The 57,671-nt window shown below is 34.3% G+C and carries 63 protein-coding genes and 1 tRNA gene (2 of these 64 cut by a window edge); 23 read left to right on the top strand and 41 right to left on the bottom strand.

Annotated features, from left to right (window positions below):
• The 11 genes from RT250_RS08955 to rlmN form a co-directional block, all read left to right on the top strand.
• Positions 1-99: the final stretch of a chorismate mutase gene (locus RT250_RS08955; protein WP_313114138.1), read on the top strand. Its footprint begins 984 nt before the window's first position; only the last 99 of its 1,083 coding nucleotides appear in the window; its start codon lies off the left edge, out of view; the stop codon is at positions 97-99.
• A gap of 65 nt (positions 100-164) precedes the next feature.
• Entirely contained in the window at positions 165-1,118 is a 954-nt protein-coding gene (rsgA, locus tag RT250_RS08950) for a ribosome small subunit-dependent GTPase A (RefSeq protein WP_313114137.1), read from the top strand.
• Between the two features lie 30 nt (positions 1,119-1,148).
• Positions 1,149-1,601: a D-aminoacyl-tRNA deacylase gene (gene dtd, locus RT250_RS08945; protein ID WP_313114136.1), complete on the top strand. Its 453-nt coding sequence runs from the start codon at positions 1,149-1,151 to the stop codon at positions 1,599-1,601.
• 61 nt (positions 1,602-1,662) lie between these two features.
• A complete protein-coding gene (locus RT250_RS08940) occupies positions 1,663-3,564 on the top strand; it encodes a DUF3858 domain-containing protein (protein ID WP_313114134.1) in 1,902 nt (633 codons plus the stop codon).
• A 13-nt stretch (positions 3,565-3,577) separates the two neighbouring features.
• On the top strand, positions 3,578-5,596 hold the full coding sequence (locus tag RT250_RS08935) for a DUF3858 domain-containing protein (RefSeq protein ID WP_313114132.1): 2,019 nt from the start codon (positions 3,578-3,580) through the stop codon (positions 5,594-5,596).
• Positions 5,596-5,922 carry a nucleotide pyrophosphohydrolase gene (locus tag RT250_RS08930; RefSeq protein ID WP_313114131.1) on the top strand — a complete coding sequence of 109 codons (327 nt, stop codon included), beginning with the start codon at positions 5,596-5,598 and terminating at the stop codon, positions 5,920-5,922. The genes RT250_RS08935 and RT250_RS08930 overlap by 1 nt, the downstream gene beginning before the upstream one ends.
• Entirely contained in the window at positions 5,923-6,162 is a 240-nt protein-coding gene (locus tag RT250_RS08925; protein WP_313114130.1) for a hypothetical protein, read from the top strand. It begins immediately after the preceding gene.
• Positions 6,162-7,427 carry a 3-phosphoshikimate 1-carboxyvinyltransferase gene (locus tag RT250_RS08920; RefSeq protein ID WP_313114129.1) on the top strand — a complete coding sequence of 422 codons (1,266 nt, stop codon included), beginning with the start codon at positions 6,162-6,164 and terminating at the stop codon, positions 7,425-7,427. Before RT250_RS08925 ends, RT250_RS08920 begins: the two co-directional genes overlap by 1 nt.
• 213 nt (positions 7,428-7,640) lie before the next feature.
• Positions 7,641-8,690 (top strand): tRNA preQ1(34) S-adenosylmethionine ribosyltransferase-isomerase QueA, encoded by a 1,050-nt coding sequence (gene queA, locus RT250_RS08915; RefSeq protein ID WP_313114322.1) that lies wholly within the window; start codon positions 7,641-7,643, stop codon positions 8,688-8,690.
• 220 nt (positions 8,691-8,910) lie between these two features.
• Positions 8,911-10,569 carry a T9SS type A sorting domain-containing protein gene (locus RT250_RS08910; RefSeq protein WP_313114127.1) on the top strand — a complete coding sequence of 553 codons (1,659 nt, stop codon included), beginning with the start codon at positions 8,911-8,913 and terminating at the stop codon, positions 10,567-10,569.
• Between the two features lie 85 nt (positions 10,570-10,654).
• Positions 10,655-11,695, top strand: coding sequence for a dual-specificity RNA methyltransferase RlmN (rlmN, locus tag RT250_RS08905; protein ID WP_313114126.1), 1,041 nt, complete (start codon positions 10,655-10,657; stop codon positions 11,693-11,695).
• A gap of 51 nt (positions 11,696-11,746) precedes the next feature.
• Here the strand turns inward: rlmN and RT250_RS08900 are convergent, their stop codons facing one another.
• Positions 11,747-12,559, bottom strand: a complete 813-nt coding sequence (locus tag RT250_RS08900) for a T9SS-dependent choice-of-anchor J family protein (RefSeq protein WP_313114123.1) — start codon at positions 12,557-12,559, stop codon at positions 11,747-11,749.
• A 287-nt stretch (positions 12,560-12,846) separates the two neighbouring features.
• On the opposite strand from RT250_RS08900, the gene RT250_RS08895 reads away from it, so the two are divergent.
• The 5 genes from RT250_RS08895 to dnaG all read left to right on the top strand — a co-directional run bounded on the left by RT250_RS08895 (position 12,847) and on the right by dnaG (position 18,726).
• Positions 12,847-13,824 (top strand): polyprenyl synthetase family protein, encoded by a 978-nt coding sequence (locus tag RT250_RS08895; protein WP_313114121.1) that lies wholly within the window; start codon positions 12,847-12,849, stop codon positions 13,822-13,824.
• 193 nt (positions 13,825-14,017) lie between these two features.
• Complete coding sequence (locus RT250_RS08890; RefSeq protein WP_313114119.1) at positions 14,018-14,584, top strand: RNA polymerase sigma factor; 567 nt, start codon at positions 14,018-14,020, stop codon at positions 14,582-14,584.
• Complete coding sequence (locus RT250_RS08885) at positions 14,571-15,350, top strand: hypothetical protein (RefSeq protein WP_313114115.1); 780 nt, start codon at positions 14,571-14,573, stop codon at positions 15,348-15,350. Before RT250_RS08890 ends, RT250_RS08885 begins: the two co-directional genes overlap by 14 nt.
• A gap of 159 nt (positions 15,351-15,509) precedes the next feature.
• Positions 15,510-16,586: a hypothetical protein gene (locus tag RT250_RS08880; protein WP_313114114.1), complete on the top strand. Its 1,077-nt coding sequence runs from the start codon at positions 15,510-15,512 to the stop codon at positions 16,584-16,586.
• Between the two features lie 181 nt (positions 16,587-16,767).
• The gene (dnaG, locus tag RT250_RS08875; protein WP_313114113.1) at positions 16,768-18,726 is read left to right on the top strand and encodes a DNA primase; all 1,959 of its coding nucleotides are present in this window, start codon (positions 16,768-16,770) and stop codon (positions 18,724-18,726) included.
• 133 nt (positions 18,727-18,859) lie between these two features.
• Here dnaG and nadE read toward each other — a convergent pair whose 3' ends face one another.
• On the bottom strand, positions 18,860-19,648 hold the full coding sequence (gene nadE, locus RT250_RS08870; protein WP_313114112.1) for an NAD(+) synthase: 789 nt from the start codon (positions 19,646-19,648) through the stop codon (positions 18,860-18,862).
• A gap of 194 nt (positions 19,649-19,842) precedes the next feature.
• Between nadE and gldB the strand changes: the two genes are divergently transcribed.
• Both gldB and gldC read left to right on the top strand, forming a co-directional pair.
• A complete protein-coding gene (gene gldB / locus RT250_RS08865) occupies positions 19,843-20,799 on the top strand; it encodes a gliding motility lipoprotein GldB (protein ID WP_494337398.1) in 957 nt (318 codons plus the stop codon).
• Positions 20,799-21,140 carry a gliding motility protein GldC gene (gldC, locus tag RT250_RS08860; protein WP_237608560.1) on the top strand — a complete coding sequence of 114 codons (342 nt, stop codon included), beginning with the start codon at positions 20,799-20,801 and terminating at the stop codon, positions 21,138-21,140. Before gldB ends, gldC begins: the two co-directional genes overlap by 1 nt.
• Before the next feature lie 22 nt (positions 21,141-21,162).
• On the opposite strand, the gene RT250_RS08855 is transcribed toward gldC, so the two are convergent.
• From RT250_RS08855 to RT250_RS08770, 18 genes are all read right to left on the bottom strand, one after another.
• Complete coding sequence (locus RT250_RS08855) at positions 21,163-22,044, bottom strand: sterol desaturase family protein (RefSeq protein WP_313114106.1); 882 nt, start codon at positions 22,042-22,044, stop codon at positions 21,163-21,165.
• Between the two features lie 54 nt (positions 22,045-22,098).
• Entirely contained in the window at positions 22,099-22,650 is a 552-nt protein-coding gene (locus RT250_RS08850) for a transposase (protein WP_313114104.1), read from the bottom strand.
• Positions 22,651-23,063: 413 nt separating this feature from the next.
• Complete coding sequence (locus RT250_RS08845; RefSeq protein ID WP_313114102.1) at positions 23,064-23,882, bottom strand: purine-nucleoside phosphorylase; 819 nt, start codon at positions 23,880-23,882, stop codon at positions 23,064-23,066.
• A gap of 19 nt (positions 23,883-23,901) precedes the next feature.
• Entirely contained in the window at positions 23,902-24,594 is a 693-nt protein-coding gene (locus RT250_RS08840; protein WP_313114100.1) for a TIGR04282 family arsenosugar biosynthesis glycosyltransferase, read from the bottom strand.
• Between the two features lie 31 nt (positions 24,595-24,625).
• Positions 24,626-24,805, bottom strand: coding sequence for a hypothetical protein (locus RT250_RS08835; protein ID WP_313114098.1), 180 nt, complete (start codon positions 24,803-24,805; stop codon positions 24,626-24,628).
• 40 nt (positions 24,806-24,845) lie between these two features.
• Positions 24,846-25,385, bottom strand: coding sequence for a rhodanese-like domain-containing protein (locus RT250_RS08830; RefSeq protein WP_313114096.1), 540 nt, complete (start codon positions 25,383-25,385; stop codon positions 24,846-24,848).
• Positions 25,386-26,462: an arsenosugar biosynthesis radical SAM (seleno)protein ArsS gene (arsS, locus tag RT250_RS08825; RefSeq protein ID WP_313114094.1), complete on the bottom strand. Its 1,077-nt coding sequence runs from the start codon at positions 26,460-26,462 to the stop codon at positions 25,386-25,388.
• A gap of 48 nt (positions 26,463-26,510) precedes the next feature.
• On the bottom strand, positions 26,511-26,849 hold the full coding sequence (locus RT250_RS08820) for an arsenosugar biosynthesis-associated peroxidase-like protein (RefSeq protein WP_271393660.1): 339 nt from the start codon (positions 26,847-26,849) through the stop codon (positions 26,511-26,513).
• A 105-nt stretch (positions 26,850-26,954) separates the two neighbouring features.
• Positions 26,955-27,710 carry a DUF481 domain-containing protein gene (locus tag RT250_RS08815; protein ID WP_313114087.1) on the bottom strand — a complete coding sequence of 252 codons (756 nt, stop codon included), beginning with the start codon at positions 27,708-27,710 and terminating at the stop codon, positions 26,955-26,957.
• 24 nt (positions 27,711-27,734) lie between these two features.
• Positions 27,735-28,091 (bottom strand): DUF488 domain-containing protein, encoded by a 357-nt coding sequence (locus tag RT250_RS08810; RefSeq protein ID WP_313114083.1) that lies wholly within the window; start codon positions 28,089-28,091, stop codon positions 27,735-27,737.
• A gap of 76 nt (positions 28,092-28,167) precedes the next feature.
• Positions 28,168-29,073, bottom strand: a complete 906-nt coding sequence (locus RT250_RS08805) for a tryptophan 2,3-dioxygenase family protein (protein ID WP_313114079.1) — start codon at positions 29,071-29,073, stop codon at positions 28,168-28,170.
• A gap of 137 nt (positions 29,074-29,210) precedes the next feature.
• On the bottom strand, positions 29,211-31,325 hold the full coding sequence (locus RT250_RS08800) for a peptidylprolyl isomerase (RefSeq protein WP_313114076.1): 2,115 nt from the start codon (positions 31,323-31,325) through the stop codon (positions 29,211-29,213).
• Positions 31,326-31,412: 87 nt separating this feature from the next.
• The gene (locus tag RT250_RS08795; protein WP_313114073.1) at positions 31,413-32,666 is read right to left on the bottom strand and encodes a hemolysin family protein; all 1,254 of its coding nucleotides are present in this window, start codon (positions 32,664-32,666) and stop codon (positions 31,413-31,415) included.
• A 67-nt stretch (positions 32,667-32,733) separates the two neighbouring features.
• Positions 32,734-32,928 carry a hypothetical protein gene (locus RT250_RS08790; RefSeq protein ID WP_139855998.1) on the bottom strand — a complete coding sequence of 65 codons (195 nt, stop codon included), beginning with the start codon at positions 32,926-32,928 and terminating at the stop codon, positions 32,734-32,736.
• The gene (gene lptC, locus RT250_RS08785) at positions 32,918-33,493 is read right to left on the bottom strand and encodes an LPS export ABC transporter periplasmic protein LptC (RefSeq protein ID WP_313114070.1); all 576 of its coding nucleotides are present in this window, start codon (positions 33,491-33,493) and stop codon (positions 32,918-32,920) included. Before lptC ends, RT250_RS08790 begins: the two co-directional genes overlap by 11 nt.
• A gap of 2 nt (positions 33,494-33,495) precedes the next feature.
• A complete protein-coding gene (locus RT250_RS08780; RefSeq protein WP_313114067.1) occupies positions 33,496-34,860 on the bottom strand; it encodes a tetratricopeptide repeat protein in 1,365 nt (454 codons plus the stop codon).
• Between the two features lie 18 nt (positions 34,861-34,878).
• On the bottom strand, positions 34,879-36,120 hold the full coding sequence (gene bamG, locus RT250_RS08775; protein WP_313114065.1) for a BamG family beta-barrel-assembly machinery protein: 1,242 nt from the start codon (positions 36,118-36,120) through the stop codon (positions 34,879-34,881).
• Positions 36,105-36,848, bottom strand: coding sequence for a type III pantothenate kinase (locus RT250_RS08770; RefSeq protein ID WP_313114063.1), 744 nt, complete (start codon positions 36,846-36,848; stop codon positions 36,105-36,107). Before RT250_RS08770 ends, bamG begins: the two co-directional genes overlap by 16 nt.
• Positions 36,849-36,994: 146 nt before the next feature.
• Between RT250_RS08770 and RT250_RS08765 the strand changes: the two genes are divergently transcribed.
• Positions 36,995-37,067: transfer RNA gene (locus RT250_RS08765), tRNA-Phe, on the top strand.
• A 93-nt stretch (positions 37,068-37,160) separates the two neighbouring features.
• Here RT250_RS08765 and RT250_RS08760 read toward each other — a convergent pair.
• The 20 genes from RT250_RS08760 to RT250_RS08665 all read right to left on the bottom strand — a co-directional run bounded on the left by RT250_RS08760 (position 37,161) and on the right by RT250_RS08665 (position 54,281).
• A complete protein-coding gene (locus RT250_RS08760) occupies positions 37,161-38,855 on the bottom strand; it encodes an ATP-binding cassette domain-containing protein (RefSeq protein ID WP_313114061.1) in 1,695 nt (564 codons plus the stop codon).
• 70 nt (positions 38,856-38,925) lie between these two features.
• Positions 38,926-39,897 (bottom strand): nucleotidyltransferase family protein, encoded by a 972-nt coding sequence (locus tag RT250_RS08755; RefSeq protein WP_313114057.1) that lies wholly within the window; start codon positions 39,895-39,897, stop codon positions 38,926-38,928.
• Between the two features lie 26 nt (positions 39,898-39,923).
• Positions 39,924-40,190: a PqqD family protein gene (locus RT250_RS08750; protein WP_313114055.1), complete on the bottom strand. Its 267-nt coding sequence runs from the start codon at positions 40,188-40,190 to the stop codon at positions 39,924-39,926.
• A gap of 20 nt (positions 40,191-40,210) precedes the next feature.
• Positions 40,211-40,765 (bottom strand): YkgJ family cysteine cluster protein, encoded by a 555-nt coding sequence (locus tag RT250_RS08745; protein WP_313114053.1) that lies wholly within the window; start codon positions 40,763-40,765, stop codon positions 40,211-40,213.
• A gap of 68 nt (positions 40,766-40,833) precedes the next feature.
• Complete coding sequence (locus tag RT250_RS08740; protein ID WP_313114049.1) at positions 40,834-42,654, bottom strand: asparagine synthase-related protein; 1,821 nt, start codon at positions 42,652-42,654, stop codon at positions 40,834-40,836.
• Between the two features lie 148 nt (positions 42,655-42,802).
• The gene (locus RT250_RS08735) at positions 42,803-42,925 is read right to left on the bottom strand and encodes a hypothetical protein (RefSeq protein WP_313114047.1); all 123 of its coding nucleotides are present in this window, start codon (positions 42,923-42,925) and stop codon (positions 42,803-42,805) included.
• A 108-nt stretch (positions 42,926-43,033) separates the two neighbouring features.
• The gene (locus tag RT250_RS08730; RefSeq protein WP_313114044.1) at positions 43,034-43,462 is read right to left on the bottom strand and encodes a lasso peptide biosynthesis B2 protein; all 429 of its coding nucleotides are present in this window, start codon (positions 43,460-43,462) and stop codon (positions 43,034-43,036) included.
• Positions 43,455-44,309, bottom strand: coding sequence for a hypothetical protein (locus RT250_RS08725; protein WP_313114042.1), 855 nt, complete (start codon positions 44,307-44,309; stop codon positions 43,455-43,457). The genes RT250_RS08730 and RT250_RS08725 overlap by 8 nt, the downstream gene beginning before the upstream one ends.
• A 177-nt stretch (positions 44,310-44,486) precedes the next feature.
• Positions 44,487-44,963, bottom strand: a complete 477-nt coding sequence (locus tag RT250_RS08720; RefSeq protein ID WP_313114040.1) for a hypothetical protein — start codon at positions 44,961-44,963, stop codon at positions 44,487-44,489.
• 6 nt (positions 44,964-44,969) lie between these two features.
• A complete protein-coding gene (locus RT250_RS08715) occupies positions 44,970-45,875 on the bottom strand; it encodes a GYDIA family GHMP kinase (protein WP_313114038.1) in 906 nt (301 codons plus the stop codon).
• A 21-nt stretch (positions 45,876-45,896) separates the two neighbouring features.
• The gene (locus RT250_RS08710) at positions 45,897-47,210 is read right to left on the bottom strand and encodes a hydroxymethylglutaryl-CoA reductase, degradative (protein ID WP_313114036.1); all 1,314 of its coding nucleotides are present in this window, start codon (positions 47,208-47,210) and stop codon (positions 45,897-45,899) included.
• A gap of 157 nt (positions 47,211-47,367) precedes the next feature.
• A complete protein-coding gene (locus RT250_RS08705; RefSeq protein ID WP_313114035.1) occupies positions 47,368-47,493 on the bottom strand; it encodes a 30S ribosomal protein THX in 126 nt (41 codons plus the stop codon).
• A gap of 57 nt (positions 47,494-47,550) precedes the next feature.
• Positions 47,551-47,679, bottom strand: coding sequence for a hypothetical protein (locus RT250_RS08700; RefSeq protein WP_313114034.1), 129 nt, complete (start codon positions 47,677-47,679; stop codon positions 47,551-47,553).
• A 78-nt stretch (positions 47,680-47,757) separates the two neighbouring features.
• On the bottom strand, positions 47,758-48,546 hold the full coding sequence (gene trpA, locus RT250_RS08695) for a tryptophan synthase subunit alpha (RefSeq protein ID WP_313114033.1): 789 nt from the start codon (positions 48,544-48,546) through the stop codon (positions 47,758-47,760).
• 34 nt (positions 48,547-48,580) lie between these two features.
• On the bottom strand, positions 48,581-49,762 hold the full coding sequence (trpB, locus tag RT250_RS08690; RefSeq protein ID WP_313114031.1) for a tryptophan synthase subunit beta: 1,182 nt from the start codon (positions 49,760-49,762) through the stop codon (positions 48,581-48,583).
• Positions 49,752-50,348 (bottom strand): phosphoribosylanthranilate isomerase, encoded by a 597-nt coding sequence (locus RT250_RS08685; protein WP_313114030.1) that lies wholly within the window; start codon positions 50,346-50,348, stop codon positions 49,752-49,754. The genes trpB and RT250_RS08685 overlap by 11 nt, the downstream gene beginning before the upstream one ends.
• A 41-nt stretch (positions 50,349-50,389) precedes the next feature.
• Positions 50,390-51,190, bottom strand: a complete 801-nt coding sequence (gene trpC / locus RT250_RS08680; RefSeq protein WP_313114028.1) for an indole-3-glycerol phosphate synthase TrpC — start codon at positions 51,188-51,190, stop codon at positions 50,390-50,392.
• 71 nt (positions 51,191-51,261) lie between these two features.
• Positions 51,262-52,254, bottom strand: coding sequence for an anthranilate phosphoribosyltransferase (gene trpD / locus RT250_RS08675; protein ID WP_313114027.1), 993 nt, complete (start codon positions 52,252-52,254; stop codon positions 51,262-51,264).
• Between the two features lies 1 nt (position 52,255).
• Positions 52,256-52,822: an anthranilate synthase component II gene (locus tag RT250_RS08670; RefSeq protein ID WP_313114025.1), complete on the bottom strand. Its 567-nt coding sequence runs from the start codon at positions 52,820-52,822 to the stop codon at positions 52,256-52,258.
• A 61-nt stretch (positions 52,823-52,883) separates the two neighbouring features.
• A complete protein-coding gene (locus RT250_RS08665; protein ID WP_313114023.1) occupies positions 52,884-54,281 on the bottom strand; it encodes an anthranilate synthase component I family protein in 1,398 nt (465 codons plus the stop codon).
• Positions 54,282-54,603: 322 nt separating this feature from the next.
• Here RT250_RS08665 and RT250_RS08660 point away from each other — a divergent pair, with 322 nt between their 5' ends.
• The 4 genes from RT250_RS08660 to ctlX all read left to right on the top strand — a co-directional run bounded on the left by RT250_RS08660 (position 54,604) and on the right by ctlX (position 56,928).
• Positions 54,604-54,915 carry a rhodanese-like domain-containing protein gene (locus tag RT250_RS08660; RefSeq protein ID WP_271393956.1) on the top strand — a complete coding sequence of 104 codons (312 nt, stop codon included), beginning with the start codon at positions 54,604-54,606 and terminating at the stop codon, positions 54,913-54,915.
• 10 nt (positions 54,916-54,925) lie between these two features.
• Positions 54,926-55,321, top strand: a complete 396-nt coding sequence (locus tag RT250_RS08655; protein ID WP_313114021.1) for a rhodanese-like domain-containing protein — start codon at positions 54,926-54,928, stop codon at positions 55,319-55,321.
• 126 nt (positions 55,322-55,447) lie between these two features.
• On the top strand, positions 55,448-55,825 hold the full coding sequence (locus RT250_RS08650; protein WP_313114019.1) for a hypothetical protein: 378 nt from the start codon (positions 55,448-55,450) through the stop codon (positions 55,823-55,825).
• 200 nt (positions 55,826-56,025) lie between these two features.
• A complete protein-coding gene (gene ctlX, locus RT250_RS08645) occupies positions 56,026-56,928 on the top strand; it encodes a citrulline utilization hydrolase CtlX (RefSeq protein ID WP_313114321.1) in 903 nt (300 codons plus the stop codon).
• A gap of 1 nt (position 56,929) precedes the next feature.
• Here the strand turns inward: ctlX and RT250_RS08640 are convergent, their stop codons facing one another.
• A protein-coding gene (locus tag RT250_RS08640) for an SDR family oxidoreductase (RefSeq protein ID WP_313114018.1) crosses the window boundary here: on the bottom strand, positions 56,930-57,671 show its 3' portion. Its footprint extends 692 nt past the window's final position; the window shows 742 of its 1,434 coding nt (coding positions 693-1,434); its start codon lies beyond the right edge, outside the window; its stop codon occupies positions 56,930-56,932.

Raw genomic sequence — 57,671 nt, 5'->3', positions numbered from 1 at the left:
GGAGAAGAAAACAACCTTAGTGAAGAATTTATTTTAAAAATATATAAAGCTATTCATCAAGAATCTATTAACCATCAGAAAAAGGTGATTAATGAATAGAGTCGTAGAAATTATTGAGTATTTTCGTAAATCTTGAATAGTAAACGTTGAATCAATGAATTATAATGAAAGGTATTGTTTATAAATCTACCGGAAGTTGGTATTCTGTTAAGGCAGAAGATGGAGCTTTTTACGATTGTCGTATTAAAGGGAAATTTCGCATTGGCGGCATAAAAAGCACAAACCCCGTTGCGGTAGGCGATCACGTATTGTTTGATGTGGATAAAAAAGGAGATGAAACGGTAGGCGTGATTAAGCAAATTGAAGAGCGTGAAAACTATATCATTCGTAAATCGGTTAATCTTTCAAAGCAAACACATATTATTGCATCAAATATCGATGTTGCTTTTTTATTAATTACTCTTAATAACCCGCCAACGTTTACCACTTTTATAGATCGATTTTTGGTTACGGCAGAAGCTTATCACATTAACGCTGTACTTCTTTTTAATAAAGTTGATACGTACAACGATGACGAATTGCTTGAAATAAAATACCTAGCAGCAGTATATCGAAATATTGGTTATGAATGTATTGGTATTTCTGCCACTACAGGCAAGAATATCGATAAGGTAAAAGCTATCATGAAAGACAAGGTAACAATGTTTTCAGGGCATAGTGGTGTTGGGAAGTCTACTTTGGTAAATGCAATTGAGCCTGGATTAGATTTAAAAACTTCAAAAATTTCTGAACAGCACTTACAAGGGCAGCATACTACAACTTTTGCCGAAATGTTCGACCTTTCTTTTGGTGGGCAGATTATTGATACTCCTGGAATTAAAGGATTTGGGGTGGTAGAAATTGATAAAGAAGAATTAGGAGATTACTTCCCAGAGTTTTTCGAATTGAAAGAACATTGTAAGTTTAACAACTGTCTTCACTTAGAAGAACCCCATTGTGCTGTAAAAGAAGCATTAGAAACAGAGGAAATAGCCTGGTCTCGATATAAGAGTTATCTACAAATTTTAGAAGGCGAAGAAGAACACTTTAGAAAAGATATTTATAATAACGAAAAGTAAATATTTAATTACAAAAATTATTTAATTATAATGCGTGCATTAATTCAAAGAGTTAAAAAAGCATCTGTTACCATTGACGGAAAAATTTATTCTGAAATTAATCAAGGCTTGCTAATTTTACTTGGAATAGAAGCTGAGGATACTCAAGAAGACATCGAATGGTTAGCTGCTAAAATAGCTAAAATGAGGATTTTTTCGGATGACAACGACGCTATGAATCTCTCTGTTCAAGATGTTGAAGGTGAGTGTTTAGTAGTAAGCCAATTTACACTTCACGCAAGTACTAAAAAAGGAAATCGCCCATCGTTTATAAAGGCAGCTAGACCCGGAATTGCAATTCCGCTTTATGATGAATTTATTCTACAGTTGGAAAATAACACAAATAAGAAGGTTAAAACTGGAAGTTTCGGTGCGATGATGGAAGTCGGGTTAATAAACGACGGACCGGTTACAATTTGGATTGATTCAAAAAATAAAGAATAATGCCTTTAACCTTTTTTTAACTTTTATAAGTTTCATATATTGGTCCGCTGTAAAGCCGATTATGAAAAAAATTACCTGCCTTGTATTACTTCTTTGCACAGCTATAACATTCGCCCAAAACGATTTTTCAATAGCCTCTATTAATAAGGAGTTGTTGGAATATTCTAATAGTGTGTTAATAGACGAGAGTGTTGCCTTAGATGTTACTAATATTAATACAGTTAAAACAACGAAGCGTCGTGTTATTGCCGTTTTAAATAAAATGGGCAATGGCGATACAAACCTGTATGAATTCTACGACGACAATTCTAAAGTAAAAAACATTAGAGTTTGGATTTACAATGCTTTTGGGAAAGAAATTGCCAGTTTTAAAAAGAAAGATTTTAACGATGTAAGCCGAACTGGGATAAGTATTTATAGTGACGATCGTGTGCTTTATTTAAATTACACACCTACAACTTACCCTTATATCGTGGTTTATGAAAGTGAAGCGGAAAGTGGCGACTCTGCTTTTATACAACCTTGGCAACCCTTAGGTGGATACGCTGAAAGCACTCAAAAGAGTGTGTTTACAATTAAATACAATCCATTAAACAAGCCAAACTACAGCGCAAGAAATATTGATGATTTTGATATTTCAATTTCAGATGCCGACAACGAACTTACTTTTACAGCTGTGAACTTGAAGGCAGTTCGCCTGGAAGAGCACAGTCCGTCGAGTAGAAACATACTACCTCACGTTTTGGTGGCATTGCAAAATTTTAAATTAAAAGGTACAGCCGGAACAAGTGAGAACTGGCAAAAATTTGGTAGTTGGTTGGATAATAAGCTCCTTGCCGATGTTAGTGATCTTCCCGAAGGTACAAAGGCAAAGGTTAGAAGTTTAGTAGCAAACGAAACTACAAACGAAGGAAAAGCAAGAAAAATATACCAATTTGTTCAGGATAAAGTTCGATATGTAAGCATTCAGATAGGAATTGGCGGATGGAAACCTATGCCAGCATCGGACGTAGATAAGCTAAGTTATGGCGATTGTAAGGCGCTGACGATGTATACAAAATCTCTTCTTGAAGTTGCAGGTGTACCTTCCTATTACACATTAGTTAATGCAGGGGAGAACATAATGGAAATTGAGAATGATTTTGCCACGCCTTGGTTTAATCACGCTATTCTAGCTATTCCTGAAGATGATGGTTATACTTGGTTAGAATGTACAAATCAAGATATTCCCTTTGGTTATATTGGTGATTTTACCGACAATCGCGATGTATTAGTTATGACACCTGAAGGAGGGAAGGTTACACGTACGAAAAGTTATAAAACTGAAGAAAACTTACAGACCAACTTCACTAATCTTATTGTAGATGCTCAGGGGAATGTTACTGCGCATTTTAAAGGTGTTTCCGAAGGGATTCAATACGACAGTAAGTATCTTCTTCCAAAGCAAAAACAAGAAGATATAGATAGATTTTACAAAAAGAGATGGAGTTATGTAAATGGATTTACGGTAGACGACATTAAATTTAAAAATAATAGAGAAGAAGTGATTTTTACTGAAAATATTGAAGTTTCAGTTCCAAGTTACGCTAACCCTGTTGGAGAAGATTTTCTTTTTTGTCCTAATATTTTCAACCAAAATAAATACATACCTCCACGAATTGATGATAGGAAACAAAACCTATTTATCCGTCACGGATTTATTGATGTAGACACTGTTGAAGTAGCTCTTCCAGAAAATTTCAGCATTGACGGCCTGCCAGAAGATTTGGCTTTGGAAACCAAATTTGGAAAATACGAAGTTAGCTTCAATGAAACCGATGAAAATAAATTAATATACAGTCGAAAGCTTCGTATTGAAGAAGGAGAGTATCCTCCAAATGAATATGAAGAATATCGTGATTTTTTAAGATCTATTGCGAGGCTTGATAAAACCAAAATTCTTTTAAAACAAAACGTTCAATAACTAACTATCATTTATGAAAACTAATCTACTTTCAGTAATAATTACTATGTGCTTTTTGAATATTTCAATAGCGCAAGACTATAGGTTTGGGAAGGTTTCTAAAGAAGAAATACTTCAAAAAGAACACCCTACAGATCCTTCTGCAAACGCTGCAGTGTTGTATCGAGAAGTAAAAACCGAATTTCAATACAATCAAGATTCCGGATGGTATATGGTTACCGATTACTTCGAAAGAGTAAAGATTTACAACAAAGAAGGTTTTGATTGGGCAAACGCCGAAATTAATTTGTACAAGGGTGAAGGGGAAGATAAGCTGCTAGGACTGAGAGGAAACACGTATTACTTGGACGAAAATGGAAAGGTACAAGACGAAAAACTCCGAAAAGACGGAATTTTTGAAGAAGAAACTTCTAAGTACCTAACTCAGACAAAAATCACAATGCCAGCCGTTCGCGAAGGTGCTGTAATAGAGTATAAATACACAATAAATTCACCATTTATCTTTAATATAGATGAGTTTAGATTTCAGGAAACAATTCCGATAGAGAAGGTGAATATGGTTTTTAAAACTCCAGAATATTTCATTTATAAAACACACCAAAGAGGGTGGGTGCCATATAAAGTAGATAAATTTACTAGAGAAAGAAGTATGAGTTTTAGACAACTAGAACCAATGGATACAAGAACTTTTGGAAAAAGTATGCGAGAAACTATAACTAGAGAAATTAAGTTTAAGGAAGATACTTATACGGTAGATTTGGAAAATGTACCTGCTTTAAAAGAAGAAGCGTTTGTAGGTAATTTAAACAATTACACCACAGCCTTACAGTTTGAGATGAGTTATATAGACTTTCCTGGCTCTCCGTTAAAAACGTATGCTACTAATTGGGAAGATGTTTCAAAAAGTATATATAGAGTAGATTTATTTGGAGCTGAATTAGAACGTAAAAACTATTTCGAAAAAGACTTAAACAATATTCTTCAAGGGGCTAGTTCTTCTGAAGAAAAAATTGGGCGTATTTTTTCTGTCGTATTAAATAAAATGACTTGGAATGGTTACAATGGTTATTATACCAATGAAGGAGTTAGAGAGGCTTATAAAAAAGGCTCAGGAAATGTAGCCGATATTAATCTGATGTTGGTAGCAATGCTTCGCCACGCCAATTTAGAAGCTAATCCAGTATTGGTTAGTACAAAATCACACGGAGTTCCTCTTTTCCCAACGCGTAATGGTTTTAACTATGTAATTGCTGGGGTACAACTTCCTCAAGGAACGTTGTTATTAGATGCAACAAATAAAGATGCTGAAATAGGAGTTTTAAAGTCTAGTATTCAAAATTGGCAAGGTCGTGTTGTAAAGAAAGATGGCACTTCGAGTTGGGTATCTTTAAGCTCAATGATTCCTGCTGTAAAAAGTACGATGATAGCTGCTGAAATTACTCCAGATTTAATGCTTACTGGAAAAAACCAAAGTAGATTTACTGGAAATTATGCATTTAAATATCGTTCAGATTTTAAAAGTTTAAATGAAGATGCACAGCGAAAAAAAATAGAAAAGGATTTAACTCCAGCAGAATTAGCTAACCTAGAGTTCGAAAACTTGGCTTCTCCTGGTGCACCGGTATCTTTGAAATACGATTTTGAAGCTATGGATTTAGTAGAAGATGTTGCAGGAAAACTTTACTTTTCGCCTATGGTATTTTTAGCTACAGAAGAAACTCCTTTTAAAACTGAAACTCGCTTGTATCCTATAGATTTTGGGTATCCGATGAAGGATAGGTATATTGTTACTATATCGCTGCCAGAAGGTTATAATGTTGAGTCGCTACCAGAAAATGTGGTTTATAATTTAGGTGAAAATCAAGGTACTTATCGTTATTTAATATCACAGGCCGGTAACAAACTTCAGCTATCGGTTGAATTTGCAATAAATCAATCGTATATCGCTGCGGAAGAATATGGGAACTTAAAAAAATTCTTTGAACTTTTAATAGCAAAAGAAAACGAAAAAGTAGTACTTTCAAAAGCATAATGGATATAAAAAACGCGCAAAAAGCAGTAGATGCTTGGATAAAAGAACATGGTGTTCGCTATTTTAACGAGCTTACTAATATGGCTCAACTTACTGAAGAAGTAGGGGAAGTAGCTAGGATTATTGCCCGTCGTTATGGGGAGCAAAGCGAAAAAGAAAGCGATAAAAATAAAGATTTGGGCGAAGAGCTGGCAGATGTTATTTTTGTAGTGCTTTGCCTTGCAAATCAAACAGGCGTAGATCTTGAAGAAGCTTTTAGTAAAAAACTAGATATTAAGACGAAGCGTGATCACGATAGGCACCACAACAACGAAAAATTAAAGTAAATGTTTAAGAAGGTAATAAACACCAAAGGTTTTTGGAAATCGGTAATATCGCTAGCTGTGTCCTTTGCTATTTTGTTTGCTTTAATTAAGTGGGCAATAGAAGGTTTTGACATGGCTTATTTTACCGAAAGAAATCCATTGGTGTTTATGCTTACACTTCTAGGTGCGGGCTTTGTTTATGGTTTCTTTGTAACTTTTGGAAAATTTCGAGCTAAGATTAAAGAGAAAGACCAACACTGATGAAGGCTGTCCTAGAATCAGGAAATTTTCACACTCGACCCATACAGGCGAGTAATAATTTTGTTGAGATTAATATTAGTGGTTCTAAAAGCGAATCGAATAGATTATTGATTCTTCAAGCGCAGTTTCCTAATATTTCAATTGAAAATCTCTCAGATAGCGACGATACAGAGGTTCTTAAGAAAGGACTTCAAGTTGCTAATGGAGAAGTAGATGTACATCATGCCGGTACGGCAATGAGATTTCTTACAGCTTTTTTTGCTGTAAAAGAAGATTCTGAAATCACACTCACTGGAAGTAAGCGTATGCAAGAACGCCCTATAGCTATTCTTGTAGATGCGCTTAGAAGCTTAGGGGCTGAGATAGAATATCTTAAAAATGATGGTTTTCCGCCTTTAAAGATAAAGGGAAAAAATCTTCAGAAAACCAATGTTGTAATTCGATCTAACGTTAGTAGTCAATATATATCGGCATTAATGCTGGTGGCGCCAATGCTTCAAAATGGATTAAATATTACATTAGAAGGAAAAACCACTTCACTTCCTTATATCGAAATGACACTTTCATTATTGACCAGAATAGGGGTAAAGACTCAAATCAACAAAAATGAAATAATTATTGCTTCAACAAATAAAATCCAAGATATATCATTAGTTGTAGAATCTGATTGGAGTTCTGCCTCCTATTTTTATAGTTTGGTTGCACTCTCAGGTGCAAATGTTGGAAAAAGGGTCGTATTAAAGAGTTATAAAAAAGATTCTCTACAAGGTGATGCAGCTTTAAATGAAATATATAGGGCGCTGGGCGTTAAAACTGTGTTTAATGATGCAGAGAAGTCTATCACAATTTCAAAAATTGAAACCCTATTACCAGATTGTTTAAGCCTCGATTTATCCAACACCCCAGATCTAGCTCAAACAATTTCGGTAACGTGTTTTGGCTTGGGAATTGCTTGTAAATTAACTGGACTACACACCTTAAAAATTAAAGAAACCGATAGACTTTTAGCCTTAAAAGCTGAGCTAGAAAAATTAGGTGGTACAGTAGAAGTAGATGAAAACTCCTTAACCCTTAAGCGTGCTACTTCAATAAACGCGAATGTTGTAATAGAAACCTATCAGGACCATAGAATGGCGATGGCGTTTGCACCGTTATTTTTAAAGACTAATCTCACAATTAATAATGCAGAGGTTGTATCAAAATCTTACCCAAATTTTTGGAATGACATACAAAAATTTGGAATTGATTTAGCTTTAATTTCATAAATGGCCTTTGATGTGTTCTAACTAAAAAGAATTTAAATTTTTAGCTCCCGTAATATTGGCAATCATTTAACAAATAAACGTTGTCACGACTCTCTGTAAGCGTAGCAAACATAGGATGTAATCAAAATAAAGTGCTAATTACTTGACAACGCCTATCTTGAGGTTGTATATTTGCAACCTTTTAAAAACCTTAAGACAAGACGCATTATGGGAATGAAACTATCACATTACAATTTTGAACTTCCACCAGAATTATTAGCAGAATATCCTGCAGAAAACCGTGACGAATCTAGATTGATGGTACTCGACAGAAAATCGAGAACTATTGAGCACAAATTATTTAAAGATTTAATCGATTATTTTGAGGAAGACGATGTGTTGGTAACAAATAACACTAAAGTATTCCCAGCAAGATTATTTGGAAATAAAGAAAAAACAGGGGCACGTATAGAAGTTTTTCTTCTTAGAGAATTAAATTCAGAAACGCGTCTTTGGGATGTTTTAGTAGATCCAGCTAGAAAGATTAGAATTGGAAATAAACTTTATTTCGGTGATGATGAAACGCTTGTAGCTGAAGTAATTGACAATACTACAAGTCGCGGAAGAACATTGCGATTCCTTTTTGACGGATCATATGAAGAATTCAGAAAAAAGTTAACTGAATTAGGAGAAACACCACTTCCAAAATATATTAAGAGAGAGGTTGAGCCAGAAGATGCTGAACGTTATCAAACGATATTCGCAAAGGTTGAAGGTGCTGTTGCTGCTCCAACTGCAGGATTACACTTTTCAAAACACCTTTTAAAGCGTTTAGAAATTAAGGGTGTGAATATGGCTGAAGTTACGTTACACGTTGGTTTAGGTACTTTTAGTTCTGTTGAAGTTGAAGACCTTTCTAAGCACAAAATGGACTCAGAAGAAATGAGTGTTAGTCAAGAAACAGCAGATATAGTTAATGCAGGTCTAGAGCGTAAAAAGCGTGTTTGTGCTGTAGGTACTACTGCTATGCGAGCTTTAGAAAGTTCTGTTTCATCAAACTTCCGCTTAAATCCATATACTGGATGGACAAATAAGTTTATTTTCCCTCCTTATGATTTCAGTATAGCAAATGCGATGATTACGAATTTCCACACACCAAAATCTACTTTAATGATGATGGCTGCAGCTTTTGCTGGTCACGATTTCCTTAAAGAAGCTTATGCGGAAGCAATTAAAGAAAAATATAACTTCTACTCTTATGGTGATGCAATGTTAATCATCTAATAACTGTTTAAGATATCAGAAAAATCCCGACCTAAAATCGGGATTTTTTTATTCCTAATTTTTAAATAATATCCTAATCCTATCACCATGATTGTGGGATATCTTGAATATTTTGCAAATAATTAAAGTTAGTACAGCGTATTTGTAAGTCTTTGGTTTTCAAATGTGGAAATAAAAAATTACCTTAGTCTCTTCTATTTAAGACTAACCGGATATTTGAATGAAAAAAACTACTCTTTTCATCATTCTTTGCTTTTCCTTTCTTTACGCCTTTTCTCAAGGGGATGGAGAACCGCTACCTGTTAGTTGGGGATTGAATATGGAATCCACACCCAATGTAGTGGAATTGCCTGCCATAGATTTAGAAACTATAATAAGAGAAGATCAGATAAACGATCGAGATAAAAGTATGCCTTGGCGATATGGTATTGAAATTCCAGTTAGATTGGATATGCAACATGATGGTCTTTGGACTGTATTACCTAATGGAGGGAAGATATGGCAAACCACGATACAGTCATCAGAAGCAGTAAATTTGAGCGTGAATTTCGATCAGTTTTATTTGCCTACTGGTTCTAGATTGCAACTTTTTAATGGTGAACATACCGATATTACTTCTACTTTTACTAGTAATCAAAATCGGGATGATGGCCGAATAGGCACTTGGTTTGTTGAAGGCGATGTGCTATGGATAGAATATTACCAACCCCCAAATGTAAAAGGCGAACCGGAACTACAACTAAGGAGTGTGATTCACGGGTACAGAATGACTGCGGTAGATAACATGATTAATAACTCGAGAGGAATAAATGAGTCTGGCGATTGTAATTACGATGTTAATTGTTCAGTTGGTAATGACTTCGATCAGAAAAAAGACTTATTAAAAAAATCTGTTGCCTTGCTAAACCTCGGGAATGGATTGTTATGTTCTTCTGCATTAATCAATAACACCCGAAACGATAAAACTCCTTATTTGCTTACTGCCAATCATTGTCTAGATAATAGCGACCCTTCCTTTTGGACTGTACGTTTCAATTGGGTAAGTCCAAACCCTGTGTGTGGAACTGGAGAAGACAGTAGCGATATACAAACAAACTTTACCATAAGTGGTGCAGAATTAAAAGCCAACAATAGCTTAAGCGACTTTGCTCTTGTAAAATTATACGATGATATTCCAAATTCATGGGATGTTGCATTTGCTGGTTGGGACAATTTGGACGCCGACCCATTGTTTGGAGTAGGGATACATCATCCACAGGGTGATATAATGAAGGTGTGTAGAGATGATTCTGGGGCTCAAAAAATTGATGCCAACGGAACTAAAGCATGGATTATTGGAGGTGGGTCTCAAGGATATGGAAATGGTTGGGAAATAGGAACTACAGAAAGCGGTTCTTCCGGTTCACCATTATTTAATGAGAACGGTAAAATTATTGGTCAGCTATACGCTGGGGAAGCAGCTTGTTTAGGGTTAGAAACTAATAATGGATATGATTTATATGGTAGATTTGGTGTGTCTTGGAATACCGGGACATCTGCTGAAAATAGATTAGTCGATTGGTTAGACCCTATTGAATCTGGACAAACAAGTATAGAAACACTACAAAACAATCTTAATGTACCTGATTTTGAAGATTTAGGGAAACTGTTAATCTATCCAAATCCTGCTAATACCACATTAACAGTTTTAAACAATCGCTATCCTAATTTAAGGTATCAGTTGTTTAATGTAATGGGACAAGAAATAAATTCTGGCTCACTATCAAATACAATGAATACAATAATAGTAGATAATATTTCGGAAGGTATTTATTTTCTGTATCTTGTAAACCAGGATAACAATGATTCAATAACAAAAAAAATTATTATAAAGCACTAACCTCCTCTAATTTCTATATAATCGAAAGTCTCTAATCCAAATCGGAAAAGAGGCTTTTTTGCTTTAAAAACCCTAATTTTGCAACATGAAAGAACAGAAGAAAGATATACGAGCTTTATCAAAAGAAGAACTTAGAGATTTCTTTGTTAGTATTGGCGACAAGGCTTTCCGTGGGACGCAGGTTTATGAATGGTTATGGAGTAAAGGAAGTCATAGTTTTGACGATATGACTAATCTTTCAAAAGAACTGCGAGCACATCTTAACGAGAATTTCGTTATAAATCACATTAAAGTTGATCACTTTCAGAAAAGTAGTGATGGAACTATAAAAAATGCCGTAAAGTTGTTTGACGACTTTGTGGTGGAATCTGTGTTGATACCCACTAAAAATAGAACTACTGCTTGTGTTTCTTCGCAAGTAGGGTGTAGTTTAGATTGTACATTTTGTGCAACCGCTAGGTTAAAGCGAATGAGAAATCTAAATCCAGATGAAATTTACGATCAAGTGGTTACTATAGATAGAGAAAGCAGGTTGTATCATAATAAGCCGCTTTCCAACATTGTTTTTATGGGAATGGGTGAACCGTTGATGAACTATAAAAACGTACTAGAGTCTATTGAAAAGATTACTAGTGACGAAGGTTTAGGGATGTCGCCTAAACGTATCACCGTTTCCACCTCTGGGGTGCCAAAAATGATTAAAAAACTAGCTGATGATGAAGTGAAATTCAACCTTGCTGTTTCTTTACATTCTGCAGTGCAAGAAACTAGAGAGCAAATTATGCCATTTGCTAAAAGCTTTACCTTAAAAGACCTTAGAGAGTCACTGGAGTATTGGTACAGTAAAACCAATCGCAAAATTACATACGAGTATATTGTGTGGAAAGACATAAATGATAAATGGGAAGACATTCAGGCATTAGTGACTTTTTGTAAGTATGTACCCTGTAAAGTAAATATTATAGAATACAATCCGATAGACGATGGTAACTTCCAACAGGCCTCATCAACTGTTATCGACGATTATATAGAAGCTTTAGAACACAACCACATCCCTGTAACAGTACGCCGAAGTAGAGGTAAAGATATTGATGCCGCTTGCGGACAATTGGCGAACAAACAGTAAATAAAAAGAGCGGCTTTAGGCCGCTCTTTTTAATATATGATAAACTGTAAATTAGTTTTTTATAATTTTAAATGACTTGCTAGCTCCATCGATAGATACAGTAGCGATGTAAATACCTGATTGTAATTCAGAAATATTTACAGACTCATTAGTGTTGTTTAATTTTTGAGAAACAACTTGCTGTCCTAACATATTGTATAGTGCAACGCTGTCCATTTGTGTATTTGCAGAAAGGGTTAAATGGTCGCTTGAAACAAAGTGTTTGAAACCCTTAAATGAATTGTCGTTTAAGCCTAAAGCCCCTGTGAGACTAACATCGTCAAAGTTAATGATGAATTGATCAGTTGAATCATGATGTCTGAAGGCTATATAAAGAGTAGTAGCTCCAGCTAGAGATGAAAGGTCAAGGGTTCTTGGTACAAATGTTCCTCTTGCCCAAGGATCATCACCAATGTTCTCAGAGAAACTTATAGTAACTGTAGGGTCAGTATTCATGAAATCTGCAATAGTGTTTCCTGTAGATACGTAAACTGTATAAGTTTCATTATAATAAGAGGTGTCTTGTGTGCCAACTAAAAAGCTTACTGAAAGTGATTCGTTCCCTGGAACAACGATTGCAGGGGAAATTGCATAATTGTTAGGGGTTAAGGGGGTGCCATCCCAGGATTGTGATGACAAATAAATTTCTTCGCCATTTTGAGAGACAGTGGGATCAAAAGGCATAAAATAATAACCATCACCGTCTTCATCTAGTAAAGTCCAGTCTGATATGTCTGCATCTTGAAAATCATCGAAAAAATAATTAGTCTGTGCTTTCATAACAAAGCAAAAAAATATTCCTACCAATAAAGTAATTTTTTTCATATTTTTAATTTTTAGGGGATTAAAAGTAATTTACCAAATCTATGACATAAGCCTGATATTTAATTAAACTTCGTACAGTTTAACAAATTTTTTAAAGGGTTTAAATAATATACTTTTTTGATGTAAATTTTATTTTTTATCAACTTTATAGCGATTTGTGTAAGTGCTTAAGAGAATGAGATTTCAAAAGATGTGTGAAATATTGGATATTTGCTTATTCCTTTGAAACATTCACGGCTAAATTCACTTGAAAATCATCACTCATTTTTAACTATCTTTGGAGCTTTATGAAGATAGTCTCACGCATAAAACTTCCGATTGAAAAAGAAATGGAGCTTTTCGAAAAAAAGTTCTCTCAATCTATGTCTTCAAAAGTTTCCCTACTCAACCGAATTACTCACTACGTAGTAAATCGAAAAGGGAAACAAATGCGACCGATGTTTGTTTTTCTTATCGCGAAAATGACTGGTCAGGGTAGTGTAAACGAACGTACTTATCGCGGAGCTTCTGTTATCGAACTTATACATACAGCAACTTTAGTGCACGACGATGTGGTGGACGACAGTAACCGCCGACGTGGGTTTTTCTCCATTAATGCCCTTTGGAAAAATAAAATTGCTGTACTGGTTGGGGACTATCTCCTCTCCAAAGGTTTGTTGCTTTCTATTGATAACAATGATTTCGATTTACTTAAAATTATATCTGTTGCTGTTCGTGAAATGAGCGAAGGCGAATTACTTCAAATTGAAAAAGCACGTAAACTCGATATCACTGAAGAAGTTTATTTTGAAATTATCCGACAAAAAACAGCGACTTTAATCGCCGCCTGTTGTGCAATGGGTGCTCGTTCGGTTATGGCTCCGGATGATGAGGTTGAGAAAATGCGAAAATTTGGAGAACTTATAGGAACCGCGTTTCAGATAAAAGATGATTTATTTGATTACGGAAATGAACGTATCGGAAAACCTACAGGGATAGATATTAAGGAACAGAAAATGACACTACCTTTAATATATGCATTAAATAATGCTTCTCCTAAGGATAAGAAATGGCTTATCAATTCGGTTAAAAATCACAATAAAGATAAAAAGCGTGTAAATGAAGTGATAGCTTATGTGAAGAACAACGGCGGACTTGAATATGCGGTTACCAAAATGAAAGATTATCAACAACAAGCTCTTCAACTATTAAATACTTACCCTAACTCTCCTTATAAGGAATCGCTTGAGCTGATGGTTAATTACGTTATTGACAGAAAGAAATAGTATTCCGTGTTCAGAAAACAGTAGCGTAACGGCTAAAATTCAAACTTCAGTCCCAATTAGGTACTGTAAACTAGAAACTTTTTAAGCTTCTTACTGTGCAATACACTGAAAACATTTTTTTTCATCCCTCAGGCAACTATTTCTTAAAAACCTGCGTCTATATAAATAGAAGCCCTTATCAGCGAAGCGTATTTTGAAAATTATCCCATTACATAAAAATTATTCAAAGTTAATTGCCAAAGCGGGCAATGGCGATCGCCGAGCTCAAAAAGAGATGTATGAAATGTTTGCCCCTAAAATGTTAGGCGTGTGCAGACAGTATTTAAAAAACATCGATTTGGCTGAGGAGGTAATGCTTACAGGTTTTTTTAAAGTCTTTACCCATTTAGGCAACTATAACAATGAAGGTAGTTTTGAAGGGTGGATTCGTAGAATTATGGTAAACGAAAGTATTTCGCAACTTCGAAAGGATAAAAAATTACACTTTGTTTCTGAACAGGAAATTGATAATACAACCCAACATTCAACGTATATCGAAACGGAGTTGGAAACTAATGAAATTCAGGAAATTATAGATAGTCTTCCTGATGGTTATAAAACTGTTTTTGTGCTTTACGCGGTTGAAGGATATAAACACGGGGAAATTGCAGAGTTATTGCAAATAAGCGAAAGCACATCTAAGTCACAGCTTTTTAAAGCTCGAAAAATACTTCAAGATTTAGTGAAACAACAAAACAACTTAAGTTATGGCGCCTTATAAATTAGAAGATAATATTCGTGAAAAGTTAGAGTCGAGGGAGTTAAAACCTTCTAAAAGAACTTGGGAGAAACTAGAAGCCAAGCTAGACGCAGAATCACCTAAAACGAAAACTGTATTGTGGTATTACATTGCCGCTAGCCTTATTGGTATACTTATTTTAAGCTCAGTTGTCTTTACTAGTACAATTGAAATTAATGATGAAATTACAACGGAAGGTGTAGATGAAAAATCAATTGATAACAAGGTAAATATCATTCCGAATACTCAAAATGCTGAAAGAATTGTTTCGACACAAAATAATTCAGACGTAATCAAACCTGAAGAAAAAAATGGTAAAGAAAAGTCGCAATCAAATTCAAGTTCAAATTTAATCAAGTCAAGCCCAAAATCACCTATGTCAACGGGTGCTAAAAAATCTGAAATTGATAAGAAAATTGATAAAACCAAAGTTCTTGCATATACTGAAAAAGAGAAGTCGTTTGAAGAAGAGCTTATCAATGCCAAGGTAGATGAGGTAATTGCATCTGTAAAGGAATTACAGCATAACAATAATGAGGTAAGTATAACTGAAGTTGAAGATCTGCTAAAAAAAGCACGCCGTGAAATTCAGACACAAAAAATTCTCAACGCTCCTAAAGTTGATGCAACGGCCTTACTCCAGGAAGTGGAATTGGAACTAGAGAAGAGTTTTCGCAATAAAGTTTTCGACGCTTTAGGCGAAGGTTTTATAAAAATTAGAACGGCAGTTATTGAAAGAAACGATTGAGTAAGTGATACCTCGAGCGCAGTCGAGAGGTTCTTGAAATTTTTAATTTTTTAATCAAATTTCAGTATTAAATATATAAAACTACCCCAACCATCGTCTACCATCCAAAGACTACCGACTAAAAAATATCATTCATCAATAATCAAAAATCGAACAATTATGAAATCATTAATCACAATTTCAACAGCCCTAACTATGTTTTTTCTTGCCAGTAATTATTCACACGCTCAGGAAAAACAAGTGGACTCACTAAGTGTCGTCGAAAAATTTTCTCGTGTTAAAGAACAGATAGTTCAACAGGAAAAGAATGCGTTAAAGATTGAGGTCGAAAATATTAATAAAAGTCTTGAAGCAGGAAATATCGTCCAAGCTGAGGCCGAAATCTTAAAAAATGCCGCGGCTAAAAAACACGCATTAAATATAGAAAATCGACTGTCTATTGTTGACAATAAAATGGAATTGTACAAGCGTAACGGGGAATCAGGAGAAAATGAAGATAAAGCCTACGTGGCTATCAGTTTTGGTAATGAAGATGCTAATAACACTCGGGTTTTTGGGGTTTCGGTTAAAAGTAAAGAAAAGAAAGTTGTTTATGACAGACGCACAACTTCAGATGGATATATAGCCGTTGGACTAAATAATGTTATAACTTCAGGAGAATCCTTGGAGGATTCAGATTTTAAAGTTGCTGGTAGTCGATTTGCCGAATTAGGGTGGACTTGGAAAACTCGTGTTTTCGACAATTCTAATTGGTTGCGAGTTAGGTATGGTCTAGCACTTCAGTTTAACGGACTTAAACCAACCGATAACAGAATTTTTGTAGATACAGGGGAGCAAACGGAACTTCAAACCTATCCGTTAAATTTAAAAAAGTCAAAATTTAGGATGGACAACCTAGTAATTCCAATTCATTTTGAATTTGGACCTTCAAAAAAGATTGAACACGACGATTATTTTCGATATGCAACTCGCAATCAGTTCAAATTTGGGATTGGAGGTTACGGAGGAATTAATTTAGGCGCTCGTCAAAAACTTAAATTTGAAAAAGATGGTGAAAATCAGAAACAAAAATTGAAAGCTAATTACAACACTAATAATTTTATTTATGGATTAAGTGCTTATATAGGTTGGGGAGCCACTTCAATTTATGCTAAATACGACCTTAATACCATCTTTAAAAATAACGTTGTGGATCAACACAATGTTTCATTGGGCCTAAGGCTTGATTTGGAGTAGCCAAAATCTCCTTTTTATTCGTTTGTTTATTAACCTGCAAGGTATCTCCCGTTTTTGCGAGGCTCCTTGTGGGTTTCTCTTTATTTTAACTGAAATAGTAAAGGCTTAGGTTTTTCATTCTTAATATCCCTATTTTTACAAATCCAAAATTGGTAACAACAAACTATTAATTCACCATAAATTGATAAGTAGAACTACTATAGATAATGTTTTTGAAGCTGCTCGAGTAGAGGAGGTAATTGGCGATTTTGTACAATTAAAAAAATCTGGTAGCAACTACAAAGGGCTTAGTCCGTTTACAGATGAGCGTTCACCAAGTTTTATGGTTAGTCCTGTTAAGCAAATTTGGAAAGATTTTAGTAGTGGAAAAGGTGGAAATGTGGTGTCATTTTTAATGGAACACGAACACTTTACCTATCCGGAGGCAATAAAATTTCTAGCTAAGAAATACGGAATTGAGATAGAAGAAACCGAGCAATCTAGCGAAGAGAAAGAACAAGCAAATGAACGCGAAAGTCTGTATTTAGTTAGTGAATTTGCTAAAACCTATTTTCATAACACCTTATTAAAAACTGAGGAAGGTAAAGCCATCGGACTTTCTTACTTTAAGGAGCGCGGATTTACTGATGAAACGATTAAGAAATTTGAATTAGGTTACTCACCAGATTCCTGGGAAGCATTTACCAGTCACGCAATTAAAAAAGGCTACAAACTTGAGTTCCTTGAGAAAACAGGCTTATCCATAGTAAAAGGTGAAAAACAATTCGATCGCTTTAAGGGAAGGGTGATGTTTCCAATTTTGAGTATGAGCGGGCGTACTCTTGGTTTTGGAGGACGTATTCTAACTTCAGATAAAAAAGCAGCAAAATATCTCAACTCTCCTGAAAGTGATATTTACCATAAGAGTAAAGTTCTTTATGGAATTTTCAATGCAAAGCAAAGCATATCAAAAGAAGATAATTGCTACTTAGTAGAAGGATACACCGATGTAATTCAATTTCATCAAACAGGTATCCACAATGTTGTTTCATCCTCTGGAACTGCCTTAACGCCAGAGCAAATTAGATTAATTAATAGGCTTACCAAAAACATTACGGTTCTATTTGATGGTGATGCGGCAGGACTTCGCGCGTCTTTACGAGGGATAGATTTGATTTTGGAGCAAGGAATGAATGTGAAAATCTGTACTTTTCCAGAAGGAGAGGATCCAGATAGCTTTTCACGGAAAAATTCTCTGGAAGACTTAAGCCTTTACTTGGAAGAAAACTCTAAGGATTTTATCACTTTTAAAGCTTCATTACTAGCAAAAGAAGCTAAAAACGACCCGATTAAAAAATCTGAAACCATACACGATATGGTTAACAGCATTGCTAAAATTCCAGATGTCATAAAACGCGAAATTTATATTAAAGAGTGTTCGCGTATTATGGATATTTCGGAAGAGGTGCTGTTTAATACCTTAGCACAATTACTTCGAAAAGATAAACAGGATTCATCAAAAAGAGTTGATGTAAAGAAAGAAACGTTTCAAGTAGTCTCCTCTGAGAAAAAAGCCAAGAAAATAGATGTTCAATATGAATTGGAGCAAAAAATTATCCAACTTCTTCTACTGTATGGTAATGTTGAAGAAGATTTTGAAGATTTAATTCTTGAAGCTGATGAAAAAGGAGAAATTTCTTTAAAACCTGAAATCCATAAAGCTCGGGTGTATGAAAAAATTTATCTTGACTTACAGGATGACGAAATTGAATTTACAAATCCTGAGTTTAAAAAGATATATTATGAGGTAGTAAATCGTTTTAATCAAAACCCTGAAGCCAAGGCAGAAACTTTTATTAACGATTTAGAGCCAGAACTTGCAACCGCTGTAACGCACGTGTTGATGGAAGAAGAACGCTATGAGCTTCACAATTGGGAGCGAATGGAGATCTATGTGAAGGGAAAAGAAAAAACCATTGCCCAAATTGTTAGTGAGACCATCTTAAATTTACGACGTCATTTAGTTTCTCAAAAGATAAATGACTTATCAGAAATGATGAAGGATAATGACAACCCTGAAAAAGAGTCAAGTTTACAGGAAATCGTGGATTACCTAACCCTTAAAAAAGTGCTTTCAAATAAGCTGAATAGGGTAATGTAAGCACATTTAATTTATTGATTTCATTTCCAAATACAATTCAAGTTTTGAGAATCAGTAAATTGATATAATGTAGTTGAATATATAGTGTCTTCTGATTATTTCTATGAATCTCGAATGCTATATTAAAAAAACTTTAGAGTAATTCTTTTGGAATTTCACAAACTGGAATTGGAACCATTTTATGTTTGTTGGCACGATTTAATCGCGTGTAAATTTCGAATACAGTTTTTTCTCTTCCGTTAAAATCGGCACTAGATTTTCCTGCCTCTTCCATTTTCATTGCCCATTCCAATTCATCATAACTTGCACCTAGTTGGTCTTCGTCGGATCTGCTATCGCCAAACAAACCATCGGTAGGGGCGGCTTTCATTATAGAATCTGGAATATTTAAAACTTCACCAAGCTTGTAAACTTCACTCTTCATCAAATCTGCAATGGGGCTTAAATCTACACCACCATCACCGTATTTAGTGTAAAATCCTACACCAAAATCTTCAATTTTATTTCCCGTGCCAGCAACTAAATAACGATGTAAGCCTGCAAAGTAGTAAAGCGTGGTCATTCTTAACCTCGCTCTAGTGTTTGCTAGGGATAGATCGAGGAAACTATCATCTTCAGTTTGGGGAACTTCTTTTTTAAATTTTTCAAATACTGAAGTTAGATTTACCTCGGTATTTCTAACATTTGAATATTTATCTTTTAAAAACTGTATGTGTTCTCGACCACGACTCACTTGATTTGGAGCCTGATGAATAGGTAATTCTACACAAAGGGTCGGCAAACCTGTTTTTGCACATAAGGTTGAAACAACGGCAGAATCAATTCCACCACTTATACCTAATACAAAACCATCAGTTTTTGAATTTACAGCATAGTCTTTTAGCCAATTTACGATATATTCGATTACTTTCTCGGTTTGCATTTTCTCGATATTTATAAATTTTTATTGATTTAAGGTCTATTTATTTCCATAGCAGAGATGTTACTACATAAAACTTTTAAACCCTAAACTTTTAAACTCATTCAACAATAAGGTACCTTTGCACGTCAAAAAGTTGATAAAGATAAAATTAATTAAAATCAATGGCGTTAACCAATAGAAACATTTTTAATTCTATGCGATATATTTTTCTACTTCTTTTTGGAGTTCTTTTGTTTTCGTGTAATAGCGACAGTAAGATAGAAAAGGAAATTCAACAAATCCCAATGGATGTACAAATTGTACGTTTCGACAAGGAGTTTGCCGATGCCTCGCCTGCCGATTTACCAGTTTTAAAGCAGCATTTTCCTGAGTTTTTTCCAGTACAATATCACGATAGCATTTGGGTGCAAAAATTAACAGATACCCTTCAAAATCAATTGGAAGATGAGGTTTTTAAGATTTTTCCAGAAGCTCAAGCTATAGAAGACGATATCATTCCGCTTTTTCAGCATATAAAATATTATTTCCCACAATTTTCGGCTCCCTTGGTGGTTACAGTAACTTCTGATGTAGACTACAGAAATAAAGTTATTCTTGCCGATAGCATGTTAGTTCTTGCACTAGACAATTATTTAGGTAGCGAGCACGAGTTTTATGGAGGGATTGATAATTATATTAAAAAGGAAATGAAGCCTTCACAACTTATTCAGGATGTAGCTGAAGTTTATTCAAGAGAATATATTAAGCCACCAACTAATGCTACATTCTTAGGACAAATTATTTACTATGGAAAAATGCAGTATCTAAAAGATGTATGGCTTCCAAAAACTTCAGATGCTGATAAAATGGGGTATTCTGAAGAAGAAATACAATGGTCTGAGGAAAATGAACTCTATATGTGGCGCTATTTTGTAGAAAATGAATTGCTGTATAGTACCGATCAAAGACTAGGTGCACGATTTATTAATCCGGCTCCTTTTTCTAAGTTTTATTTAGAAATAGATAATGACTCTCCAGGAATGTTAGGACGATATATCGGCTGGCAAATAGTGCGTGCATTTATGGATAATAATGATACAACTGTTCAGCAATTAATGATTACCGATGCTGACGAGATATTTAATAATTCAAAATACAAACCAAAGAAATAATGGCTGTAAAACACAAATCTGAAATAAGACTAAACGTTGGTTTAGACGAAAATAAAATTCCTGAAACTATACATTGGACAGCCGAAGACGGCGGCATTACCAATGAAGAATCCAAAGCTGTAATGTTATCGGTTTGGGATCATAAAAACAAAGAGTCTTTGCGTATTGACCTTTGGACAAAAGAGATGCCAATGGATGAGATGAAAATTTTCTTCCACCAAACGTTAACTGCAATGGCTGATACTTTTCAACGTGCTACCAACGATGACAAAATGAGCGATACAATGCGTGACTTCTGCGATTATTTTGCAGAAAAATTAGAGCTTAAGAAAACAAAATAAGATTTGGTTTATAAAGCAAACCTTACTTCGTTTTTGCAGGGTATATGGTTTGCTTTATAAAATCTTTTGGGAATTCTTCATCTCCATCAAAACCTAGTTCAATATCTCTACCATCGTGGGGTACGTGACTAGTTTTAAATAGGTAATCCCACAAGCTTAAACTGATTCCAAAATTTACTCCGTATTGGTGATTTTTAGGCAGTTCTTTTGCGTGATGCCAAATGTGCATTTTTGGATTGTTGAAAATATATTTTAACACACCGTAATCCCAACCCAAATTTGCGTGGTTTAAATGCCCAATAGTAAGCGCAGAAAAATGTACAATGGCTACAGATTGTACATCAAACCCACCAATTACTGCTAGAGGAATATACAGTAAAGACTTATATACTATGGGTTCCATCCAATGATATCGCAGATGTCCAGCAAATCCCATTTCTTTTATTGAATGGTGTACTTTATGAAAATTCCAAAGAAATGGAGAGTAATGAAGTAAACGATGTGTATTCCACTGTACAAAATCTGTAATTAAAAAGAATACAAGCAGGCCGAGTCCGAATGGGAGTGCATTTAAATCTAGAAGCTGAAAATCTGAAATCTTTACCCCTATTAAACTCAGTATATCATTAAAAATCTCAGCGGTTGCATTTGAAAGAAAAATAAGAACAATCAGATTTAATAAGAAAAAGTTGAAGAACATATAGAATGTATCCATCCAAAAATCTTTTCTAAAAATTTTCTGGTCTTTTCTCCAAGGAAAAAGTAGCTCTAACGACCAAACAATAAGGGAGACAAGAATAAGTCCGTAGAAGTAGTTTTCCCAGTGAAAATGAGTGATTTCCTGCCACAAATAGTTAAAGTATCCGTAGTAAGAATTCTTGAAAATTTCTATGTATTTCTCCATTGTTTATCTACTAAAGCTTACAGTTTTCTAAAGCGAAAAAGGTTTGAAATTGGATTATTCTATTATAAAATCTAAATTTTCGTTTATTGGTTTTCTTTGTCTGTGTATAAGTTTGAAATTTTCAATATCATTGAAAAAATCAATTACCTCTGTTCTTTTTAAAGCTGTTGGTTTTGGGGAGATTATTGAATTATATGAGCTGAATTTATAATTTTCAAAATTATCAATAATTCTGTGGTTTTCAGGATTTAAATGGATGTATAATATTAATTGCTTTAAATATTTTTCTTCAGAAATTCTTATTCTTTTAAATGGTCGTTGAAATAAACTCCCAACTCTTTCATATTTTTTATTGAATGCTTTTGAATATGCATTAAACATATTTGAAAAAGCTTGAGATGGTTTTTCTGCGTTTTCTTTAATTTGAATTAGTAAGTGAAAATGGTTTTTGAGAAGGCAATAGCAATAGATATCTGCAATAGGAACAATGTGTTTTCTAACTAATTTTAAAAAATAATAATAGTTTTCATCTTCTTTAAAAATATCTTGTTTATTATTCCCGCGATTGAAGATGTGATAGAAATATGTTTCTTCTAAAAAATCCATATTTTACGTGTTGAAACCTGACAGGTCTAGATTGTGAAATACAATTTACTGTTGAACTTATTAAATTAATTAATTATATCGGGTTCTGTATTAGATGCAAACCCAATAAGTTTTATATGTTTAAACCTTACAGGTTTTTAAAACCTGTAAGGTTTGGTGTTTGAATTAAATTTTTTTATTGAGTTTGCTAAATTTAGTTATTATGTAAGATTTTGTTTTGGCTGCAAATTCAAAATATTTTGGATGTTTAGACCTGTCAGGTTTTTGAAACCTGACAGGTCTGGATTGTGATATACAACATTTTGTTGAACTCACTAAATTAAGTAATTATATTGGTTCCTGTATTGGATGTGAATTCAACATGTTTTGCGTGTTTGAATCTAACAGGTCTCGAATAGGTATCGCAAAATAGCTTACAACTGCTTAATTAATTCAGTGAATAATGTTATCATATCTGGTTCTGCTTTGTTGGCAGCAGCAATGATATCTGGAATATCTACTGGTTTTAGGTTGTCTGGATCACATTCGTCTGTTAAGACAGAAATTGCCGAAACTGGAAGTTGTAAATGATTAGCCACAATTATTTCTGGCACAGTACTCATTCCAACGGCATCGGCGCCAATAATTTTTAAATACCGATACTCTGCTCGGGTTTCAAGTTGCGGACCTACAACACTTGCGTAAACGCCCTTGTGAAGCGTTATGTTGTTGTCTGTAGCAACTTGTTCAATAATTTTATTCATTTCTGCATTATACGGGGCGCTCATATCTACGAAACGTTCGCCCATTTTTTCTACACCTCTAAAGGCTAAAGGAGAATCACCTTGTAAATTAATGTGATCGTCTATGAGCATTATTTCACCTTTCTTGAAGTTTAGGTTAATTGCTCCCGCTGCATTGCTTACCAAAAGGCGCTTAATTCCTAAAAGATGCATAACTCTTACAGGGAATGTTACATCTCGAAGTGAATAGCCTTCATAAACATGAAATCTACCTTGCATTACCACGATTTTTTTCCCTTCTAGTATGCCGTAAATTAATTTTCCCTTGTGAAACTCTACAGTTGCAGTAGGGAAGTTAGGAATGTGATTATAACTAACTTCGGTAATTATATCAATTTTCTCAACTATTTTCCCGAGACCAGTACCTAGTATAATCCCTATTTCTGGTTTTTCAAATCCGCGATTTTGAAGGTATTCTGCGGCTTCTTTTATAAATTTTGATACGCTCATATCGTTATTTTTTTATTGTTTAAATAAAATTATTATCTAAATGAGGTGGTAAAAATCGCTGAAACGCTTCTACTTCTTTTATGTCCTCATAGTAATCAATATCATTTTTTTCATCTAATAAGGTGTACTTAAATTGTCTTAAATCGTTTAAGGTCGATTTCAAAACACTATCAGTACCCCAAACTTTATTTTCAAAAACTTTGGTGTTGAGTTGTTTCATTCCTAATAGATAATAGCCACCATCAGAGGCAGGACCAATAACATAGGATGATGTTTGTAGTGATACAAAAGCTGTTTCTAAATCTTGAGTATCTATGTCATACATATCGCTTCCAATAATAATTGCGCTTTCATAACCCATTGAAAATATATCTGAAAACGCATTTTTCATCCGCTCTCCTAATTCATTTCCAGATTGCAATTTTTTTCTAAAGATATCTGGAGTCCATAAATCGTTACGTTGAATGTTTTCTGAATAAAAAACGTATTTATCTACATTTAAGTTTTCAGTAATTTCGGCAGTGTGCTTTAAAAGAAACTTATAGACTTTCAAAGCATTTTCATCGCCAATTGTTTTAGCTAAGCGGGTTTTTACCCTTCCCAATTCTGGATTTCGGGTGAAAATAAGCAAAGCGCTTTTAGAAGTAGGAAAGTGATAATCGGCAGCCATGCTATTGGCGTCGTCTGAAGTATTTGGGTTAATTATTGCCATTTGTTAGTCGTCAAAATAGTTTTCTTATAGCTTAGTTCTGCTTTTTTATTTTTTTAAACTGAAGAGAAATAATAAGCAAACTTATGATAATTCCAAAGCCAGCCGCAAGGTTTTGTTCCGAGGCAAAACTTTTCCAATTCACCATTCCAAAATTAATGCCTAATAGAATAAAAGCTCCAATTAATAATAAAACGTTTTTATTTGATTTCATTTTTATTCAAATTTAATCTAAATCCTCTGACGTCTTTAATTTAGTAAACTGGATTACCAGCTTTTAAATAATGACTCCAACGTCGAGAAAACGTGTGGATATTTTCGGTTTCCGTTCCTTTAGAATTAAAAACCGTTAAGCCTTTATTCTTCCATTCAAAGATTCCACCATAAAGGTTCTTTACATTTGAAAAGCCCACTTGTTTTAAGTTTTCACCAATTCTCTCAGAACGTATTCCAACCGAACAATAAACAACAATCTGTGTATCTTTATCTAAATGTTGAAGAATCTTATCTTCCGAAGAAAACTTATCAAAACCGATATTTATTGCTGAAGTTATGTGGCTCACATTAAATTCTTTTGCTTCTCGCGTATCTAAAACAACTACTGAATCTTCTATTAATAAATTCTGTAGTTCCTCAACAGAAATATAAGGAATGCTACCTGTGTTGTTTTGTTTCAATAGAATATCTAAACTTTTTTGATTTTGACTGCTTACAACACTAAATCCGAAGAGAAAAAATAGGATAATAGAACGTTTCGTAAAAAGACAAAAACCTATACTTAACTGTTTCATCATTTATTCAGTTACTGTACCTTGACAACTACTTCCTGCACCAGCTGTACAACCATAACAGTGCTGAGAAATTACAATGTTTCTGTTGTTAAGTATTTCCTCATTGTATTCAGAGATGTGCTGGATTTTGCTAGCTACTTTTAACTCTAACATTTGGTTAAAATCACAGTCATATAAAAATCCGTCCCAACTGATAGAGATAGTATTCCTACACATTACATTTTTTACAGCAGTGGGATTGTATGCCTCAACTAATGAATACATATAATCTTCATAGTTATCCGAAGCTATTAAGTAATCTAGAAACCTTGATATGGGCAAGTTTGTAATTGCAAATAGGTTATGAAACTGTATATTAAAATCTTCGAGTAGCGCTTTTTTAAAATCTTTTTCCATGCTAGCTTGATTGCTAGGAAGAAATGCTCCACTAGGATTATAAACTAAATCTAACCGTAATTCGCTGTTTGGCATTCCATAGCCCACAGCATTGAGTTCTTGTAGCGCTTTTATAGATTGGTCGAAAACACCTTCACCACGTTGCTTGTCAGTTTTACCACGCGTCCAGTGTGGCATACTACTTATCACGTGAACATTGTGTTTTTTAAAAAATTCAGGTAAATCGTAATACTTTTTATTGGCTCGAATAATGGTGAGATTACTTCTTACTATAAAATCCTTAATACCTACTTTACTAGCCTCTTCTACAAACCAGCGAAAATTGGGATTCATTTCTGGCGCTCCACCGGTGAGGTCTAAGGTATGTGCGCCTGTGTTTTTTATTACATCCAGGCACTGCTCCATAGTTTCCCGCGTCATTATTTCTTTTCTATCTGGCCCTGCGTCTACATGACAATGTTCACAAACCTGATTACACATATAACCAACATTGATTTGTAAAATTTCTAAACCTTTTGGTTGTAGCGGAAATTGATTTGTCTCATTTATTTTTTCAGAAAAAGTAGGGAGTTCTCCGTTAGCAAAAACTCCATTGGAGAGTTTTTCGAGTTGTTTATTCGCTACAGCAAGATCACTATTGCGTTTATGAAGTGATTGTTGTTTTTTCTTTTTCTCTTTCAGCATAAATTGTTTTAATTGAATTCTCATAAGAGAATCAGGAGTCGTTGAAACTTACCCGTCTAACTTATTTACTTTATTCATCATCATTACTCCATGTACAAGTGTTGCGCCACTTTTAATTGCTGCGCCAACATGTACGGCTTCCATCATTTCTTCTTTAGTAACACCTCGTTGAAGGCTGTCTTTTGTATAGGCATCTATGCAATAAGGGCACTGTTCTGTATGTGCAACGGCTAGCGCTATTAAAGCTTTTTCACGAGCGCTAAGTGCGCCTTCTTCAAAAACTTTTCCGTAGTATTCAAAAAATTTCTCACCAAGTTCTTCACTCCATTCCGTGATTTTACCAAATTTTCTTAAATCCTTAGGGTCGTAATAATTATCTGAAGCCATTTTATTATAAATTTTATGTAATAGAAGAGGTCGAATCTTGATTTAATGTAAATATATATAAGTAGTTTTTGAAAACGATAGATGTTAACTAAAGTTTCAAATCTTTTAATCGAAAGAATAAACTATCCCCGTTGTTAGTTCGTATTGGGAGTTAGGAATTCCTTCGGCAGGTATTTCATCGTAATTAAAAGTGTAGGTAGTTTTAAAACTAAAATTTTTGAAAAGATGAACCAATAATGATGTTTGAGAGGAAACTCTATAGTCGTCTGTTATACTTTTTAGCATAGGTTGGTAATAGGTGGTGCTGATTACTGTTAGGTAGTCTTGTGGATAAAGACTAAATGAAAAGTAAATAGAACCTCTTATCCCTTCTTTAATTGGATTGAGAATGTCATCTCGTTTTTCGTGTTCGTACATCAGTAAAGTTCCTAAATAGAATTTATAGTCTTCTAGCTGTGTTAGTTTGAAACGTGGTCCCGTTCCTACTAGACCGCGAAAGTCGATTTTTGAAACTCTATTGTATTGCCCTTGACCAAAAACTTCCCAGGTTATGTTTGGGTAGAGTTTGTAGTTATATCGTAGGTGTTGAATACCTCTGTTTTCAAATTTATCACCTTCAATTCTTTGAAATTCTATTTCGTTTTTAAGAAGGATTAAATGCCGATTCATTTTGTATTGTACGTGAATGTTATTCTTGATACTCAGCTTGTCATTAACATCGCGTTTTAAAGCAAAATCTAAACTAGTTGAGCCTGAAAATCCAGATGTGTCTGTAACTCTTCTAAAGGATTCGGCATTTATAACTTGGGCGCTTATTTTGAAAGATAATAGAAGGAATAAGGGTAATAAAATATACTTCATAGTCAAGAAAGTAATTGGTTACGATTATTTGTCTACTTTTTTTTCAAGGTGCTGCTTTAATACAATTGCTTGATTGTGTTTTGTGTTCTTAGCGCCAAACAAAAGAGTAAGTTTATTTTTTTTACTTTTTTGAAGAAGCTCAGTTACCAATTCTGAATGCTTTTCAAGTTCTTTATTGTATTTTTTTGAAAAGTCATCAAAGCGTTCTTCTTTATGATTGAACCATTTTCGAAGATCTGATGTTGGAGCAATTTCCTTCATCCATTTGTCAAGTTTTGCTTCTTCTTTGCTTACGCCTCTAGGCCATATACGGTCTACTAAAACCCTATAGCCATCATCCTTAGATGCTTCTTCATAAATTCTTTTAATTTGAATTTCCACAACTATAAGTTTTTGTATTCCAATGTCAAACCTCACTATTATCCTCTACCAACCCATTGTTGGTTAACAACCCAAGTTACTCACCCCAAGAAGCAAGTTCTTCTTTAGACCAAAGATTAGGGAAAAATTTGCGTTGCTGGTATTTTGGATGCAGGTATTTTTTCCACTCCGAACCACCAGTAGCGGCTTTATTTTCACCTTTGCTATTTAAATAATGTTGTGCAGTATCCAAATGAACTAATGGCCAAGCTACATTATAAAAATGGTCAAATTGTTTTAATTTTTCCTTTAACTCATCAGAAGGGTTGTCCATTTGCATCACTCTTTCTTCAAGAGTTTTCCCTTTAAGTTTCTTGGCTAAAGATTTAAAATCGTCTTCGTATTTTTCTATAAACTGGATAAGGGTTAATGTTTTTTTACCTGTTTTCCTATTATATCCAGCGTCTTTCCAATATAGGTTTTCAAAATAATCGTCTAAAGTTGGGTTTTCAGGTAATCTTTCTTGCCCCTTGCTATTCACCAAGTTCTCTAGTTTAGTGCTATATAGTTCTAGATAGCGAAAGGAAGCACTTTGGAATCCGCTAGCAGGTGTAAGTGTAGTTCTAAAGATGTTATAGTCTTCATAACTCATTCCTTCTTTCATAATATCGAAAGAGGTGATAAGCATCCTTGTATATCTTTTTAGTCTATCTAGTTTTGTAATCCAAACTTCTTCTGAGAGGTTTTCACCTTCTGAAAGTTGTTTAATTTCGTGTATCATCATTTTTAAAGTAAGCTCTGTTACTTGATGATACATTACAAAAATCTCTTCGTCTTTATAATCAGTTCGAGTTTTTTGCAGCGATAGCAGTGTGTCTACTTGTATATAATCCCAATAATTAATTGGTTTGGCTTGTAGCAATCCTTTTAGGTATGTTTCAGGATTTTCACCGAGATTGGTGTATTTTTCTACAAGGGCTTCAATAAGTTCTTTATTATCCATGATGATTAGATGTGTCTTTTTCTTTTTTTAAAAATAAAGAATTTTTATAGTATGGTTTGTTAAAATGTGGTTTTTAAAGAAAAGCCCTGTTACAAAAAATTGCAACAGGGCTTTTAAAGGTTATGTGATGTTAGCGACTAGTAAAAGTTAGCGCGGTTATCTTCTATTTCTGCTTTCTTTTTAAGTGCGTTATAAACTGCATTCTGAGCACCAGGTACAGCTTGATTGCTCATTTGGTTTGCATAATTTGCATATGATTCCATTTTTGGAGCAGGGTTGAAGGCAGTTACTTTTATTTTGTAAACACCTTTGTTCCCATCAATCAATGCAGTTGTTTCACCAGGTTTAGTACCAAAAGCAATTCCTACAGCTTTAGGTTCTCTGCTTGCACCAATTGTTGGAGCAGCCATATTTACACCTGTTGCAGTTTGAACAATTACTCCTTGACTTTTAGCAATTTCATCTAAAGTAGTTCCCGTAATTGACTCACGAATCATTTTCGCTTTTTTCTCGTTGCGTAAAATTGGAATAACTCTAGTAGAAGCTTCTGCAGCACTCATTAATCCTTTTTCGTTCTTACGTGTAACTTGAGCGATTACATATCCGTTTGGTACACTAAAACGTTTTGTGTCACCAACCTTAGTGTCTTTTTCAAAAGCCCAGTTGATAATTGATCTGTTATCTCCAATTCCAGGGATATTAGAATCCATTTTACCTAATTTGTTTACTGGTTTTACTTCAAGGTTACTAGCTTTAGCTAATTCATTAAAGTCACCGTCTTTTGCAGCTAGCTCAAATTTAGAAGCGTCAGAAAATACGTTGTTTATTGTTTTGTCTGAAGGCTCTACAGCTTTTACAACCGTCGCAAGTTTAAGAGCTTTTTTAGCAGCTGATTGCTTGCCAACTTCAACAATATGGAAACCGAAATCTGTTTCTACTAAACCTACAGTTCCTGTTGGGTTGTTGAAAATAAACTCGTCAAATGGAGGAACCATTCTACCTGGAGTAGAGTTTCCTAAATCTCCTCCGTTATCTGCAGATCCATCATCAGAAAATTCTTCAGCAAGTTCAGCAAATTTAGATTTGTCTCTTTTAACAACACTTAGAAGGCTGTCTGCTAATTTTCTAGCTTCTTCTTTGGTTTTAGTGATTGTTTCTGGAGCACGCATTGTACCAACATATCTAATTAAAATGTGCTTAGACTCAGTAGAATCTGGCATTTGCTTAGTGTCTAATACCTTGGTAAGGTAAAGAGAGTGATCTACTTTAAATGGGCCGTAAACATCACCTTTATTAAGGTTTATTAAATTTTCTGCCTCTGATGCAGGAAGGTCTTTTTTAAATAACCATTGGTCGAAGAAAGGAACGTCTGAATTTGCATTTACAAATTCTTCGTAATCGTTAGTGTTTCTAAAACCAGGAATAGTATCGTTGGATTTTGTGTCTTGGTTAAATTCTACTTTATCATTTAATAAAGCATTGATTTCAGCCTTAGCTTCTTCAGAATCAGATTCTGAAGGAGTTTCTTCGTAAAATACATATTGAATATCTGCTTGAGCATCTACCTCATAGTCATTAGCGTGAGCTGACACGTATTTTTTAATCTCATCCTCAGACACTTTAACTTCTTCATCTGCAATTTTAGTGTAAGGCACTAAAACATACTGAAGATTTAAATTGTCGTTTTTATAATGGTATTCTTGTTCACCTTCAGCAATAGTAGCGCGTAATCCGCCCATAATCATATTGTTGTAGGTAGTTTGAACTACATTATTAGCTATATTTTCTTCAAAAGTTAGCCATTGTGCATACATTTGAGGTGATGAAGCTTTGATGCTGGCAATGTATTCTTGAATTTTAGCGTCATCTACCTGTCCTGCTTCATTTAAAAATGTAGGGTTATTTGCTAAAGCAGTTTTTAAAGCATTATCTATTTGCGCCTTTTCTGCAGTAATTCCTACTTTCTCAATTTGCTCTTCCATGATTACACGGCGTAATTCACGATCCCAAACCATATTCATAGCTTGTGTAGCATTCGCATTAGGTCCCATATTACGCTGGGTCGCTTCTACTTGCTCCATAAAGCCTTGTCTTGGAATTTCGTTACCATTTACTGTTGCAATGGTATCTTGACCTTTAGGTCCTGTACTTCCTTTTGATATAATATCGCTTAAAATAAAGGCGAAAAGTGCCAATGCGATAATAAGGATAAGAAATATCCCTCTTTTTCTAATGCTGTTTAAGATTGCCATTTGATGTTCAAATTTATAGGTGGCGAAAATAGCATTTTCAACTCATTAATAAAAACTAAATTGAAAAAAGTGGTGATTATTTAATTTCTAATCTTCGCCTATGTTTCTAACTTCCACTAGTTCTATCTTGGTGCTAGATACTTCTAGTATAGTGAAAAGGTGATTATCTATCGCTACGGTTTCGCCTTTATCGGGAATCTCTTCGGTGAAATTAACTATTAATCCGCCTAGTGTTTCGTAGTTTTCACTTTCGGTTAGATTTAAGTCGTAATTTTCATTTATATAATCTACTTCTAATCGTGCAGAGAATTTGTAGTGGTTTTCTCCTATTTTTTCCTCGATTAAAGCGATGCTATCGTGTTCATCTTCAATGTCGCCAAAAAGCTCTTCAATAATATCTTCTACCGTAATAATTCCACTTGTTCCACCGTATTCGTCAATTACAACTGCAATACTTTTTCTTTTTTTACTAAGAACGGCAAGCACATCTTTAATAAGCATGGTTTCAGGAACAAAAATCACAGGCATCAAAACCTTTTTGATGGTCGATGGCTTTTTGAAAAGTTCGAAGGAGTGAATATAGCCTAAAATGTCGTCTATGTTTTCTTTGTATATTAAAATTTTAGAAAACCCAGTTTCAGTAAAAATTTTAGCTAATTCTTTTGGAGGAGTGTCAATATCTACGGCTACAATTTCAGTTCTTGGAATCATAGCTTCTCTAGATTTTACTTCAGAAAAGTCTAGGGCATTTTGAAAAATTTGAATTTCCGAATCCATTTCTTCTTTGGTTTCGGCGATATCCATTTGCTCAGAAATATAATTTCCTAATTCTAATTTACTAAAGCTTAATTGAACTGTATCTCCTTCAGTTTTAAAAACAAACTTCAAAACCAAGTCTGAAATCCAAATTATAAATTCTGAGATTAATGAAAAAACAACATAGAAAAAATAGGCGGGAACCGCGAATATTTTCACCAAATTGTTGGCGTAGATTTGAAAAAATACCTTCGGAAGAAACTCCGCCGTCATTAAAATTACTAAAGTTGAAATAATGGTTTGAATTAGTAAACCGCTAAATCCAGCCAGCGGAATATAATTCATGAGTAAATCCCCCATATAGAAACCATATATAACTAGAGCAATATTGTTTCCGACGAGCATTGTTGCAATAAACTTTGAAGGGCGTTTGGTGATTTTTTTTAAAACTCCAGCTAAAAAGTTGTTTTGCTTTTTTTCAATTTCGATATGGATTTTATTGGAAGAAACATAGGCTATTTCCATCCCCGAGAAAAATGCGGAGAGAATTAACATTGTAAAAATTATTAAAATGCTATAATCCATAGGTTATTCAAAGGTCAGAATTTAGAATCCAATATTCAAAATTACGAGTTTGTAATTTTAAAATGAATTATTTGTCTTGGTTATTCATCTTTTTTCTAAAGTTTCTTTTAAAGAAAAACATTCCAATTGCAACTACAGCAAAAAATAAATATAAGTAGGCACGGCTTCTATCGTCACTCCAATTGTTTACGGTCTCGTATATAAAAAACAATGCAACGGCAAGGTAGGCGTATTCAAAAAACAAGTAAGCTTTACTTAACATCTTCAGTTTTATTTTTATCGATTAATTGAACGCCTTCATTTTTTCGTGAAGAAAAGATTGTGAAGTCTTGATTTCCATCAAACCTTCCTCCATTGTTATAGGAACCGTCCTTAAATTTTATTTGGTAGGGTTGGTCTGTAAATACCCATTGGTTTTTTTGATCCCAATAAAGCTGCTGAGCTTTAAGTATAACACTGTCTGCTGTTACAATAACAACATTCTCACGCAAATCTACTAATCCAGTTCCATCGTATTGAATAGCGTAATCAGAGTTTACAGTACTTTTTTTACCTTCCTTATCCCAGAATCTAACTTCAATTCCATTTGGAAATTCTTTGTATGGAAATTTTTGGTTTGAAAAATCAAGTAGTTTTTCTGCCAAAAGGTTGGTGATAAGTTTGCCGGAATCTGTGTATTTAAAATTTATTCCTTCCCCTTCTGCGATAGGTGCACCATCAGAAAGTGTGAGTTTTTTTACGTTCTTGTAATTGCTTTCACATGCAAAAAGCGTGATGACCATAATTGTGGCCATCACGCTTTTAACAATATTAATCCTTGTGATCATTCTTATAAGTTAGGAACCCTAACGCTACCGCCAACCCAGCAGTTAAAGGTAACTGTTTTTCCAGCCATTCCTTCGCTAAAGATATCACTTTTTTGTGGAGCACGCCCTCTGTAGCTACTTGCAGCAGCTCTAGCGTTTCCAGCGATAGTTCCATCAACACGTGCAGCTTTATCCATCATATCTGCAGCTAACCAGTACATAGCTCTCTTTTCGAAAACAGTAGTTCCACAACCGTTTGCGCTGTCTGCATACATAGCTCCAATTTTGTAGTAAGCAATACCCGCAGATGGCTTAGCACCTAACATTTTGTTGTAGTAGTTTCTTGCAGTACTAAAGCTTCCTTTTTTACGATAGTTTTCGGCAATACTGTAGTAAATACGAGCTTTCTTAGAGTTGTCTTTTTCAAGATCAGCGGCTTGGTTGAAGTACTCTAATGCTTTAGATGACTTTCCTTCAGCCTCGGCTTGCTTTCCTAATAGGTAAGCAGATGTTGAACTTGGCTCTAATTCGTGAAGACGAACAGCTAACTTGTTTGAGAGTGGGCTATCACAATCTTTTGCATCCAATCTATTACTTGCAGATTTAATCCAATCGATATCGTTTTTCTTCTCTTCGTAATCTTTTTCGTAAAGTGGAATTAAGTTAGGGCAATCAGCTAACTGACCTAATTTACCATTTACGCTTTCTTCTACAGTTGTATAAACACTTAAGTTGTTTTCGTAAACAGCCTTAGCACGTTCTTCTTTACTAGTAAGTGTTGTTCCGCTTTCAGCTTTGTTTAATAAAACAGTAAGCTTTTCGGCTAGTGAGTTTTTTTGAGAATCAATTTTAGCAGTTACTTGGTCGTAAAGATCAAATATTTCTTGAAGCTCTTTTTCTCCTGAATTGTGTAAATCTACAGCTAAAGAGAAGTAAGTGTACAAGCTCTTACCGCTAGTGAAATCTTCTGGGTGCTTGTTAAAAGCGGTGTCAAAAGCGTTAAATTGTTCCTTTTTAGTTCCAATATTGTTGTCGTACTTTAACTGTGCGATAGTAGAAAGAACATCTCCTTCCTTAGTTTTAGCAGGGAAGTTTTCAAGCCTCAATTCCCAAGCTTGAATAAGGTCTTTAACTTTACTTTTATCACCTTTTTCGTCAATAAAGTATTCAAACATTTTTACACCATATTGGTAAGTAGCGATATGGTAGTTTGGACATTCTTTAATTAATTGCTCGTAATAAGGAAGTGCGGCTTCGTAATTCTTAATTCTAGCCGGCTCGGTAAAGTAAGATAAAGTAATTGCACAATCATCAGGAGCTTGAGCAAATGTTTTTGCTGAAGTTGCTAATAAGACAATGGTAAATAGTAAAATGAATTTAGTTTTCATGGAATTGCTGTTATTGTATTAATCGTATAATCTTTTTTCGAACCAACGGTCATTTAGTGAGAAACTCAAATATGTATTAAAAAAGTTTTCTTGTATCAATCCAAAGTCGGTGGTTCCGCGTTTGCCAATTTCAAACCCTAAGTTCATGTTAGAGAATAATCGACCTACAGGTAGTCCTAATCCAAAAGATATGCCAAACTCGTTTATGTCCTGACCGTTTACAGCTAAACCTGTCTGTTCAAAACGTGCTCCCGCTCTGTAAACCACTCTATCAAAGTAGTTTCCGAATGAATTGTAGTTAGGAATATAATATCCACCTAATTTAAATTTAGATGCATTTTTGTAAGTTACTTGATCTATAGTAAAAGTGCGATTTGAGAAATTGCTAGTTTGTTGGTTGGTGTATTCAACACCAATTCCCCAATATTTTGGCTTGCTTAATCCTGCTCCTAGAGTTAATTGTGAGGGGAAAGTAAAGTCGGTTTCCGCTACAGCAACTTCTCTTTCATCAACTGGAATTATCCCAACAGGAGAGATGTTTACAGTTCCTATTCTTCTAAAGTTTTCAGAATTAAAACTAGTACCAGGAGAGTACGTTACAGAACCGGTTAATTCAAGCTCATCTGTAATCATTTTCTTGTACAGGGCACCAAAATTAAAGCTAAACCCAAGTAAATCTGAGCTGTTGTAAATTTGAGTTCCATATTGTAAATTAGATTTCTGAGTCGTAGCAGTATTTTCTATCTTTCCGAAATTGTAATTGGTATCAACACCTAAACTAAACTCAGGTGTAACTTGATAAGCTAACGAAAGGAATACTTTGTTTAAGCCACCACTTCCAGAGTATTCTGTAAGACCGTCTGGCACTTCCGAATAAAAGTCATATCCAACTGCAGTGTAAGGTAGAAGTCCAAATCCCATTCCGAATTTACCCATAGGAATTCCCATAGCTAAATAATCTAACGATGTAGATGAAGTGTTTTGGCTACCAGTGTCGCTTTTTTGCTTTTGAGCTTTATGGCTCGCGCCTACGGAAAAGTTCACTAAGCGTAGTCCCGCATATCCCGCAGGATTCTGTAGATTTATATGAATGCTATCTGTGAAGACACCAATTCCCCCCATTGATCTGTTTTCGGCAGTTCCGCGAAATTTTAACGATCCTATTCCATAAAAAGAATACGGCGAGGTGGTTCCTTCTTGAGCTAGCATTGTAGAGCCGGCTATTAGCAAAAATAAACCAATTACTATTTTTCTAAACATGAATGTTTGTTATATTCTAAAATATGGTTCAATCCCTCCAATAAAAAATTTGAGTTGGCAAAGATGTCATTTTTTATACTATCTCGCAAAAAATGTGTGTCTCCACCTGTTAAAATAACTGTTAAATTCTCGTATTCTTTTTTATACTCAGCTATATAACCCTCAATTTCAAACAAAACAGCATTTACTATACCCGAGTGTATAGCGTTGGCAGTGTTGTTTCCTATATATAAACTTGGATGAGCTTTTTCTAATAACGGAAGTTTATCGGTAAACGTATGTAGCGATTTATAGCGCATTTCAATTCCTGGAGAAATTGCGCCCCCGAGATATTCATTTTCAGAATTAATAAAATCATAAGTGATGCAAGTGCCAGCGTCGATCACTAAGACGTTTTTATTTTTATGCTGAAAAGATGCTGCGCTCATTAATGCTATACGATCTATGCCTAAAGTTTGAGGTGTAGTATATCTGTTTTTGAATGGAACTTTTGTTTGATGATTTAATATTAAAACATCAAAACTATCTTTTAATTGAGATAAATGTTCCCTTGAAAGATTAGCGACAGACGATATAATACAATTTCTAATAGAAGGAAACGTTTTTGAAACTTCATCCAAGATTGGCAGAAAACTATCTTGGTTAATAGTCGTTTTCCACTTAATTGCTTCCAAATCAAACACTCCGAATTTTATTGAAGTGTTTCCTACATCAATTACAAGATTCATAATTCTTATTAAGTGCGTAAAAGTACACACATGCTAATTAACTTATTGTTAAGGACATATTAAATAGAGCGAAAAAAAATCAATATTTTTTTCAAATAAAGTTTTGTGAAATCGAAATATGCTTTATATTTGCCGTCTCAAACAATGGTGCCTTAGCTCAGTTGGTAGAGCAACGGACTGAAAATCCGTGTGTCCCTAGTTCGATTCTTGGAGGCACCACTTAAAAACTCGAAACGCAAGTTTCGGGTTTTTTGTTTTAAAATGTGTTTCTAATTCCTGCGAATCCTAAAGCTTTAAGAAGAGCCTAAGCTATTAATCTAACCGAATTATTTTGTCAAACCACGGAAGCACGGAGGTGCGGTGAGTAACCAATAGAATGGTGACTTTTGTTTTTAAATTAGCCAATAGTTCCATGATTTGCTCTTCGTTATCTTCGTCTAATGAAGATGTAGCTTCATCCAGCAGTAGAATTTTGGGCTCTCGCAATAGTACACGCGCCAAAGCCAGTCGCTGACGTTCGCCGCCTGAAAAGTGAAATTGGTAATTAACAATTTCCTCATCAAGCCCTCTTTCTAAACGATCTAATAGATGCAATCCATTTACCTGCTTTAATACATTTCTAATTTCCGTTTCCGAAATGTTCCTGTGGCTGTCCCAAACCAGATTTTCACGGAGAGAGCCGTCAATAAAAAAAGAGTCTTGGGGTAAATAACCTATACTTTTCCGCCAGTGTGGTAAATTTTTTCGATTAAGCACTTGTCCATCTACACTTATTTCGCCTGAGAGTGGCAATTGCAATCCGGCAATTAAATCTATTAAAGTGGTTTTTCCACGACCAGATTGCCCTATAATTCCAACCAAATTGAAGGCTGGTATTTTTGTATTAAAATTATTAAAAAGCTTCTCGTCACCGGAATAAGAAAAATTCAAGTTTTTGATATTAATTTCTTTCTCAAGTGGAATTGATAGGCTGCTATCGTTAGATTGAATATCCGTATCAGGAAAATCATTATCCAGTTGCATTACTAGTTTTACAGAGGAAAATTTAGTGACAATGATATTTATTTGTGTGTTGATAGAGGTGAATTGGGGATAAATTCTAGAAAAAAGAATAATAAGAATAAAAAATGAGGTAATGGGTATTAAATCAAACCGATAACCAATGTAAACTATAAGCACAAGCATTAGGATACCAGAAATCCTGTAAATAAATTGTGGTAACGAATGGTTCTTTTGCATCTGATACTCTAAATCTAAAAGCGAAGATGATACAGATCTGAATTTTGTATAGTAGAAGTTTTCGGAACTGTGAACTTTTGCAATTTTTACTGTGAGCCAGAAATCGTCAATATATTTTAGTAAACGATTGTACGAATTTAAAAACTCCTCTCCAAGATGGAATGCCTTAAACAGAAATTTACGCAGTAGAAAAAAGAGAATAAACCCGATAACAATTATTATGAGGGTAAACTTTAATGATACAAGCATTGCCCATACAATGTAGGAAACGGTCATTATGAGCCCTGTAAGCACACGCATGACAAAGAAAAAATAATCTGACATGCTGGGAACCTCTGTAGTTAATACCTGCAAATGATTGGTTTTGCTTTTATTATTTAATAATTTCCAATCTGCCATTATAATTTTACGAAACAGACGACTACGTATTTGATCAATAAAAGTTTGTTGGTATTTGGTATCCAATAAACTTTTCCACAATTCTATCATTGCCATTACTGAAAGCAGAATAACATAGGTCATCAATATGGTTTCTAAGTTTAACTCAACACCAGCTCTTTCGGCTAATTCATTTAATGTTTTAGCTATCTGACTAGTTTGACCATCGGTATTTTGCGTAAAAATTTGTAAGAGAGGGATAAGTAATACAATAGAAAAACCAGAAAAAATACCTAAGAATAGCGTAAGCACAAAAAGTAGAAAAAGCTTTCCGGGCTTGAAGCTTAAAAGCATTTTAAAACTCTTAATAAATATTGGGTCTATTTTCATAGTTTAAAATGATAGTAGGAACACTAAAATTATAATATTATTTCTGTCTAGCTTAACCTGTATATACCTGCTAAAAAGTACGTTGAAATTTAAACGTATCATTATAAATAGAACGAAAAGCACCTGCTAATATATTCCATTTATAGCGAATACCTGGGAAACAGTGAAACCTAAACCAAAAATGTTCTATTCTCTCTAAAACAGATCTAGTGTAATAATCCTCTTTTTCAATTTGTGAGATTGTAAATTTCAGCCTTTTTTTGGTGCCAGGAACTTCTTTGCAAGGGAGTAGGGCGCTGCTTGGAAAATAGTGAGCGAGAGTTGCATTGCAAAGGGCAACCATCCTAGAAGCATTTAGTTTGGTAACCAATTGCGAGAACTTCTTAGAGTTAATAGTAGTATTCTCCAAGAAATCTTTTATATCTACCAGCCATTTTAACCGAAACCAACCGTGTAGGCCACCGTGGATAATAAGGTATAACAATTCCAGTTCTTTATTGAATCCTTGAAAAATTCGATTGTTAAATTTAATGCTTTCGGCATTTTTTTTGAGCACCTCATCTATAACTTTGGAATCGACCATATTGCGACCAAATAACCGCCAATGAAGTTCAATGCTAATTTGATGCTCTGGGTGTGAAAATAATATTTGATTGCTACGCTTAATCAACCGCTGTTCCTTTATTATATTGGAAGGCCATGGAAAATAACCAGGTTCATAGCCTTTGTTTTCTAAAATATAGATCGCTTTTTTAATGTCATGACTTGCCATTAAAAAATCTAAATCATGAGAGTATCGCAAACTTGCGTCATTATGTAATTTATACGAGAGAATGGGACCTTTAATTGGGGTAAATGGAATATCTGCCTCCCGAAAGGCATCGGTTAGCTCCATAAACTCCCCCACTTGAAATAACTGGCCAAGTTTTTCGGCTATATTGTTTTTGGCGTATTTTTCATTTAGCAAGGTATCAATCTGCTGATGGGAAAGACGATGCCGACTACTTAAATACTCACGGTTTTTAATTGGAAAATCTGGCACTATTGGACTTGTTTAAACAGCAACCATTATTTTACTTCTTGAACTAAGCCCAACTTAATCATTTCTTCGATATAAGTATTGGTTTCTGCTTTGCATTTATCAGACTCAACATTGTATTCTTCTAACAGTTTAACGCAAATTTCTTCTGTGGTTAAAGGTTTTTTTAGTATATCCCAAATTTTTGTAGCCACTGGGTTAAGCGAAAAATAATTGCCTTTTTCAATATCTAGTATTACTTGCTCGTCTTGCAATCTCCCAGAAACGGAGTTGCTGTTTTTTATATATTTTTTCATGCTTAAATTTTAATTGTTTGTTACTTCATTACCAGTTTTTGGTATTCATCTGAAGGTTTAAAGTATTTTATTAAAAGTATTTCCAAAATATGAGACTTAAACATCAATAAATCCAATTGTGGGTCTTTAATATTTTCTAATTCGTTTTTTTCAGTTCTTACTCTTAAATCAAAAAGTATATCTCTAAAAGACATAGGTTCCTTAGTTGTATTTACCTTCTCGTAAAGTGCAAAAATTTCACTCCGTAATTCCATCGCATTTTCTACAATTTGTGCGGCATCAACTTTGGTTGTTTTTTCTTTTGATAAATTTTTTAATAGTTGACATCGAAAACTAGAACAAACATCTGGTTTTTCTTGATCGTAGATGGTGCATTTTTTATCAAAATAAGGACAGGGAAGTTTAAATGCCTCTCCAGTTTCGGTTTGCATATATCTTTTCGCGATAAGAGGTGGCAGCGATTCTTTTTCGTCCTTTCGAAGAACGGCATGATTAAAAAGTGTTCCATCACAACACAACCCACATTTTATGCAAATTTCCTGTTCAGGAGTTATATTTGAATTTTCTAAATTCATTTGTTGTGTTTGTATTTAAAAATAATTGCTTATCCGCCGCTTCACAAAAACTTCGATTTGTTGAAGTATTAACTTTTATAGGCCTCTATAAACTTATGCATTTTTTTGATATATAATACTGTTCTACAATGTGTGCCGGAATAATTCATGTCCCCTTTCTCAAACGCATTACGAGTATCTTTAAATAACACTTTAAAATTTATAAAATTTAAGAGAGGATTAGATTCCATTTTTATTGGATTGTCCATTATAGTTTTACAATAGCCATCTAGCAATTTCTTTTCCCCAGCAAATTTTACTTCATCGAATTTGGACCTGTGCCAGCGTACTGATTCTGGGAGTAGACCTTCACTAATCTCCCGTAATATTATTCGTCTATACCCATCTTTATAAAGTAATCTAGAAGGTACCTTTAATATATATTCGATTATATCTTTATCAAGTAACGGATATCTGTATTCAATACCTTTTCTAGAACCATTTACCGCCCAATCTTCTGTTCGATCGGCAAGATGATTTTCCTTAAATAATTTTAGATGAACCTCTTGTCTTGATTTATAAGACATTGGATAATAATTAACCTTTCTCCTTTCCGAACGTGATAAGTGAAAATACCGTTGAATATTAAAATTTTCAGAATCTCTTAAATATAGTTGAGGATAAAAAACAGGAATTAATACATTGACTAATAATCTTTTCACTAAACTTATTGGGTTATAAGTTCGATGCTTTTTTAAAAGAGCTGCCCATTGTAAATTAAAAAAAAGATCGGCGTCTATTCCTCTATTGTTTATACTTATAAATTCATCGCCTCCCCAACCACTAAAAATTAGGTTGACACCAAGGTTTTGCGCATCTTTTCGCGTTTTTACTTCTTCATATAAATAGGTTGCAATTCTCCAATCATCTTCATATTCCTTATAATCTTTATCTGTAATAAAAAATGGAACTTCTTTTATTCCAGTAAGTTCACAGGTGTCTTTAACCAATTGTCGCTCATCGAAGCTAATATTCTCTGTCCCCTCTTCCGCAGCAGACCACGAAAAGCCGTAAAAATCTTTTTGTTGTGCATATTCTTTTTTTGCCAAACTCGCTACTATACTCGAATCTAAACCCCCGCTTAGATGCGCCGAGGCAAAAAACCGTTTATCGGCACGAGTGCTAACCGCTCTTTGAAGCAAAGCTGTGATTTCAGATTTAACAGTGTCTAAGGTTAGATGTTTATCTATTTTAATTTTTTCGGGGAACCAGTATTTATTTTCTTTTAAAGAATTAGCAGAAATACTTAAATAATGCCCTGGTTTTATTTTTTGAACTCGATTACTAGGTAGTATAGAGTACATCCCATAGGCTCCAGATAACCATTTTAATAAATAGCCTTTGTCAACATCCTTATAGAGCGATTTACATAGTGCAATCGCATCTGAAGAAAAGAAATAATCTCCGCCCTTTTTGGTGTAGGCTAAAGGTTGAACCCCCACGTGGTCTCGGTAAAAATATAAGGCGCTTTTTGCAAAATCATAAATAACGATTGCAAAATCCCCGTTTAGTTTAGAAACAAATTGCTCACCCCAGGTTTTATAAGCACATAAAATTAAATTGGCAGTTGACATAGTATCGTCCGCTAATTTAAATTTTGATAGTAAATCTACTTTATTATAAAGTGTACCAGAAAACAATACTAGAGTGTCTACACTTTTGTCTATTGCATAGTAGTGGGTAGGAGAATATGGATGATTTTCATGAATTAAAATACGTCCCTTAAAATCTTTGTAATTTACTTCATGAAATTGTGCGCCAACCCAGTTTAAATTGTTTTGAATCGAAAAAAGGTTATCGTTAAAATTTTTAGAATATTGATTTTGTATTCCTCCATAAATTATTGCCATAAGGTAATAACACCGTTTGTTTGTAATAAGATATATATTCCTAAAACAATGTATAATTCTAAATCTGGATATTTAGTTAGAATTATCTATTTATTAAAATTTAGAAAGGGAGCCTTCTGGCATTAAATGAAAATAAATAAGTTAGGAACTATGAAGGTGACTTTGAGTTGCCTTTTTCAACTCCATTTTTTATCCCTGTCTGAGTTAATTCCTTTACAGATAATTTTGTTACTGCTGGAGTCTCCCAGTTTTTCTTTTCAATATTATTCATTTATTTATAATTTTTATAGGTTGAATCAGTTAAAAGCTAAAGATAACTTTGTGAAAAATAACTAATTTATTAAAGTAGTACAAAGGTAGTATTTTTTTTCTTAAAAAATTACCTAAAATTAATTAGCTCTTTATAATCGTTACCTTTATGAGTAATTTCAAAATCAAGAACCTTAACCCAAGCGTGGGCTATAACTTTTTTGTTCTTATCGTGGGCAACCCCTAAGGAAAATTGGGAGGCAATGTTGCGTCTTTGCAACATCCATCGTGCCGCAACACTCTGCACCAAGCAAATGTTTTTCCAAAAAGCCAATTTGTTAGCTCTATGCAGCGCGGATTTTATACGTTTTAAATATTCTAAATCCATATTAGTATCGCGGCAGTTTTTGCATTTCATTAATCGAACACAAAATTTAAAGGGGAAAATTAAAAGAAGAATTTTTGCAGTAAATAGGTAAAATACAGCTTCAAAAAACAGTAATTTTTCAGCAAAGGATATTTTAAAAAATCTTTTTATATGTGCGCCAATTTTAGTCAAGGCTTACATGGTTTGTATAGCTTTCTATCTTTTTTGCTAAAATAGAACGTAGGGTATCAATTTTAATTTCTTCTGGTCTAAAAACCTGTATAACTTTTACGTTGGTGCTAATATCTATTAAATTATTTAAATATTTCGCCTCAGATGCTGCCATGCCTTGCAGGTATTCCCAACGGTATATTTCATTTCGTAGCGCTGTAAAACGTGCTATGCCTTCCAATTCTGTAAATTTGACTTCCCCGTTATCGTGTTCATCAATAACAAATATAAGGTGTAATGGATAGGGGTTGGTTATTTCAGAATCAACAGGTAAATAAAATTTTTGATAATCTTGATAGATTTGCGCGAGCTCGCCCTTTTCAAGTTTTAATTGTTCTAGGCTATCATCCCAAAGTTTAATCCTGTCCGACAATGGCAGGATAAAAGGCAAGCCTTCAGAAAATACTATCGGGGTAACGTCATCGGTTAAAAAAGCACTTCCGTTGTGGCAAAATGAGGCAGTTAACGAAGATTTTCCTGCGCCCGATTCTCCGCAAAGCATAATCCCCATATTGTTATATGTAAAACAACTACCATGTATTGGCATAATTTTGCGTTGATGCAAAATAGCACCGTAGGTGGAACCGTTTAAATAAAGTTCAATAGAGGCTTGAGAAGCCTGAGGATCGAGAACTAAGGATATATAATTGCCGCTAGAGGCATAGAATGAACCCACACCATCTACGGTCATCGAAAATTCGTTTTGGTTTAATTTAAAAAAACCATCATCGTAAAGCGGATTTGCTACTTCCTTTTTAGTGTTGCTTATATCAATGGTAACATCTGCGAGTGGAAACTTAAGTTGCATTAGGTTAAATAAAATAAACGATTGTAATTTTTAATATAAAGTTTTTAAAAATTTTGAATTTAAAATTCACTTGCAGCAAATGTAGTTTAAACTAGCGTTATTCGCTATAAAATCACCTTTTATGGATTTATAGCAAGTATTAATTAGTGCAAAAAAATGAATTATTCTTAAGCTATTTTAAAACACGTATTTATAAGTGTGATAAATCGCGACAAATTCTTCAATAGTAACGAAGTCATTTATTGTAAAAAGAATGTCGCCACTGTAATTGGAATTGCCATTGTAAACCTTTCCATCCCTTATATTCACTAATATATCTCCAGAATAGGAGGAGTTTTTATCATACACTTTCCCATCTTTAATAGTCATAACAATGTCTCCAGAATAATTTGAATTGCCTTTATAAATCTTTCCATTCGAAATTGAATAAAGAATATCTCCAGAATAACTTGAATTTTTATTGTAAATTTTATTATCAGAAATGTTACAAATTATGTCTCCTGAATAATTTGAGCTTTTCTTATAAACTTTGTTATTTTTAATTGTGCAAATAATATCGCCGCTGTAATTGGAATTTCCTGAATAAACTTTTGTTTGTGAATTTGATATACCTACAGAAAGCAGCGTAAAAACGACAATTATTATATGTTTCATACAGATTTAGGATTTAATCATATCTGAAAAAGGTACGATAATTTTAAATCCTTTTTCTTTAAAATATTCCATTTCTGTTTTGTTTCCCGTAGCCAAAACAAAATCGCCACCCCAAGCACCTAAACTTTTTACCGTGCCTGAAAAATCACTAAATAACTTCGACTTTACTGTAGGAAGGTTTATTATTTCTGAAATAATTTGCTCGTGTCTATGCATCAAGCTCTCAAATTCCTGAAGTGAACTACAGACTAAAAGTGAATTTGTAATCTCCGAAATTCTCTTAATTGTTGCCTTAGTGACAGTCGCTTTTTTAAATCTTGAAATCCCTTGCTTACTGTCTTGTTTTTGATTCAGATAAACAAAAAATATCGAATCGGTGAAATCCCATGGAAGATGTGCTTTATTTATTTCGGGAATATTATTGTTTAACCTATATACTATAGGAGTATCAATTTGAGCCGCGGCAATATCGTATCCGCTGCCTCCAAAACTATTTTTAAGCAATTGAAATGCATCAACACTGGCCCATTGGGCAATGTTGTTTATTAAAGTAGAAGAAGTGCCTAAGCCCCAATTACGAGGAAAATCGAGTGTAGTAGTAACGTGAAGCCCTGTTTCATTTAAAAGAAATTCAGGATTCAAACTTCTAGCCTCAAGTAAAATATTTGACAAGGTTTTGGAAATTGAGTTATCTAAATTTTTACTTTTTAAACTTTTAAGTTCGAAAATGTCTGAAAACCAAATAGCATCATTTTCATCATAGCTTTCCCATTGGAGCCCCTTGATTTCTGAAAATTCAATTTTTAAACTTTGTCCATAAGCTGTTGGAATCGCTAAAGCAGACGCCTCACGAAGAACGACATATTCTCCTGTGAGTAGTAATTTTCCGTTGCTATGAAAGTTATTAATCAATTTTCTATTCTTCTAAAATCCTCAGCTTCTCAAATCTTTCAAAAATGTTTCTACCGAACTATGGGAAACAGCATTTTCTTTAAAATGCTCTAAGGCTTTACTTTTTTCATCCTTAGTAGCCTGCATTTGATTCATAATATTCATCAAGTGCATTTTCATATGTCCTTTTTGAATCCCTGTAGTAACTAATGAACGTACTGCAGCAAAATTTTGCGCTAAGCCAGCAACTGCAATTATCTTCATCAATTCTTTAGCATCTGGTTTTTGTAGAATTTCAAAAGCAAGTTTTGTCATTGGATGTAACGAAGTTAACCCTCCAATAGTTCCAATTGCTAAAGGTAATTCAATCCAAAAAGTGAATGTATCGTCTTCAATTTTAGCGTGAGTCAAGCTTCCGTAGTAGTTGTTTTTTGCAGCATAGGCATGAACTCCAGCTTCAACAGCACGGAAATCATTACCAGTAGCCAAAACCACTGCATCTATGCCATTCATTATTCCCTTGTTGTGAGTAACTGCTCGTCTCGTTTCAGTTTTCGCTATTTCAATAGCTCTTACAAACTTTTCAGCAAACTGTTTCCCATCGTGGTGTTTTGTTGTAAGTTCATTTACTTTACAACTCACTTCAGCTCGAACTAAACATTCAGGAACATAGTTAGAAAGAATACTCATTACCACTTCGGGGTAGGTGTTTTCTTTTTGAAATGCTTCAAAATTTCTAGCCTCATTCTCAAAAACCTGAGCCATCTGTTCCAAACAACTGTTGATAAAATTAGCTCCCATGGCATCCAAGGTTTCAAAGGTAGCATGGATGTAAAAATAGCCTTCTAAGATATGCGACTTGTCTACAAAAGAAAGTTCTAAAAGACCACCACCACGAGATTTCATGTTTTTTTGAATGGACTGAATGCTCTCTCGGAGTTTAGGTTTTATTTCTTCAAAAAACGTTTCAAGACTCTTTTCCTTTCCGTAGAAATTTAAATGGATTTGTCCATTTTTTTCTGTTGAAAGCACTTCAGCTTTAAAACCTCCACGTTCCAACCAAAATTTTGCAGCATTACTAGCTGCAGCCACTACTGAGCTTTCTTCTATTACCATTGGTAAAGCATAAAACTTTTGATTTATTAGAAAATTAGGTGCAATTCCAAATGGGAGGTAATAATTTGAAAGTGTGTTTTCGATAAAATCGTCGTGAAGTTGCTGTAAAGAAGCATCTTCATTCCAGTAATCTTTTAAAATTTGAATGGAATTTGGATTGTTTTGCAGAAAATTTTCTGCTAACCATTCAATTTTTTCGGCTTTGGTTTTTTTAGAAAATCCAGAAACGGGCTGATTCATTTACTTAAATATAAGTTCGCTGCAAAGATAGTATTTCGACTTTGTTTCTTAAGAATCATTTAAAAAAGAAAAGGTATTTAGAACAAACTGGTCATTCTAAATACCTTAAAGATGTATAAATGGTCACATTTATAGTTTAACTGATGAGATTTTACTCTTATTTTAATTGTGTTCCCTTAGTGGGCATACTCCTGATTTTAAATTTTTTGCGCTTTGGTCTCAATTTTCCAAAAGAGCCAATATTAATTTTTCCACGTTTGGTTTTCTTATCTCCTTTTCCCATTATCAAAATTTGATATTATATTTTCATTTGCACAAATGTTGTAAGCCTGACAATATTTTAATTTTTATTTTGTTGTTTTTTGATTGTCTTCTTGTCAATATCAAAATCATTGGTTTCGCGTTTTGTCTTCCCAGTTGGGTTGGTTGGATTCTTTTGCTCTTTTTTCCTTTCAAATTTCTTTTCCATAATCTCTCTGTTTTTTGATTTACCACCAAATTACAGAAATCTTTGTACAAATTATATTAAACTCTTGCTAAATAATGGTTAAACCTCACGGATAGCAGCTATAAATTTTGAAATTCCACTTTTACCATCCCGAGTAAGTGTTTTTATAAAAGCACTACCAATTATAGCCCCTTGAGTTTTTGAAGTTGCCTGTTTAAAAGTAGTAGCATCCTTGATTCCGAATCCTACAATTAGAGGGTTTTTTAGCTGCATGTAAGCCACACGATTAAAGTAATCTTCTTGTTTTTCATCGAATCCATCCGAATTCCCCGTAACACTTGAGCTGCTCACAAGGTATATAAATCCATCGGAAGCTGTATCGATTTGCCTAATGCGATCATCAGAAGTTTGGGGTGTGATTAAAAATATATTTATCAAATTGTACTTTTTAAAAATTTCGTGGTAATGTGCTTTGTATTCCGACAAGGGAAGATCGGGTAGAATAAGGCCGTCGATGCCCACTTCAACACATTTTGTACAAAAATCTTCAACTCCATATTGCAGAATAGGATTAAAATATCCCATAATTATTAGGGGAATTGAAACAGTTTTTCGAACATCTTTTAGTTGCTGAAAAAGAATTTCGGTAGTCATTCCATTCTTTAAAGCTAATTGTGAACTTTCTTGAATAGTGGGGCCGTCTGCCAAAGGATCACTAAAAGGTAAACCGATTTCAACCATATCGACACCGTTTTTCTCCAATTGCTGAAGAATTTTAACAGTATCATCCAATTTTGGATAACCAGCAGTGAAATAGATTGATAGTAGTTTTCCTGCCTTGTCGGCTTGCAGGTTTTTTTCTGAAAGTTTATTTTGAATTCTATTCATAGCTAAAAATTAAACCAAATAGGTTTAGATTTATTTAGAGGTTGAAATATTTTATAAAAGTGTCAAGGTCCTTATCACCTCGGCCACTTAAATTCACAACAACCACATCGTCTTTTTTAAATTTTCTAGTTTTAAAAATTGCAAGAGCATGACTACTTTCTATTGCGGGAATAATGCCTTCTAGTTTGCACAATTCAAGACCTGCTTTCATCGCATTATCATCGGTAATTGAGATAAATTCTCCTCGGCCTGAAGCAAATAAATTGGCGTGCATGGGTCCGACTCCAGGATAATCTAAACCAGCAGAAATGGAGTAGGGCTCTGTAATTTGTCCGTCTTCTGTTTGCATTAATAGCGTTTTACTACCGTGAATAATTCCCACTTTCCCCAATGCTGAAGTTGCAGCACTTTCACCACTATCAATGCCTTTTCCAGCAGCCTCTACAGCAATAAGTCCTACGTCTATATTGTCTAAATAATGATAAAATGCTCCTGCAGCGTTACTTCCACCGCCAACGCAAGCCACAATAAAGTCTGGGTTTTCTCGATCTTCTTTATCACGTAGCTGTGTTTTTATTTCTTCAGAAATTACACTTTGAAATCTCGCTACCATATCTGGATATGGATGCGGCCCTACAACACTTCCAATAATATAGTGTGTATTAACAGGGTTGTTAATCCAATCGCGAATGGCTTCGTTGGTAGCATCTTTTAATGTTTTACTTCCACTTGTTGCTGGAACCACTTTTGCGCCAAGCATTTTCATTCTAGCAACGTTTGGGGCTTGACGTTTTATGTCAACTTCTCCCATAAAAATAATACAATCTAACCCCATTAAAGCACATACGGTAGCTGTTGCAACTCCGTGCTGACCTGCACCTGTTTCAGCGATTATACGAGATTTACCTAGTCGCTTTGCCATTAAAATCTGCCCGATGGTGTTGTTTACTTTATGAGCTCCTGTATGACAAAGATCTTCTCGTTTTAAATAAATTTTGGTATTGTATTTTTCTGAAAGACGTTTTGCAAAATAGAGTGGAGTAGGGCGTCCTACATATTCTTTGAGTAATTGGCGGAATTCTTTTTGAAAAGATTCCTCCCTCATAACTTTTAAATAATTATGCCTAAGCTCTTCCACATTTGGATAAAGCATTTCTGGAATATATGCTCCGCCAAAATCGCCGTAATACCCTTTTTCGTTAACGTTATAATTCATTTTTGAACTTTTTTAAATCTTCAATATTTTTCAACCCTGGTTTAGTTTCAAATCTGCTGTTTACATCTATTGCGTAAATTGGGAGGTCGGTTTGTAGAAGCTCTTTTAACGATTCGATTTCATCCAAACCAATGCCACCACTTAAAATGAAAGGTTTTGTTAATGTATAGTCTTTCAAAACCTTCCAATTGAAGGTGTAGCCGTTTCCTCCTTTTTCTTTTCCTTTTGTGTCGAAAAGAAATTTGTCTACTGTATTTTGATAACTCGATAATTCACTAAAGTCGAATTTATCATCAAGACTAAAAGCTTTCCAAACAAGAGTGTCTGAAAACTCAAGATTAGATTGTAAATCCCGTACATACGCATTGGTTTCGTTACCGTGAAGTTGTATTATATCTAATGTATATTTTTTAGTCAATTCAATAACTTTTGAAATGTTTTCATCTACAAAAACACCAACTTTCTTAACGCCTGGAGGTAGCTGCGGGATTTCTTCCGCATTGAAAAACCGAGGACTTTTATCATAAAAGATAAATCCCAAATAAGCTGGCTGAAGTTTTGCTACTTCAGCGAGGTTGTGTTTCATGCCGCAGATTTTCAGCTTAACATTCATAGGTGTGTTTTATTTTACCTTGTAGGTTTTAAAACTTCCAAGGAGCTTATAAAAAGTTTAGCAGTTTTTCCAGGGTTTTCGGTTTTCATAAAGTTTTCACCTATTAAAAACCCTTGAAATCCATAAGTTTTTAGTTCTGAAATGGTTTCAATATCGCTAATTCCGCTTTCAGAAACTTTTACAAAATCATCGGGTATATGTTCCGATAATTTTTTACTTGTTTCTATATCTACTTTAAAGTTTTTTAGATTTCGGTTGTTTACACCAATCATATCTACATTGGGTAATAATGATTTTTCGAGTTCTTCTAAATTGTGAACTTCCAACAACACTTCGAGATTTAAAGATTTTGCTAGATGGGAATACTGCTTCAATTCTTCAGAAGAAAGACAAGCAGCAATCAATAATATTGCATCTGCGCCGTAAGCTTTCGATTCGTAAATTTGATAAGGATCAACTATAAATTCTTTTCTTAAAATTGGAATTGAAGTATGCTTTTCAGCAACCAATAAATCATCTAACGAACCTCCAAAAAAGTTAGAATCCGTCAATACTGAAATTCCTTTAGCTCCAGCTTCTTCATAAGTAGTTACTACTTCCTGGATTAAAACTTTATCATTAATAACCGATTTGCTAGGGGAGCGACGCTTGTGTTCGGCAATAATTCCCGTAGTTGAAATCTGTAAAACCTTAGCTAACGACTTCGTTTCTTTTTTAAACAAAGGATATTTTTCCAATAGACGAGTTGGAATTGCATTCTTCTTGGCAGCAACTTCTTTTAGCTTGTAAGCTGTTATTTTATCTAAGATTGTCATTTTATTTATAATTAAGTTTTCCGTTTGACTTCAGGTTTTAACAGCGCTTGAGCAGATGTTTATTTAAATTTTTATCTAGAAAGTTCTTGTAATTTTCTTAATGAATTCAAAGCTTTTCCAGATTGCAGTGATTCTTTGGCTTTTTCAAAACCTTCAAGAATTGTACAATTCTCAACAACTGAAATTGCCATTCCTGCATTTGCACAAACTACATTGTTTTGAGCTTCGGTACCTTTGCCGTTTAAAATATTCTGAAAGATTTCTGCCGATTCTTTTACTGTTTTGCCACCATAGATTTCTGATTCCTGAATTTTATTCACTCCAAAATTTTCAGCATTTATAAAACCTTCAGAATTATTTGAAATTATCTTAGTGGGTCCTGTTAACGAAATTTCATCGTAACCATCAATTGCGTGTAACACAGCATAATTCTTTTCACTTTTTTGATAGAGATAACCATAAATTCTTGCCATCTCTAAATCGAAAACTCCAACTAATTGATTATTTGGATTCACAGGATTTACCATGGGGCCGAGCATGTTAAAGAAGGTTTTTACGCCTAACTCTCTTCGAATGGGAGCAACATTTTTCATTGCAGGATGAAATAATGGAGCGTGTAAAACGCAAATTCCCGCCTTCTCTAAACAGCGCTTTAAGCTGTCTTCATTATTTGTAAAATTAATTCCTAGGGCTTCCATTACATTACTACTTCCGCTAACCGAGGATACTCCGTAATTTCCGTGTTTTGTGACTTTTACTCCAGCTCCAGCAGTAACAAAAGACGCTAAAGTTGAAATGTTAAACGTGTTTTTTCCGTCGCCCCCGGTGCCGCATAAATCTATGGTGTTGTAATCGCTAAAATCTACAGACAAACAAAGGTCTAGCAAAGCATCACGAAACCCTTCTAACTCTTCAAGGCACACATTTCGCATCATATAAACCGTTAAGAAAGCAGCTATCTGACTGTGATTGTATTTGCCTTCCGAAATATTTACTAGGACTGCTCTCGCTTCTTCTTTTTCAAGATGCTCGTGATTTATTAATCTGTTTAGAATTTCTTTCATATTAGCTTTCAATCCAATTTTTTATAATCTGTTTTCCCATTGGGGTAAGCACGCTTTCAGGATGAAACTGAACCCCACAAACATCGTATACTTTATGACGTAGCGACATTATCTGTCCGTTTTCATCCAATGAAGTAATTTCTAAATCTTTAGGAAAGCCTTCTATTGAAACAACCCAACTGTGATATCGTCCTATTTCAAATTCTTTTTCCAATCCTTTAAAAAGGGGGTCATCGGTCTTTACAATGGTAGCGGTGGTGGCAACTCCGTGAAAGACTTTGCTTAAATTTTCTAATGTTCCACCAAACACTTCGCCAATTGCTTGTTGCCCTAAACAAACGCCTAGTATCGGTTTTAAGGAAGCATACTTTTGTATTACTTCCTTCAGCAAACCTGCTTCATCGGGAATCCCTGGACCCGGTGAAAGCAAAATTTTATCGTAATTCTCAACTTCTTCTAAGTAAAACTTATCGTTGCGCTTAATAGTTACTTCGCAATCTAATTCCTCTAAATAGTGGACTAAATTGTAAACGAAACTGTCGTAATTATCTATTACTAGTATTTTCATTTTAAAATTGATCTATTCATTTAAATTATTGTATACCTAATAGTTTAGAACCATTTTTAAGTTAGATGGATTCTGCTAATTCCAGTGCTTTAGTTAGTGCGCCTAATTTATTATAAACTTCTTGTAGTTCATTTTCTTCATTACTTTCAGAAACCACACCAGCTCCAGCTTGATAATGTAAGGTGTGGTTTTTACTCACGAAAGATCGGATAATAATAGCGTGATTAAAGTTACCGTTAAAATCCATAAACCCTATGGCACCTCCGTAAAATTCACGGCTCCTGTTTTCATATTTTTCTAGTAACTGCAAGGCTTTGTATTTTGGAGCGCCACTTAAAGTTCCCGCAGGAAATGTGTCTGCCACAATCTGCATTGTGGGTGTATTTGTGTTTTTTGTTGCAGTAACTTTACTTACTAAATGTATAACGTGTGAGAAAAACTGAACTTCGCGGTAGATTTCAATTTTTACATTAGAGCCGTGACGACTTAAATCGTTACGCGCTAAATCAACAAGCATAACGTGTTCGCTATTTTCTTTTTTGTCTTCAGAAAGCTTTCTTGCCAATTCGGCATCTTGTTCGTCATTTCCAGTACGTTTAAAGGTTCCTGCAATGGGATGGATTTCGGCAGTATTTCCCTTAACTACTAACTGAGCTTCTGGAGAACTTCCAAAGATTTTGAAGTTTCCATAATCAAAATAGAAAAGGTATGGTGATGGATTCACACTGCGTAACGCCCTATAAACATTAAAATCATCCCCTGTAAATTTTTGCGAAAATCGTTTACTCGGAACAATTTGAAACACATCACCACGTTGGCAGTGTTCTTTACATTTTAACACTAAAGTTTTAAAATCATCATCATCGATATTGGTGGTTCGTGCCCCACTCGTTTGAAATGAATATTCGGCAAAACTCTTCGATTTTAATATTTGCTCAATCTCAGGAATGTTATTTTCAGTATTATAGGTATGTGCGAAAATATACGCCTCGTTATTGAAATGATTGATGGCTATTATGTTTTGATATACCGCGTAATAAATATCAGGGATACCAAGGTTCTGTTCTTTTTTTGTGAGCTTAATATCTTCAAAATAACGAACTGCATCAAAGGCCATATACCCAAAGAGCCCATTGTTTATGAATTTATAGTCGTTAGATTCTGAGGTAAAAGAAGAAGCAAATTCATCGATTATTATAGGTAGTAAGGTGTTTTTATTAATCTTAATGTTAGTCTTTTCTCCATCCGGAAATTGCTGATAAATAGTTTCGTTCTCAACTTTTATTGAAGCAATAGGGTTGAAGCAGATATACGTGAAACTATTGTCGTTGGCGTGATAATCACTGCTTTCAAGTAAAAGACTATTCGGAAATTTATCGCGTAGTCGCAGGTAAATACACACTGGGGTTAGCGTGTCTGAGAGTAACTTTTTTGAATATGTTTTTAACTTGTATATCATAAGTCTTCGTTTTAATTCTAATCAACGACTATTTGTATTTATCTTATTATAAAATTTGGCGGCTTAGCGGAGGCGAAGCCAAAAAAAAAGGCTTGTCGTGAATGACAAGCCTTTTTGTATATAATTTATACCATAGGTGTTTCGCTCACGACGTTTTCCGTAAGTTTTTCCACCACCAAGTATTTGTTGTAAATGTGTTCATAATTTTGAAAGTTTAAAGATAGAAAGTTTTTTTACAAAAATTGTAATTCTATTTATTAATATTTGAAATTTTGTTTTGCTTAGAACATATTGCTTAATTTTACCAAAAAAATAATTTACTATGGCAGATCTTACACAAGAAGAGTGGGCTGAACAACTCAAAAACGACGATAAAGGAGTAATAATTGACGTTCGTACCGACGCAGAATTTGAGGAGGGTCATATTCCTGAAGCAAAACAAATTGATATATACAACGGAGCCGAATTCCTGAAGCAAGCAAAGGAATTAGATCCTGAAAAAAACTATTACGTTTACTGCCGTTCTGGGGGTAGAAGTGCTCAGGCTTGTATGTTGTTAAACTCTGTTGGAGTAAAGAACGCATACAATCTTAAAGGTGGTATTACAGAGTGGGAAGGCGAAATTGTTGAATAAAATTAGTACAATGAAAAATATAATAACCTTATTCGGGCTAACCTTGCTATTGCTTTTTACTTCATGCAAAGATAAAGCTGAAAATCAAGAAGTAAGCGTAATTCCCCCACAGGAATTTGAAATGGCTATTTCAAAAAGCGAAGTGCAATTATTAGACGTTCGTACTTCCGAAGAATTTGAAGCTGGACATATTGAAAATGCACTGAATATCGATGTTCTACAAGATGATTTTGCAAGTAAAATAAAAGACTTAGATCCCAAAGAGCCTGTTTATCTTTATTGCCGAAGCGGAAGAAGAAGCGAAAAAGCATCAACGATTCTTAAGGGTTTAGGATTTGAAGAAATATATGATTTAAAAGGCGGTTTTCTTAACTGGGAAAGTGAGGGGTTAGAGGTAGGTAAGTGATTTCTTTTATAATTTTTTAACTAACTGACTCTCTTGGCGTTAAACTAACGCCAAATTGTTGTTTTAGCATATTACTTTTTACCAAACCTTCGTATCTTCATTGTATTGAACAAAAATACAATACGTATGGAGAGCGATGAGATGCTAATTTTAAAAGAAATAAAAACCTTAATTAATAAGAGTTGTAAATTCGAAGATATACCTAATAAGCGATTTCAGAATTTTCACAAAGAATTTTTTAAGTTTTCTTTTGAAGCGGTAAATGTAAAAATAGATTACCAAACAAAACAGATTTATACTTCAAATGCTAAGCCTCTTACTAAAGATCCAGTTCGACTTTTTGATATGAATACTGCCTTAGCAGATATGCTTTCATATACCGATTTAGAAGAAACATTGTTAGGCTGTCTTAAAACGGGCCATCTACAACTCCATAGGTATCAACTTTTTCTTCAAGAATACGGCGGTAAGTCTTTTGATGATTCAGGGTTTTTGTGTGCTTAACCAATGATTTTTAGTTTCTTAATAATGGCTACTTATTTTTAGCTATTTTCTTTATAAAAAGAAGGTTTCTTCCCCGGTTTTTCTTATCATTTAACTAGTAAATTTACATTGTCAAAACCGTTTTTTATCTGTTTTATTTCACTTAAATTTGCAGCCTAAAATTTTTTCAATTGGCAAAACAAATTACAGATACAATTTTAATGATTCGCCCAGTAGCGTTTAGGATGAACGAAGAAACGGCGGTTAATAACTTTTTTCAGGAGGATTTAGCATTAAAAAATGCTGAAATTAATTCAAATGCTCAATTCGAATTTGATGCCTTTGTAGAGAAATTACGCGCAGTAGGTGTTCACGTAATTGTGGAAAATGATATTAAAGAAATGGATACTCCAGATTCTATCTTTCCAAACAATTGGATTAGTTTTCATCAAAATGGTGATATAGGTTTGTATCCTATGTTTGCTGAAAACAGACGTCGCGAAAGACGAGAAGAGATTTTGGAGCGTCTAGAAAAAGAAGGATTTGTAATTAACAATATCTACGATTATACCTCTGCTGAAGATGAAAGTGTTTTTCTTGAAGGAACAGGTAATTTATTGCTTGATCGTGTGAATAAGAAAGCATATTGCGCGCTTTCTCCACGTGCTCACGAGGAGTTATTGATTGAGTTTTGTGAAGACTTTGAATATACACCAGTAATTTTTACAGCAAATCAAACCGTGGATGGCAAACGATTGCCAATTTACCATACAAACGTAATGATGTGTCTAGCAGAAGACTTTTGTGTTATTTGCCTAGATACCATTGACGATGCCAAGGAAAAGAAAAATGTACTTCACCATTTAAAGGAAGATGGTAAAAAAGTAATTGCTATTACTGAAGAACAGATGCATCATTTCGCAGGCAATATGCTACAAGTTCAAGGTAAAGATAAGAAGTACTTAGTAATGAGTACGGCAGCACACAAAAGCTTGACTAAAGAACAGATTTTAGAAATTGAAGAGCATTGCGAAATTTTAAGTAGCAAACTTACTACCATCGAAACTTGCGGAGGTGGAAGTGCCCGCTGTATGATGGCTGAAGTTTTTCTTCCAAAAGAATAAGCTAATTTTTCGGCTGAGTTTTACTGATATTGCGAATCATTCCATCAAATATAAAATAGTGAAACGGAAGCATTGCATACCAATATAACCTTCCCCAAATACCTTTGGGTCTAAAGGTTGCTGTTTGTATGAGTTCATCTTTTTCGTTGATACAAAACTCTAACCAAGCTTCACCAGGTAGTTTCATTTCAGCAAATAGAAGTAATCTTTTATTTTCTTTATCGGCATAGAGTACACGCCAAAAATCTAAAGCATCGCCCGTATTAATTCTTGTTGGGTCGGTACGGCCTCGGCGCAACCCTACACCACCAAATAAGCGATCTGCGAAACCACGTATTTTCCAGAGATAATTTCCGTAATACCAGCCATTTTCACCGCCGATAGCCCAAATATTTTCCAAAACCATTTCAGGATTTTCTACTTCAACAACTTTTTCATCTTTTAAACACCCGTATTTTGGAACCTGTATGTATTGTTTCAAATTTGTGATTCTTCCAGCGACTAAGGAGTCTTTCCAGCTCGATACAACAAGATTCTGTTCGATTTTTTCAAAAGCTTTTTTAATTGCTTCTTCATAAGATATAGGCTGCATATTCAAAATTTCTTGAAGCTTATTGTCCTTAGCAACAACTTCCATCTTCATGCTATCTACTAGGTTTACGGCCAACTTATATGAAGTTGAGGTTACAAAATACAACCAATAAGAAGAGAGTCTTGGAGACATAATGGGAACTGGAATAATC

Origin of the sequence: Aequorivita sediminis, assembly GCF_032080575.2 — a bacterium.
In the GTDB taxonomy this organism is placed as follows: domain Bacteria; phylum Bacteroidota; class Bacteroidia; order Flavobacteriales; family Flavobacteriaceae; genus Aequorivita; species Aequorivita sediminis.
Note: the sequence above shows the minus strand (reverse complement) of the source record. Positions and strands in the feature narration are given on the sequence as shown.

Excerpts from the sequence above, each read along its gene's own strand:
- RT250_RS08940 (WP_313114134.1), top strand. The coding sequence starts at position 1,663 with ATGAAAAAAATTACCTGCCTTGTATTACTTCTTTGCACAGCTATAACA.
- RT250_RS08745 (WP_313114053.1), bottom strand. The coding sequence starts at position 40,765 with ATGAATTTAGAAAATTCAAATATAACTCCTGAACAGGAAATTTGCATA.
- RT250_RS08830 (WP_313114096.1), bottom strand. The coding sequence starts at position 25,385 with ATGATGAAACAGTTAAGTATAGGTTTTTGTCTTTTTACGAAACGTTCT.
- RT250_RS08720 (WP_313114040.1), bottom strand. The coding sequence starts at position 44,963 with ATGAAACATATAATAATTGTCGTTTTTACGCTGCTTTCTGTAGGTATA.
- trpD (WP_313114027.1), bottom strand. The coding sequence starts at position 52,254 with ATGAAAGAAATTCTAAACAGATTAATAAATCACGAGCATCTTGAAAAA.
- RT250_RS08815 (WP_313114087.1), bottom strand. The coding sequence starts at position 27,710 with ATGAAGTATATTTTATTACCCTTATTCCTTCTATTATCTTTCAAAATA.
- arsS (WP_313114094.1), bottom strand. The coding sequence starts at position 26,462 with ATGCTGAAAGAGAAAAAGAAAAAACAACAATCACTTCATAAACGCAAT.
- RT250_RS08770 (WP_313114063.1), bottom strand. The coding sequence starts at position 36,848 with ATGAATCTTGTAATTGATGTAGGAAACACTTCAATAAAATTCGGAGTG.
- RT250_RS08750 (WP_313114055.1), bottom strand. The coding sequence starts at position 40,190 with ATGAAAAAATATATAAAAAACAGCAACTCCGTTTCTGGGAGATTGCAA.
- RT250_RS08790 (WP_139855998.1), bottom strand. The coding sequence starts at position 32,928 with ATGTTAAGTAAAGCTTACTTGTTTTTTGAATACGCCTACCTTGCCGTT.
- RT250_RS08735 (WP_313114047.1), bottom strand. The coding sequence starts at position 42,925 with ATGAATAATATTGAAAAGAAAAACTGGGAGACTCCAGCAGTAACAAAA.
- rlmN (WP_313114126.1), top strand. The coding sequence starts at position 10,655 with ATGAAAGAACAGAAGAAAGATATACGAGCTTTATCAAAAGAAGAACTT.
- RT250_RS08845 (WP_313114102.1), bottom strand. The coding sequence starts at position 23,882 with ATGAGCGTATCAAAATTTATAAAAGAAGCCGCAGAATACCTTCAAAAT.
- RT250_RS08935 (WP_313114132.1), top strand. The coding sequence starts at position 3,578 with ATGAAAACTAATCTACTTTCAGTAATAATTACTATGTGCTTTTTGAAT.
- trpB (WP_313114031.1), bottom strand. The coding sequence starts at position 49,762 with ATGAATTATAACGTTAACGAAAAAGGGTATTACGGCGATTTTGGCGGA.
- RT250_RS08705 (WP_313114035.1), bottom strand. The coding sequence starts at position 47,493 with ATGGGAAAAGGAGATAAGAAAACCAAACGTGGAAAAATTAATATTGGC.
- gldB (WP_494337398.1), top strand. The coding sequence starts at position 19,843 with ATGCGATATATTTTTCTACTTCTTTTTGGAGTTCTTTTGTTTTCGTGT.
- RT250_RS08795 (WP_313114073.1), bottom strand. The coding sequence starts at position 32,666 with ATGGATTATAGCATTTTAATAATTTTTACAATGTTAATTCTCTCCGCA.
- RT250_RS08665 (WP_313114023.1), bottom strand. The coding sequence starts at position 54,281 with ATGATATACAAGTTAAAAACATATTCAAAAAAGTTACTCTCAGACACG.
- RT250_RS08710 (WP_313114036.1), bottom strand. The coding sequence starts at position 47,210 with ATGAATCAGCCCGTTTCTGGATTTTCTAAAAAAACCAAAGCCGAAAAA.
- RT250_RS08800 (WP_313114076.1), bottom strand. The coding sequence starts at position 31,325 with ATGGCAATCTTAAACAGCATTAGAAAAAGAGGGATATTTCTTATCCTT.
- RT250_RS08660 (WP_271393956.1), top strand. The coding sequence starts at position 54,604 with ATGGCAGATCTTACACAAGAAGAGTGGGCTGAACAACTCAAAAACGAC.
- RT250_RS08670 (WP_313114025.1), bottom strand. The coding sequence starts at position 52,822 with ATGAAAATACTAGTAATAGATAATTACGACAGTTTCGTTTACAATTTA.
- queA (WP_313114322.1), top strand. The coding sequence starts at position 7,641 with ATGAAACTATCACATTACAATTTTGAACTTCCACCAGAATTATTAGCA.
- RT250_RS08885 (WP_313114115.1), top strand. The coding sequence starts at position 14,571 with ATGGCGCCTTATAAATTAGAAGATAATATTCGTGAAAAGTTAGAGTCG.
- RT250_RS08835 (WP_313114098.1), bottom strand. The coding sequence starts at position 24,805 with ATGAAATCAAATAAAAACGTTTTATTATTAATTGGAGCTTTTATTCTA.
- RT250_RS08910 (WP_313114127.1), top strand. The coding sequence starts at position 8,911 with ATGAAAAAAACTACTCTTTTCATCATTCTTTGCTTTTCCTTTCTTTAC.
- RT250_RS08780 (WP_313114067.1), bottom strand. The coding sequence starts at position 34,860 with ATGAAAACTAAATTCATTTTACTATTTACCATTGTCTTATTAGCAACT.
- RT250_RS08655 (WP_313114021.1), top strand. The coding sequence starts at position 54,926 with ATGAAAAATATAATAACCTTATTCGGGCTAACCTTGCTATTGCTTTTT.
- bamG (WP_313114065.1), bottom strand. The coding sequence starts at position 36,120 with ATGTTTAGAAAAATAGTAATTGGTTTATTTTTGCTAATAGCCGGCTCT.
- RT250_RS08925 (WP_313114130.1), top strand. The coding sequence starts at position 5,923 with ATGTTTAAGAAGGTAATAAACACCAAAGGTTTTTGGAAATCGGTAATA.
- trpC (WP_313114028.1), bottom strand. The coding sequence starts at position 51,190 with ATGACAATCTTAGATAAAATAACAGCTTACAAGCTAAAAGAAGTTGCT.
- lptC (WP_313114070.1), bottom strand. The coding sequence starts at position 33,493 with ATGATCACAAGGATTAATATTGTTAAAAGCGTGATGGCCACAATTATG.
- RT250_RS08930 (WP_313114131.1), top strand. The coding sequence starts at position 5,596 with ATGGATATAAAAAACGCGCAAAAAGCAGTAGATGCTTGGATAAAAGAA.
- RT250_RS08700 (WP_313114034.1), bottom strand. The coding sequence starts at position 47,679 with ATGGAAAAGAAATTTGAAAGGAAAAAAGAGCAAAAGAATCCAACCAAC.
- RT250_RS08805 (WP_313114079.1), bottom strand. The coding sequence starts at position 29,073 with ATGGATAATAAAGAACTTATTGAAGCCCTTGTAGAAAAATACACCAAT.
- RT250_RS08920 (WP_313114129.1), top strand. The coding sequence starts at position 6,162 with ATGAAGGCTGTCCTAGAATCAGGAAATTTTCACACTCGACCCATACAG.
- ctlX (WP_313114321.1), top strand. The coding sequence starts at position 56,026 with ATGATTCGCCCAGTAGCGTTTAGGATGAACGAAGAAACGGCGGTTAAT.
- RT250_RS08685 (WP_313114030.1), bottom strand. The coding sequence starts at position 50,348 with ATGAAACACAACCTCGCTGAAGTAGCAAAACTTCAGCCAGCTTATTTG.
- gldC (WP_237608560.1), top strand. The coding sequence starts at position 20,799 with ATGGCTGTAAAACACAAATCTGAAATAAGACTAAACGTTGGTTTAGAC.
- RT250_RS08840 (WP_313114100.1), bottom strand. The coding sequence starts at position 24,594 with ATGGCAATAATTAACCCAAATACTTCAGACGACGCCAATAGCATGGCT.
- RT250_RS08880 (WP_313114114.1), top strand. The coding sequence starts at position 15,510 with ATGAAATCATTAATCACAATTTCAACAGCCCTAACTATGTTTTTTCTT.
- RT250_RS08740 (WP_313114049.1), bottom strand. The coding sequence starts at position 42,654 with ATGGCAATAATTTATGGAGGAATACAAAATCAATATTCTAAAAATTTT.
- RT250_RS08895 (WP_313114121.1), top strand. The coding sequence starts at position 12,847 with ATGAAGATAGTCTCACGCATAAAACTTCCGATTGAAAAAGAAATGGAG.
- RT250_RS08900 (WP_313114123.1), bottom strand. The coding sequence starts at position 12,559 with ATGAAAAAAATTACTTTATTGGTAGGAATATTTTTTTGCTTTGTTATG.
- dtd (WP_313114136.1), top strand. The coding sequence starts at position 1,149 with ATGCGTGCATTAATTCAAAGAGTTAAAAAAGCATCTGTTACCATTGAC.
- RT250_RS08725 (WP_313114042.1), bottom strand. The coding sequence starts at position 44,309 with ATGCAACTTAAGTTTCCACTCGCAGATGTTACCATTGATATAAGCAAC.
- RT250_RS08650 (WP_313114019.1), top strand. The coding sequence starts at position 55,448 with ATGGAGAGCGATGAGATGCTAATTTTAAAAGAAATAAAAACCTTAATT.
- nadE (WP_313114112.1), bottom strand. The coding sequence starts at position 19,648 with ATGCAAACCGAGAAAGTAATCGAATATATCGTAAATTGGCTAAAAGAC.
- trpA (WP_313114033.1), bottom strand. The coding sequence starts at position 48,546 with ATGAATAGAATTCAAAATAAACTTTCAGAAAAAAACCTGCAAGCCGAC.
- rsgA (WP_313114137.1), top strand. The coding sequence starts at position 165 with ATGAAAGGTATTGTTTATAAATCTACCGGAAGTTGGTATTCTGTTAAG.
- RT250_RS08850 (WP_313114104.1), bottom strand. The coding sequence starts at position 22,650 with ATGGATTTTTTAGAAGAAACATATTTCTATCACATCTTCAATCGCGGG.
- RT250_RS08855 (WP_313114106.1), bottom strand. The coding sequence starts at position 22,044 with ATGGAGAAATACATAGAAATTTTCAAGAATTCTTACTACGGATACTTT.
- RT250_RS08820 (WP_271393660.1), bottom strand. The coding sequence starts at position 26,849 with ATGGCTTCAGATAATTATTACGACCCTAAGGATTTAAGAAAATTTGGT.
- RT250_RS08760 (WP_313114061.1), bottom strand. The coding sequence starts at position 38,855 with ATGAAAATAGACCCAATATTTATTAAGAGTTTTAAAATGCTTTTAAGC.